The following is a 57,411-nucleotide window of genomic DNA, read 5'->3' as shown; positions in this document are numbered from 1 at the left end:
CCGAGGACAAGGCCGGCAAGAACGGCTTCCTGAAGGACCACGGCTACGTCTTCGAGGTCGACCCGTACGACCGCAAGGCCAACCGCGACCCCAAGCCGATCAAGGCCCTGGGCCGCTACGCGCACGAGGCGGTCGTCGTCGACCCCAAGCGCGGCCACCTCTTCCTCACCGAGGACGCCTCCAACCCCAACGGCCTGTTCTTCCGCTGGACCCCGCCGGCCGGCTTCCACCACGGCCGCGGCAAGCTGCGCGCCCTCAAGGCCGACGCGGGTGTGCTGCAGGCCTTCAAGTGCTTCGACTCCGGCGGCAGGTTCGTCGACGACCTGTCCCGTGCCACGAAGATCGGCACGGTCTACGGCGTGGACTGGGTGGACGTCCCGGACCGGGACGCCGCCACCACCTCCGTCCGCAAGCAGTTCGCGGCCGGCGAGGTCACCCGGGCCCGCAAGCTGGAGGGCATGTGGTGGGGCGACGGCGGCGTGTACGTCGTCTCCTCCTACGCCCGCGAGGAGAGCCCGGGCGCGGCCCACGACGGTGCCGTGTGGTTCTACGACCCCAAGCGCCGCACCCTGACCCTCAAGGTCCTCCTGGGCGTCAACCCCGACCCGTCGGTCGACGGCGCCTTCGACGGCCCGGACAACATCACCGTCTCGCCCTACGGCGGCCTGGTCATCGCCGAGGACGGCGAGGGCCAGCAGCACCTGTTCGGCGCGCTCGGCGACGGCCGCACCTACCCGATCGCCCGCAACGAGCTGAACATCGGCACCGCGCAGGAGCCGGAGTACAGCGAGTTCACCGGTGTGACCTTCTCGCCCGACGGCAGGACGCTGTTCGCCAACATCCAGGTGCCGGGCATCATGCTGGCCATCACCGGACCGTGGCGCCGCCAGGGCCACGGCGGCGCCTGCTGAGCTCCGACCGCACCACCCGCGCCCGGTGGTCCGTGCCCCGCACGGACCACCGGGCGCACCCGCGTCGCTCAGAGCGCCTGCGCGGCGGGCTTGACCATGCCCTTCACGGTGCGGGAGTCGACGAAGTCGCCCAGCGCCGTCATCTCCCACTCGCCGGAGAACTGGCGGACGAACTTGGCCATCATCACGCCCGTGCGGGGCTCGGCGCCGGTGAGGTCGAAGCGCACCAGCTCCTCGCCCGTCGTGCCGTCCAGCAGGCGGCAGTAGGCCTTGGCCACCTGGTTGAACTTCTGGCCGGAGAAGGAGTTCACCGTGAAGACCAGTCCGGTGACCTCGGGCGGCAGCCCGCCGAGGTGGACGGTGATGACCTCGTCGTCGCCCGCGCCCTCGCCGGTGAGGTTGTCACCGGAGTGCTGGATCGCCCCGCCCAGGATGGTGAGCCGGCCGAAGTAGCAGGACTCGATGTGGTTGCGCTGCGGCCCGTACGCGATGACCGAGGCGTCCAGGTCGATGTCCTTGCCGCGGTAGGCGGGCTCCCAGCCGAGGCCCATGCGGACCGAGGTCATCAGCGGCTTGCCGCCCTTGACCAGGGAGACCGTCTGATTCTTCTGGAGGTTGACCCGGCCCTTGTCCAGGTTGATCTTGCCGGTGCCGACCGGTGGGGCGGGGGGTGCCGGGGGCACGGGCGGCGCCGGGGGCGCGGGGGGAGGCGTCATGGCGGCGGCCGGGGGCGCGGGCGGCGGGGGAGCCACGGGCGGCGCCTGGGGCGGTGCCTGCGGCGCGGCGGCCGCGGGCTCGTCGACGGACACGCCGAAGTCGGTCGCGATGCCCGCCAGCCCGTTGGCGTACCCCTGGCCGACCGCGCGGGCCTTCCAGGCGCCGGAGCGGCGGTAGATCTCGACCACCACGAGGGCGGTCTCGGTGCTCAGGGCGGGCGGGGTGAAGGTCGCCAGGACGGCGCCGCTGTCGGCGTCCCGCACCGTCGCCGTCGGCTCGGTGCCGGCGAAGGTCGCCCCGGGCGCGTCGGGGCTCGCCGTCACGACGATCTTCTCGATGCCGGCGGGCACGGCCACCGTGTCCACCGTGATCGCGTCGGGGGAGGTGCCGCCGCCGGACCGGTAGGTCACACCCGGCGCCGCGGGCTGGTTGTAGAACACGAAGTCGTCGTCGGAGCGCACCTTGCCGTCGGCGGCGATCAGGAGGCCCGACACATCAAGCCGCACGGGCGCGGATACCTCCACTGCCACGCGTGCCGCGGAGAGCGGGATGTTCGAGCCGGGTGTCATTGCGGTCATGTTCCGCTTAACGATCGTTCCGGGTTTACGGTTCCATTACCGAACGGAGTTTTCACGTGTCACGCATCGTGGTCATCAGCGGCGGCGGTACGGGGATCGGCCTGGCCGTCGCGGAGGCGTTCGTCCGCGACGGGGACCAGGTCGTGCTGGTCGGACGGCGCAAGGACGTCCTGGACGGGGCGGTCGCCCGGCTGGGTTCCGGATCGGCCCTGGCGGTCCCGGCGGACCTGACCGACGAGGCGGGGACGGCCGGCGTTCGCGAGCTCGTGGCGGAGCGCTTCGGGCGGGTGGACGTCCTGGTCAACAACGCGGGCGGGAACGTCGCGCTCGGCGGCGGGGAGCCGTCGCTCACCGAACTGTGGACGGGCAACTTCCGGTCCAACGTGCTGACCGCCGTGCTCCTCACCGAGGCGCTGCGCGACCTGCTGGCAGACGGCGGCCGGGTGCTGCTGCTCAGCTCCATCGCCGCGGTGCGCGGCGGCGGGTCCGGCTCGTACGGCGCCGCCAAGGCCGCCCTGCACCCGTACGCCTACGACCTGGCGGCGGACCTCGGCGGGCGCGGGATCACGGTCAACGTCATCGCGCCCGGCTTCATCGACGACACCGAGTTCTTCGGCGGGCGCATGACGCAGGAGCGGCGCGCGTTCCTCGTCGGCCAGACCCTCACCGGCCGGGTCGGCGTCCCCGAGGACGTCGCCTCGCTCGCCCACTGGCTCGCCTCCCTGGTGCCGCCCACATCACCGCGCAGATCCACCAGGTGAACGGCGGCGCGGAACGCGGCCGCTGAGGGCCGCCGCGGGTCAGTGGGGCCAGAGGGGCGGATGCGTGGTGAAGTGGCCGCCGAGGTGCGCGTGGTCCGGGTTGTCCGGGTCGAGTTCGCCCTGTTCGGCGATGAGCTTGGCCGCGAAGGGCTCGGAGTCGTCCTGCGGCTCGTAGCCCAGCGCCCGCGCGGAGGACAGGTCCCACCACAGCCGGGTGTTGGCGGAGCTGCCGTGGACCACGGTGTGCCCGACGCCCTCGGCGGTGAGGGCGGCGTGCAGCAGCCGGGCGCCGTCCTCGGGGCTCATCCAGACCGACAGCATGCGCACCGAGGTCGGCTCCCGGAAGCAGGAGCCGATGCGGATGGAGACGGTCTCCAGGCCGTGCAGGTCCCAGTAGAGCTGGGCGAGGTCCTCGCCGAAGCACTTGGACAGGCCGTAGAAGGTGTCGGGGCGGCGCGGGGTGTCGACTGGGATGAGCGGGTCGTCCCCGACCGGGCGCGGGGTGAAGCCCACGGCGTGGTTGCTGGAGGCGAAGACGATCCGCGGCACGCCCTCCTCGCGGGCGGCCTCGTAGAGGTGGTAGGTGCCCTCGATGTTGGCGCGCAGGATCTTCTCGAAGGGGGCTTCCAGGGAGATGCCCGCGAGGTGGATGATCGCGTCGACCCCGCGTACGGCCTCGCGCAGGGCGGCGAGGTCCGCCAGGTCCGCGGTGATCGCGTCGGGCGCGCCCTCGACGGGCCGCACGTCGAGCAGGCGCAGCCGGTAGCCGTAGGCCGGCAGCAGCTCGCGCATCAGGGTGCCCAGGCCGCCTGCGGCGCCGGTGAGCAGGACGGTGCGGGGAGCGGGCATGCGCGGGTCTCCTCGATCGGACGTCCACATTGGTGGATGTCATTCATATGCATGGACACGCTAAAGAGAGCTTGTCGAAGCGTCAAGACTCCACCACCTGCGGCTGTCTTTCTTGACCCCTCCTTATGTGCTGCCTTAGCGTAAACGCGTTCATGAATATAGACATCGATCAGATGAGCGCACAGACGCCAGTCTTCAGGGAGAACCCGATGACCGATGCCGCCTCACTCTCCGCGCGCCTCGACGGCCTGCTGTTCTTCCCCGTGACGCCCTTCGGCCCGGACGGCGCCGTTGACCTGGAGGTCTTCCGCGCGCACGTGCGCCGCGGGATCGAGGCCGGAGCCGGGGCGGTCTTCGCGTGCTGCGGCACCGGCGAGTTCCACGCGCTGACGCCCGAGGAGTTCCGCGCCTGCGTGGCCGCGGCCGTCGAGGAGTCCGCGGGCCGGGTCCCCGTCGTCGCCGGCGCCGGCTACGGCACCGCCCTGGCCCTGCAGTTCGCTCGCCTCGCCGAGGAGGCGGGCGCCGACGGACTGCTCGCCATGCCGCCCTACCTCGTCGTCGCCGACCAGGCCGGACTGCTGCGGCACTACGCGGCGCTCGCCGCGGGCACCTCGCTCGACGTCATCGTCTACCAGCGCGACAACGCCGTCCTCACCCCCGCGACCGTCGCCGAACTCGCCCGCATCCCGCGCATCATCGGCCTCAAGGACGGCGTCGGCGACCTCGACCTGATGCAGCGCATCATCAGCGCCGTCCGCAGCACGGTCCCCGACCGCGACTTCCGCTACTTCAACGGCCTCCCCACCGCCGAACTCACCGGCCTCGCCTACCGCGGCATCGGCGTCACCCTCTACTCCTCCGCCGTCTTCTGCTTCGCGCCCGAGATCGCCCTCGCCTTCCACCGCGCCCTGACCGGCGGCGACGACACCACCGTGAACGCCCTCCTCGACGGCTTCTACCGGCCGCTGGTGGAACTGCGCCAGCAGGGCCGCGGCTACGCCGTCTCCCTGGTCAAGGCCGGCGTCCGGCTGCGCGGGCTGGACGTCGGCGAGGTGCGCCCGCCGCTGTCCGAGCCCGCGCCCGCGCACATCAAGGAACTGGCCGAACTCATCGACCGCGGACTCGCCCTGCTCGGCGAGGACTGACGTACGGTGACCCGCGTCAACCCCCACCCTCAGGAGCCGCGTTGAGAGCCTCCACCTTCGTCTACCCGTGGGACGTCGTCGGCGACCCGGAGGCGGCGGACCGCATCGCCGGCCTCGGCGTGCAGCAGGTCACCCTCGCCTCCGCGTACCACTCCACGCGGGCGCTGACCCCACGCCATCCCGGGCACCGCGTCGTCACCGCCCGCCACGCCGCCGTGCTCTACCCGCCGGACGAGCGGCGCTGGGCGGGGCGCGCCCTGCGGCCGTACACCCAGGACTGGGCGGGCGCCGAGGACGCCTACGGCGAGGCCGCCCGGGCCCTGCGGGCGGCCGGACTGGCCGTGCACTCCTGGGTCGTGCTCGCCCACAACTCCCGTCTCGGGGACGAACACCCCCGGGTGAGCGTGCGCAACGCCTACGGCGACCCCTACCCGTGGGCGCCGTGCATCGCCCAGCCGGAGGTGCGCGAGTACCTCGTCACGCTGGCGGCGGAGGCCGCGGTGCGGCCGGGGACCGGGACGGAGGGTACGGAACTGGAGTCCTGCGGCTGGTACGGCCTCGCCCACCTGCACGCCCACGACAAGACGGGCGGCGTGCCGCTGCCCGGGGCCGCGCAGTACCTGATGTCCCTGTGCTTCTGCCCCACGTGCGCGGCGGGGTACGCCGCGCTGGGCGCGGACCCGGACGAACTGCGCGCGGCCGTGCGCGACGCCCTGGCGCCGGTGTGGGCGGGGGAGTGGACCCCGGGGCCCGACGAGTGGGCCGACGTCGAGAAGCTGCTCGGGGCGGACCTCGCGGGGCTGACGATGGCGTGGCGGGGCCCCGTCGCGCGGGAGTTGCAGCGGGCGGCGGTGGAGGCTGTACGGGGTGCGGCGGCACGGGCCGGGGCCGCACCGGGGTTCCAGGTGCTGCTGCACGCGGATCCGCACGCCCACCGCTGCGGGGCCAACGTGGGCGTCGACCCGGGGTACGTCCTGGACCATGCGGACGGGCTCGTGCTGCCCGGGGCCGACCTGGTGGCGGCCTGCGTGCCGCACGCACGGGCGGGCACCGTGCTGGCCGCCAACTTCCCCGTGGTCGCGGGAATGGGGGGCAGCCCCGGCACGCTGACCGCGGACGCCTCCCGGGCGGCTGCGGCCGGGGCGACGGAGCTGCGGCTCTACCACGCGGGGCTCGCGTCCGCGGGGGACCTGGCGGGGGTGCGGGCGTTCTTGGCGGGGGTGGGGTGAGGCTTGCGCCTCGGGTGCGGGTGGGTTGTTGTGTGCGGGTTGGTTGCGCCTGCGGCGGGCATCCCCCGCCCGCCCTCCCTCCCCCAGCCTTCGGCCGGGGGGACCCCCATCCGGCGCGGTCAGTGACCGCCTCGCTGCGTACGTATGGGGTCGGTGCCGCGCCGGGGTACGCCCCCAGCCTTCGGCCGGGGGCGTACCCCGCCACACCCCCTCCTGCCGGTGTGGGCGACTGACGGCCGGAGGGTGGTAATGACGGGGGTGCCCTTCCGCCGACATAAGCGCACCGGTATACCGGCGGGGTGGTCGAAAAGGTGAGGGCCGTCCTTCTGGACTGGGTGGGAACGCTCATCGTCCCCAAGTGGGGTCCTGACCATGCCGGTCCGAAGGGTGGGGCGTGGATCGAGGGCGCGTTGAGGCGTCTCGCCCGGGACGCCTCGCCGTCGGAGGTGCGGCGGCTCAGCGCTGGTCTCGACGCGGCGATCAGGCAACCTGAAGTGGCACGGGCCATGAACGGCGCGGACGTGTCCGTGGAGTCGTACCGGGCCGGGTTCAGGCACTGGGCCTCGGCCGCGGGCATCGACGAGACGCTGGTGGACGCCCTGTATGCCGAACTGGCGCAACTGGACGTCGATCTCTTCGCGGTGGACGTGGGGCCGACACTTGCGACGCTCAAGGCCGCCGGGGTGCGGGTTGCCGTGGTCAGCGACGTCCACTTCGACATCCGCCCGTGGTTCGAGAAGGCGCGCCTCGACGGTTACGTCGACCGGTTCGTGCTGTCCTTCGAGCATGGTGTGTGCAAGCCCGATCCCGCCATCTTCCGACTGGCGTTGGACGAGCTCGCGGTGGGTCCGGGCGAGGCGCTGATGGTCGGGGACCGTTCCGCCTATGACGGTGCGGCGGTCGAGGCGGGCATCGCGACCCTGCTGGTCCCCCCTCTCGCCGAGGCCACCGACGAACGCCTGCACCTCGTGCTCGCATCCTGCGGACTGCCCTGGAACGTGCGCCCCTGACACCCCCACCGGCCGTCAGTCGCCCACACAGCGGGAGGGGGTGTGGCGGGGTGCGCCCATGGGGGTCCCCCCGGCCGAAGGCTGGGGGAGACGAGCGGCGGACCCGGCGCCGAATACTGCAGGGGTAAACCGCGAGCCCTGTGGGGGTCCCCCCGGCCGAAGGCTGGGGGAGTGCGCCGGCGCGGCCCTGACCCCACCCCAACAGTGCGCAGGCCCGCACTGACCGCGCCGGATGGGGGTCCCCCCGGCCGAAGGCTGGGGGAGGGAGGGCGGGCGGGGGATGCCCGCCGCAGGCGCAAACAACCCGCACACGACAACAACCGCACCGCACACAAAGTGCGTCGGGCCCATTGACGAACCCCGCCCCCCGCCCTACTTTCATCGCGTCGTACTTCGTACGTCATATATGAGACGCCCTACGTGAGATCCGAAAGAGCCCCCATGGACCTGCTCGCCGGCACCGCGCCGACGCCGATTCCGTCCCGTACCCAGGTCGTGCTGGAAACGATCAAGCACGGGATACTGACCGGGCAGCTGAAGCCCGGTCAGGCACTCGTGGAGGCCGAGCTGGCCGCGCAGTTCGGGGTGTCGAAGACGCCCGTGCGGGAGGCGCTCAAGACGCTCGCCGGCACCGGGCTGGTCGTGATGAGCCAGTACAAGGGCGTGACCGTGCGGGCCGTGGACGCGGAGATGGCGCGTCAGGTGTACGACGTGCGCCTGCTGCTGGAGCCGGAGGCGCTGCGCCGTACCGTCACGCACCGCGCCTCGCTGGACGCCGCGCGGGACGCGCTGTCGCGGGCCGACGAGGCGGGGGACCGGGCCGACCGGTCGCTCGCCAACCGGGAGTTCCACCGGGCGCTGTACACGCCGTGCGGCAACCCCCTGCTGGCCCGGATGCTCGACGACGTGCGGGACCAGGCGGCCCTGGTCTCGGCGGTGGTCTGGCAGGAGACCCCGTCGTGGGAGCAGGAGGCCCGCGAGCACCGGGAGATCCTGGCGCGTGCCCTCGACGGGGACGCGCACGGCGCGGCGCGGCTGCTCCACGACCACATCGCGAGCTTCGTGGCCCGGGCGTTCCCCGAGGGCCCGGACGGCGGCGAAGGAACGGCCCGCTGAGCCGCGGGCGCGCGGGGTGAGGGGACGGCCCTCCGCGCGCCCGCTCCCCCCATGCCGCCCCCACGGCATCCCGTAGCGACCCGAGCTGAAGGGCAACCGCATGTCATTCGCAGAGCAGTCGTCGGCGCTCGCCGATGTCGTGGCGATCCCGGTGACCCCGTTCGGCGCGGACGGGGGCGTGGAGCCCACCGCGTACCGGGCGTTGCTGCGCAGACTGCTCGACAGCGGGGTGCGGACGGTCACGCCGAACGGCAACACCGGGGAGTTCTACGCCCTCGACCCGGCCGAGCGGCGGCTGGTCGTCGAGCTGACGATGGCCGAGGCGGACCCGGACACCCAGGTCGTGGTGGGCGTCGGCCACGACGTGCCGACCGCCGTGGCCGCCGCGCGGCACGCACGCGACGCCGGGGCGCAGATGGTGATGGTGCACCAGCCGATCCACCCGTACGTGTCGCCGGAGGGCTGGGTGGACTACCACCGCGCCGTCGCGGAGGCCGTCCCGGAGACCGGGGTCGTCCCGTACGTCCGCAACGCGGCGCTGGACGGGGGGCTGATCGCGCGCCTCGGCGAGCTGTGCCCGAACGTCGTCGGGGTGAAGTACGCGGTGCCGGACGCCGCCCGCTTCGCGGCGGTGGCCCGGGACGCGGGGCTGGACCGCTTCACCTGGGTCGCCGGCCTCGCCGAGCTGTACGCCCCCGCGTACTGGGCGGTCGGCGCGAGGGGCTTCACCTCGGGCCTGGTCAACGTCGCGCCCCGGGTGTCCCTGGAGATGCTGCGCGCGCTGCGCGACGGCGACTACGCGGCGGCGATGAAGGTGTGGGAGCAGATCAGGGAGTTCGAGGACCTGCGGGCCGAACAGCAGTCCGCCAACAACGTGTCGGTGGTCAAGGAGGCGCTGGCGGTGCTGGGACTGTGCCGCCGCGACGTGCGCCCGCCCAGCCGCCTGCTGACCGGGGGCCGGCGCGAGCGGGTGGCCGCGCTGCTCGCCGGCTGGGACGTGTGAGCCGGGACGGGACGGAGGGCCGCCATGAAGAAGCCGGAAGAGCTCCGCAGCCACCAGTGGTACGGGACGGACGGCCTGCGCTCGTTCAGCCACCGGGCCCGTACCCGGCAGCTGGGCTACCTGCCCGAGGAGCACCTGGGCAAGCCGGTGATCGCGGTCGTCAACACCTGGAGCGACATCAACCCCTGCCACGTCCACCTGCGCGAGCGGGCCCAGGCGGTCAAGCGCGGGGTGTGGCAGGCGGGCGGCTTCCCCCTGGAGTTCCCCGTCGCGACGCTGTCGGAGACGTACCAGAAGCCGACGCCGATGCTCTACCGCAACCTGCTCGCGATGGAGACCGAGGAGTTGCTGCGCTCCTACCCGGTGGACGGGGCGGTCCTGCTGGGCGGTTGCGACAAGTCCACCCCGGCGCTGCTGATGGGGGCCGCGAGCGCCGACCTGCCGGCGGTGTTCGTGCCGGCCGGACCCATGCTGCCCGGGCACTGGCGCTCCGAGGTGCTCGGCTCCGGCACCGACATGTGGAAGTACTGGGACGACAAGCGGGCCGGCCTCATCGGTGACTGCGAGATGGCCGAGCTGGAGAGCGGGCTGGCCCGTTCGCCCGGCCACTGCATGACCATGGGCACCGCCTCCACGCTGACCGCGGCGGCGGAGGCGCTGGGGATGACGGTGCCGGGCGCGTCGTCGATCCCCGCCGTCGACTCCGGGCACGACCGCATGGCGGCCGCCTCCGGGATGCGGATCGTCGACCTCGTGCGGGAGGACCTGCGGCCGTCGGCAATCCTGACCCGCGAGGCGTACGAGGACGCGGTGGCCACGGTGCTCGCCCTCGGCGGTTCGACCAACGCCGTGATCCACCTGATCGCGATGGCCGGGCGCAGCGGTGTCCCGCTGACGCTGGACGACTTCGACCGCATCGCCCGCACGGTGCCGGTCCTGGCGAACCTCCGGCCGGGCGGCCGCCACCTGATGGAGGACTTCCACTTCGCCGGCGGCCTCCCGGGGTTCCTGACCCGGCTGCGGGACGCCGGTGTCCTGCACCTCGACCGGCCGACCGTCGCGCACGCCACGCTCCGCGAACAGCTCGCCGGTGCCCTCGTCCACGACGAGGACGTGATCCGCCCGCTGGACAGGCCGCTCGCGGCCGAGGGCGGCGTCGCCGTCCTGCGCGGCAACCTGTGCCCGGACGGCGCGGTCATCAAGCACATCGCCGCCGAGCCGCACCTGCTCAAGCACACCGGCCCGGCCGTGGTGTTCGACGACTACCGGACCCTGCAGCGCACCATCGACGACCCGGCGCTCGGCATCACCGAGGACAGCGTGCTCGTGCTGCGCGGCTCCGGTCCGCTCGGCGGCCCGGGCATGCCCGAGTACGGGATGCTGCCGCTGCCCGGCCACCTCCTGAAGAAGGGGGTGCGGGACATGGTGCGGATCTCCGACGCCCGGATGAGCGGCACGAGTTACGGCGCGTGCGTGCTGCACGTGGCGCCCGAGTCGCACGTGGGCGGGCCGCTCGCCCTCGTCCGCACTGGCGATCCGATCACCCTGGACGTCCAGGCGCGCACCCTGCGCCTGGAGGTCGACGACGCGGAACTGGAACGCCGGCGCGCGCAGTGGCAGGCGCCGCCGCCCCGCTACGGACGCGGCTACGGCGCGCTGTACCAGGACCAGATCACCCAGGCCGACACCGGCTGCGACTTCCGCTTCCTGACCCGGCCCGGAGAAGTGCCGGAGCCCTACGCGGGCTGACGCCCCGCCGCGCACCACGCCGTACCGCCCGTACCGCCACCGCGCCCGTGGCGGCCCCGCACCACTAGGCAAGCGCTTTCCCCGCACCCGTACGAAGGAGTACCGGTCATGGCCACAGCCGTGGCGAAACCACCCCGGCCCTCGCGGCGCCGGCCGTCCGGCGCGGCCCGGCGCACCCCGTACCTCCTGATCGCCCCCGCCGTCCTGCTGATGCTGGGCTTCATCGCCTACCCGATGGTCAGCGTCCTCTACTACAGCCTGCAGGACCACAACGTCACCAAGCCCTGGCGGAACGGCTTCGCCGGCTTCGGCAACTTCCAGCGGATCCTCTTCGACGACCCGCTGTTCTGGCAGAGCCTGCTCTTCAGCCTCAAGTGGGTCGCCGCGGAGGTGGGGCTGCAGCTCGCCCTCGGGCTGGCGCTCGCCCTGGTCGTCAACCAGACCTTCGTCGGCCGCGGACTGTCGCGCGCCCTGGTCTTCTCGCCGTGGGCCGTCTCCGGCGTGCTGACCACCACCATCTGGATGCTGCTGTACAACCCCGCCACGGGCATCAGCCGCTACCTGGCGGACGCCGGCATCGGCGAGTACGGCACCTCGGTGCTCTCCGACCCCGACACCGTCTTCCCGGCCGCCGTCCTGGCCGAACTGTGGCGCGGGGTCCCGTTCTTCGCCATCCTCATCCTGGCCGACCTGCAGTCCATCCCGAACGAGCTGTACGAGGCGGCCTCGGTCGACGGCGCGGGCCGCTTCCGGCGGTTCTTCCACATCACGCTGCCCCACCTGCGGGACGCCATCGTGCTGTCCACGCTGCTGCGCGGGGTGTGGGAGTTCAACAACGTCGACCTGCTCTACACGCTCACCGGAGGCGGTCCCGCCGGTTCGACGACCACGCTGCCGCTGTACGTGGCCAACACCGGCATCGACGGCCACGACTTCGGCTACGCGTCCGCGCTCACCACCGTCGCCTTCGTGATCCTCCTGTTCTGCTCCATCGTCTACCTGCGTCTGAGCAAGTTCGGGGGCGACCGCACATGACGACCACCGTGCCGGAGAGGAACGGCCTCCCCCTGCCGCGCGTGGCGCCCGCCGCGCGCCCCGACGACGACGGCGGCGGTGCCGGGCGGCGCCGCGGGCGCCGGGGGCTCGGCGCGGGTGCGCCCCGCTGGCAGATCTACCTGCCGCTCGGCCTGTACCTGCTGTTCACGCTCGTCCCCTTCTACTGGATGCTGCTGTTCGCGCTGCGCCCCTCGGGGTCCACCTCGCTGGTGCCGTGGCCGGCCACCACCGCGCACTTCTCGAAGGTGTGGAACGACCTCGGTTTCGCGGTGTTCTTCAAGAACAGCCTGCTCATCGGCGTGGCCACGCTCGTGATGACCACCGTGATCGCCCTGCTCGGCGGTTACGCGCTGGCCCGTTTCGACTTCCGCGCCAAGCGCGCCTTCCTGCTCGCCCTGCTGTGCTCGCAGTTCATCCCGGGCGCGCTCATGCTGGTGCCGCTCTTCCAGATCTTCAGCGAACTGCGCATGATCGACTCCCTGTGGAGCGTCATCGTCGCCGAGACGGTCTTCCAGCTGCCGCTGTCGATCATCCTCATCAGCGGCTTCATCAGGAACGTCCCGGTGTCGCTGGAGGAGGCCGCCTGGGTCGACGGCTGCGGCCGGATCCGGGCCTTCTGCGCGGTGGTGCTGCCGCTGCTGCGGCCGGGGCTGGTCGCGGTGGGCTCCTTCGCCTTCGTGCACAGCTGGAACCACTTCCTCTTCTCGCTGATGTTCCTCAGCACGCAGGAGAAGTACACGATCCCCGTCGGCCTCAGCTACACCATCGGCTCCGGCGAGAGCGTCGAGCTCGGAACGCTCGCCGCGGGCGGCGTCGTGGCCGCGGTGCCCGTCGTCATCGTCTTCGCCTTCATCCAGAAGTGGCTGGTCACCGGCTTCAGCGCGGGTGCGGTGAAGGGCTGACGCCCGTCCCGCCACCCGCCCCTGTCCCGCGGACGAGGAGGTCCGAACCGTGCGAGATGCATCCACGCGGCCCGCCGGCGGCGGCCCGGCGGCGACGCCGTCCGGCGACGCGCCCGTGCCCGTCGTCCTGGCCGGGGCCCGCGGTCACGGCGCCTGGCACCTGGAGAACCTGAGGAGGCTGTCGGCCACCGGTCTGGTGCGGCTCGCCGGGATCTGTGACACCGTCCCGCCGGCACCGGGGGAACCGGCCGGGTTCCCCGCACCCGCCCACGGCACCGACCTGGGCGAACTGACCGCGCGGACCGGCGCCGGGATCGTCATCGTCTGCACCCCCCTCCACACGCACACCGACCTGGCGCTGGCCGCGGCTGCGCAGGGCGCCCACGTGCTGCTGGAGAAGCCGCCCGCACCCTCCTACGCCGCGTACGAACGGCTGGTCGCCGGGGTCGAGGCGAGCGGGCGGGCCTGCCAGATCGGCTTCCAGTCGCTGGGCTCGCACGCCCTGGACGCCGTCCGCGCGCTGGTGGCCGACGGCGCGATAGGCACCGTGCGCGGCATCGGCGCCGCCGGCAACTGGGTGCGCGACGAGCACTACTTCCGCCGGGCCGCCTGGTCGGGGCGGCGCAGGATGGGCGGTACGGACGTGGTCGACGGGGTGCTCACCAACCCCCTCGCCCACGCCGTCGCCACCGCGCTCGCCCTGGACGGCAGCGAACGCGCCGAGGACGTCGGGGCGATCGAGCTGGAGCTCTTCCGGGCCAACGCCATCGAGGCCGACGACACCTCCGCCCTGCGGCTGCGCACCGCGCGGGGCACGGTCGTCACGGTCACCGCCACCCTGTGCGCCGAGCGGAACGCCGAGCCGTACGTCGTCGTCCACGGCGACCGCGGCCGTGTGACGTTCTGGTACAAGCAGGACCGCGTCCTGCTGCAACGCGCCGCGCGCGGCCCGCAGGAGCAGCGGTACGGACGCACGGACCTGCTGGAGAACCTGGTCGCGCACGTGCGGCACGGCGAGGACCTGCTCGTGCCGCCCCGCGCCACCGGCGCCTTCATGAAGGTCGTCGAGGCCGTGCGCACCGCCCCGGACCCGGTGCCGCTCCCCGACGGCGCCTGGCGCACCGAGCCCGGCGAACGGTCCACGCGACGTGTCGTCACCGGGGTCGACGGCATGGTCACCGCCGGCGCGGAGACCCTGGCCCTCTTCTCCGAGCTGGGCGCCCCCTGGGCCGCACCGAACGGGGTGGTCCGGCGATGACGACCACCGTGCTGCGCGCCGCCGGACGCACCGTCGGACGGTACGTCCACCGCCCCGAGCTGCCCGGGCGGCTCGCCCCGCGCCCCTACCTGCACCCGCTGACCACCCTGGCAGGGGTGCCCGTCACCGAGTTCATGCCCGGCGACCACCTCCACCACCTCGGGGTGAGCGTCGCCGTCCCCGACGTCGACGGGCGCAACTTCTGGGGCGGGCGCACCTACGTCCGCGACCGGGGCCCGGCCGAGCTGGACGACCACGGTGTCCAGGAGCACCTGGGCCTGCTCCGCGGCGGCCCGGACGGCTTCACCGAGGAGCTGTCCTGGCGCACCGGGGACCGCGAACTGCTCCGCGAGCGACGGACGGTCACGGCCCGCGCGCTCGGCGAGGGCTGCTGGGCGCTCGACGTCACCTTCGCCCTGGCCAACCCCGGCGACCGGGAGCTGACCATCGGCAGCCCCGCCACCAACGGCCGCCCCGGCGCCGGTTACGGCGGCTTCTTCTGGCGGGCGCCCGCCGAGCCGGAGCGGGCGCGGGTGTTCACGGCCGGCGCGGAGGGCGAGGAGGCCGTGCACGGCCGGGCGGCCGACTGGCTGGCCCTCTCGGGCGAGGGCTGGACGCTGGTCTTCGCCGGGGCGACCGCCGGGACCCGCCGCGACCCGTGGTTCGTGCGCACCGCCGAGTACCCCGGCGTCGGCTCCGCCCTCGCCTGGGCGCGGCGGCTGCCCGTCCCCGCGGGCGGCACCGTGACCCGGCGGATCGTCACCGCCGTCGCCGACGGGCGGCTCGGACCCGCGCAGGCCGGCGCGCTGGCCCGCCGCCTCGTCGACGGGAGCGGCTGACGATGCGCCCCTGGACCGCCGACCCCCCGCGACGGCACCTACCGCCGCGGACACCGGCGACGGCCCGCGCCGGACCCCGGGCCACCCCTCACGTCCCCACCACCCGCACACACCCCGACAGGAGAGTCACCATGAGAGCACCGAAGGGCCGCGGAGCGCGCCTCGCCGCCGCCGTCGCGGCCGTCTCCGCACTGGCGCTGACCGCGTCCGCCTGCGGCACCGACGGCAAGGGCAGCTCGGGCAGCGAGGGCAGCGGCAAGGGCACCGTCACCTTCTGGGACAACAACGGCGGTGTCCGCACCGAGGTGTGGAAGGAGATCATCTCCCGCTTCGAGAAGAAGAACCCGGACGTCGAGGTGAAGTACGTCGGGGTCGCCGCCGCCGACGTGCAGTCCAAGTACGACACCGCCATCGCGGGCGGCAAGGGCCTGCCCGACGTCGGTGGCGTGGGCACCGCGATGCTCGCGAGCCTGGTGGCGCAGGGCGCGCTCGACCCGGTGACCGACCGCATCGACGACAGCCCCCTGAAGGGCAGGTTCGACCCCAACCTGGTCAAGAGCGTGCAGGTGGCGGGTGGCGGCGACGAGCTGTTCTCCGTGCCGACCTCCGCGAACATGGGCGTCCTGTGGTACCGCACCGACCTCTTCGAGGCCGCGGGGGTGCCGGCGCCCACCACCTGGGACGCGTTCTTCACGGCGACGGAGAAGCTGACGGACCGCAAGAGCAACGAGTTCGGCTTCACCTTCCGCGGCGGCGCCGGCTCGATCGCCCAGGCCCTGGACATGATGTACGGGCAGTCGGGCATCGACAGCTTCTGGAACGGCGACACGACCACCGTCAACGACCCGAAGAACGTGGCGGCGCTGGAGAAGTACGTCGCGCTGTACAAGAAGACCACGCCCGAGGCCGACCTCAACAACGACTTCACCAAGATGGTCGCCGAGTTCGACAACGGGAAGATCGGCATCCTCCAGCACAACCTGGGCTCCTACCAGAACCACCTGGATGCCCTCGGTCAGGGCAAGTTCGCGGGCGTGGCCATGCCGGTCGACGCGGCGGGGGTGCGCACCACGGTCTCCAACCCGGTGGACGGGCTCGGTCTGTTCAAGAGCTCCGAGAACAAGGAGGCCGCCTGGAAGTTCATCGAGTTCGCCGCCTCCGCGGAGGCGAACAGCCTGTGGAACGAGTCGGCCGGGGCCATCCCGTCCAACACCGAGGCGCAGGACGACGACTGGATCGCCTCCGCCGGGGCGACCAAGATCGCCATCGAGGCGCTCACCGACCCCAAGACGAAGATCGTCCAGCTGCCGTACTACCTGCCGGACTGGAACACCCTCAGCAAGGCCGACAGCGAACCGGAGTTCCAGAAGGTCGTCCTCGGCCGGCTGAGCGCCAAGGACTTCCTCGACGCCTTCGCCGGGAAGCTCAACGCCGCGCAGGCGGACTGGAAGAAGCACACCTCCTGATCCGCGTGCCCGGGTACGGGACGGCCGGCGGCGCCCACGCCGCGCCGTGAGCCGCCGGCCGTCCCCGCTCCCGCTCCCTCTCCCATCCCCACCTCCTCCCAAAGGAGCCGCAATGCGCAGATCTATGTGTCATGCGCGCGTCATTCCTGTCCTGATGGGCTGCACGACGTTCGCCCTCGCCCTCACCGCTCCGGCCGCGGCCCAGGCCGCCGTCCCGCGCGGGGCCGCCCTCGGCCGTGCCGTACTGCCCGCCGGTGACGGCTGGGCCTCGGCCGGCGGGGGCACCAGGGGTGGCTCGGCCGCCGACGCCGCCCACGTCTTCACCGTGCGCAACCGCGCCGAACTGGTCGCCGCCCTCGGCGACGGCGACGGCACCCCCCGGATCGTTCAGGTCAAGGGCGTCATCGACGTCAACACCGCCGACGACGGCACCCCCCTGGGCTGCGCGGACTACGCCACCGACGGGTACACGCTCGACGGCTACCTCGCCGCCTACGACCCCGCGGTGTGGGGCACCGACCGCGAGCCGTCCGGCCCGCTCGAGGACGCCCGCGCCGCCTCGCAGAAGGTCCAGGCGGAACGCGTCCAGGTGCGGGTCGGCTCCCGCACCACCATCGTCGGCCTCGGCCGGGGCGCCACCCTCCGCGGCGGCAACCTCATGGTCCAGGACGCCGACGACGTCATCATCCGCAACCTGTCCTTCGAGAACGCCGCCGACTGCTTCCCCGCCTGGGACCCCACCGACGGCGACACCGGCAACTGGAACTCCGAGTACGACAACCTCAGCGTGGTCGGCTCCACGCACGTGTGGGTGGACCACAACACCTTCTCCGACGGCGACGAGCCCGACACGACCCTGCCCACGTACTTCGGCCGCGTCTTCCAGAAGCACGACGGCCTCTTCGACGTCATCAACGGCTCCGACCTCGTCACCGGGTCCTGGAACGTCTTCCGGGACCACGGCAAGACCTCGCTCATCGGCAACAGCGACAGCGCCGCCGCCACCGACGCGGGCAGGCTGCGCGTCACCCTCCACCACAATCTCTACCGGAACGTCACCGAGCGCGCCCCGCGCGTCCGCTTCGGCCAGGTCGACACCTACAACAACCACTACGTGGCGACCGCGGACTCCGGCTACGCCTACGGCTACAGCCTCGGTGTCGGCGTCCAGTCGCAGCTCGTGGCGGAGGCCAACGCCTTCACCCTGCCCGCGGGCGTCGACCGCGCCACCGTCATCAAGAAGTGGAAGGGCACCGCCCTCACCGAGGACGGCAACCTCGTCAACGGCCGCCCCGTCGACCTGCTCGCCGTCCACAACGCGGGCGTCCCCGCCGAGCAGCTCGGCGACGACGCGGGGTGGACCCCGGCCCTGCGCACCCGGGTCGACCGTGCGGGCGCCGTACCGTACGTCGTCGACCGCCACGCGGGCAGCGGAAGGCTCTGACCGGCCGCCGCCCCGCACCCACCCCACCCGTCGGCCGACCGTCCCCGGCCGGCGGAGGCCCGCGCCCCCGGGCGTCCCGTCAGGCCACGGGACCGCCGCGGTAGGCACGGGGCGAGCTCCCCGTGACCTCCTTGAAGGCCGTGCTGAGCGCGCTCTCGGAGCCGTAGCCGACCGCGCGGGCGATGACGGCGAGGGTCTCGGTGCCCTTGCGCAGGCGCTGCGAGGCGAGTTCGATGCGCCACCGCCTGAGGTAGTCCAGCGGCGGACAGCCCACGGTCCGCTTGAACCGTGCGGCGAGCGTGGACCTCGACACCCCGCTGGTGCGGGCGAGTTCGGCGACCGTCCAGCCGTGCGCCGGCGCACGGTGCAGCGCGGCCAGGGCGGGCGCCACGACGGGGTCGGACAGGCCCGCCGGCCAGCCAGACACGCCGTGCGACTCCTCTGCGAGGTGCAGACGCAGCACGTGGACCAGCATGACGACGGCCAGGTGCTCCGCCACGAGGGTGGAGGCCACGGGCCGTCGCAGCAGCTCCTGCCCGATCTGCTCCAGTGCCCAGCCCACGGTCTGCGCGTGCGCGGTCCCCACGGGCACGTGGATGACCGGCGGCAGGGCGTCCAGCAGCAGGGCCCGCGCGCGGTCGCCGAAGGAGAAGCGGCCGCCGACCAGCAGGACGTCGTCCCCCCGGCCGACCCGCGCGAAACCGCCCTCCGCCGCGGCGAACACCGGCTCCGCGGCGACCGGGGCCACGCCGGGAGCGCTGCGCAGCACGAACGGGCGGGCCTGGGTGAGCAGGAAGCAGTCGCCCGCGGCCAGCTCCACCGGCCCGTCCGCCCCCTCGACCTCCAGGAGGCACCCGCCGTGCCGGACCGCGTTGAACTTCACCCCGGACGGCGCCTCGAAGCGCACCGCCCACTCGCCGCCCGCCACGAGGCCCGTCGACAGGTGGGCCCTGGTCTCCAGCAGGGCCAGCACGTCCTCGAGCGGATCCATGACGTACCTCCTGGGTCTGGACGATGGCTGAAGTTTTCCGGAGTTTTCATTATGGAGAATACGCGATGCCGTCCATAGCCTGGTTCGCGTACCAGCCGTTCCCCTCCCGAGAAGGTCACCGTGCTCGACCACCCCCTGCTGCAGACCCCCTTCCCCTCGCACGCCACGGCCTCCGAGGTCGTCAGCGGAGTCGACCTCACCGGCCGGCGCGCCCTCGTCACCGGCGGCGCCTCCGGCATCGGCCTGGAAACGGTCCGGGCCCTGGCCTCGGCCGGCGCGGACGTCACCGTCGCCACGCGCGACCCCGCCGCCGCGGAGCCGGCCCTCCGCGGACTCGCCACCACCGCCCCGGCGGGCTCGGTGGACGTACGGGGCCTCGACCTGGCCGACCTCGCGTCCGTCGCACACTTCGCGGACGCCTGGAGCGGGCCGCTCGACATCCTCGTCGCCAACGCCGGGATCATGGCCCTCCCCACCCGCCAGGTCACCGACCTCGGGTGGGAGCTGCAGCTCGCCACCAACCACCTCGGGCACTTCGCCCTCGCCACGGCGCTCCACCCCGCACTGCGGGCGGCCGGGTCGGCCCGGCTGGTGGTCGTCAGCTCCGGAGCCCACCACAACGCCGCGTTCGACTTCGGCGACCCCCACTTCGAGCGGCGTCCCTACGACCCCTGGACGGCCTACGCGCAGTCCAAGACCGCCGACGTCCTGCTCGCGGTGGGCGCCCGCCGGTGGGCCGCCGACGGCGTCACGGCCAACGCGCTCAACCCCGGATGGATCCTCAGCACCAACCTCCAGCGCCACATCGACGCCGGCACCATGCGGGCGATGGGCGTGACGGACGAGGACGGCGCCGTCATCCCGCAGCCGTACCACAAGACCGCGGAGCAGGGAGCCGCCACCTCGGTGCTGCTCGCGGCGTCGCCGCTGCTCGACGGGGTGACCGGACGCTACTTCGAGGACAACCAGGAGGCGCCGGTCGTGGACGGGGACGAAGGGCGTCCCGGCGGCGTCGCCGCCCACGCCGTGGACCCGATCGCCGCGGACCGGCTCTGGGACCGCGCCCTGTGCGCCCTGCGGGTGTGACCTCCCGGACCTGCCCCCTGTCCGATGTCACACCGGGGAGGCCGCCGTCCGTCGTACGCCCGCAGGCACGACGCGGACGACCCCAGGAGGCACGACATGTCCCGCATCTCCCTCGACCCGCCGCGGACCCCGTTCATCCGGCTCGCCGAGTGGTACGCGCGCCGCAGGTTCGGCAGGGTCCTCGACCCCGGCCGGGCGGTCGGCCACAACCCGAAGGTGCTGATGTCCTACGCCCGCTTCGAGCAGGGCGTGGAGAAGTGGCACGCGCTCGACCCGGGCCTCAAGCACCTCGCCGTCATGGCGTCCGCGGTCCGCATCGGCTGCTCCTGGTGCGTGGACTTCGGCCACTGGAAGGCCGAGGGCCTGAGGCTGCCCATGGAGAAGGTGGGCAAGGTGCCCGTCTGGCGCGACCACCGGGAGGACTTCACCGAGCTCGAGCAGTGGGTGATGGAGTACGCCGAGGCCATGAGCGAGACGGAGCCGTCCGTCACCGACGACCTGGCCCGCCGGCTGCTCGACCGGCTCGGTGAGGCCGCCTTCGTCGAGCTCACGGCCATGGTCGCGGTGGAGAACCTGCGCTCCCGGCTCAACAGCACCCTCGGGCTGACCAGCCAGGGCTTCTCCGAGCAGTGCGCGGTCCCGCCCCGTACGTCCTGACCGCCCCGCGGCCGGGTCACGCCGCCGCGGCGCCCTCGGGGGTCGCGGCCCGGGCCGTGCGGCCCTCGTGCCAGAGGGCCGCACCGGTCACCAGCGCGCCCACGCCCTCCCACACGCCGACCCCGAGGAAACCGGAGGGCGCCCGCCCGATCACCACGGCCGTGGTGAAGACGGTGAAGGTCAGCAGCCGGAACGGGACCGTCCAGCGGAAGAAGGCGCGCCAGTCGGCGAGGGCCGCCAGGACGTAGTAGACGCCCATGTTGAGCGCCGCCATCGAGGACGCGGTGAGGAAGACCAGGGTGTAGTCGCCGGCTGCGCGGTGGTCCGGACGGTGGAAGCCGAGCAGGGACAGCTGCACGGCCGGCGACACGATCCCGACGATGCCGAGCGCGGCGGCGAGCACACCGAAGACGGCCATGGTCCAGCCGGAAAGGGAGCGGGGGAGACGCACCGGTCCTCCAAGTCCGGGGGCGGCGGCTTCGACGCCCCAACTCCCATGATCCTAGGGGATGTTCAGGCCGACTCCCGCCGTATCAGCTCCGTCGGGAGGATCACCGCGGACGGCTCGTCACCGGCGATGCGGGCGAGCAGCAGCCGCACCATCTCGGCGCTGATCCGGTCCCACGGCTGGCGGATCGTGGTCAGCGGCGGCAGCGTGGCCAGCGCCGCCGGGGAGTCGTCGAAGCCGCCGACCGCGACGTGCTCCGGCACGCGCCGCCCGGCCCGTTCCAGCGCCGCCAGCGCGCCCTGGGCCATCAGGTCGGAGGCGACGAAGACCGCGTCCAGGCCGGGGGAGCGGTCCAGCAGCGCGGTCATCGCGGCCTCCCCGCTGGCCCGGCTGTAGTCGCCCTCGGCGATCAGGGTCTCGTCGGCGGGCAGCCCCGCGGCGGCCAGCTCCTCGCGGTAGCCCGCCAGGCGCTGGACACCGCCGGGGGTGTCCAGCGGCCCCGTGATCATGGCGATCGTGCGCCGCCCGGAGGCCACGAGGTGCCGCACCATCCGGTGCGCGCCGCCCCGCTCGTCGGCCGCCACGTACGCGACCCGGCCGCCCTGCCCCAGCGGCTCACCGCAGGCGACGACCGGGACCCCGGCCTTCTCCAGCCGCTCGGCGACCGGGTTCCCCGAGTGGCTGGACACCAGCAGCACGCCGTCGACGTGCCCGGCGGTGATGTAGCGGGTGATCCGCCGCCGCTCCGACTCGTCGCCGGCGATCATCAGCAGCAGCGGTATGTCGTGCGCGGCCAGCGCCTGGGTGCAGCCGCTGAGCAGCACGTTGAAGTTCGGGTCCTCGAAGAAGCGCTCCTGCGGCTCGGTGAGAAGGAAGCCCACCGAGTCCGAACGCCCGGTGATCAGGCTGCGGGCGTGCCGGTTCACCACGTATCCGGTGCGGCGGATGGCGGCGTTGACCGCCTCCATCGCGGCCGGGCTCACGTTGTGCCCGCCGTTGAGGACGCGCGACACCGTGCCCCGTGACACACCCGCCTCGCGGGCCACGTCGTGGATCGTCGGGGGACGGCGTCGTTCTGTGCGGCTCATACCGTTCTTCCTTCGGGACTCCTCAGGACTTTACGGCCCCGGAGAGCAGGTCCAGGCTCCAGAACCGCTGGATCACCAGGAACAGTGCGATCAGCGGCATTATCGCCAGCATCGCACCGGTGATCACCAGCGTGTAGAGGGCGGGCGCCGAGGCGCCCTGCTGGAGCAGGGTGAACAGGCCCAGCGTCACCGGGAACTTCTCGTCGTCGCCCAGCATGATGAACGGCAGCAGGAAGTTGTTCCAGATCGCCACGAACTGGAAGAGGAAGACCGTCACCAGGCCGGGCAGCATCACCGGCAGCGCGATCGTGCGGAAGATCCGCCACTCGCCCGCCCCGTCCACCCGGGCCGCCTCCACCACCTCGTCCGGCACGGCGGCGGAGGCGTAGATCCGCGCCAGGTAGATGCCGTACGGCGCCAGGACGCTCGGCAGCAGCACCGACAGGTAGCTGTCGGCCAGACCCGCCTTGGCCATCAGCAGGTACTGCGGGATCGCCAGGATGACCGGCGGCATCAGCACCCCGGTCAGCAGGACGTTGAAGATCGCCTCGCGGCCGCGGAAGCGGTACTTCGCCAGTGCGTAGCCGCTCACCGCGGACACCGCGGTGGACAGCAGCGCGCCGAGGCCCGCGTAGAAGAGGGAGTTGAGCATCCACCGCCAGTAGACGCCGTCGCGGTACGCCGTCAGCGCGGAGACGTTGTCGACCAGGCCCGTGCCGGGCAGGAAGGTGAACGTCGCGAACAGCTCGCGGCTGCTCTTCGTCGACGCCACCAGCACCCACGCGACCGGGAGCAGGCAGTAGGCCGCCCCGAGCAGCAGCACGACGGTCGGGACCAGGCCGGTCCCGCGGCGCCGCCGCGGCGCGGAGGCGCGGGCCGCCGTGGTGGCGCCGGGCCGCTGGGCGAGGGGGGTTGCCGTGACGCTCATCAGGAGGCTCCCTGCCGGGTACGGGAGTTGGCCGCCCGCAGGAAGCCGAAGGACAGGACGAGGGTGACGACGGCGATGACCACGGACGTCGCGGCCGCCGAGTGGAGGTCGCCGCGCACGAAGGCGTCCTGGTAGACCTTCATCAGCGGGCTCCAGGTCGTGGAGATCGAGTTCGTCATCCCCTTCAGGGTCATCGGCTCGCCGAAGACCTGGAAGGTGGCGATCATCGAGAAGAAGAAGGTCAGCACGAGCGCCGGCGCCACGGTGGGGATCTTGATCCGCAGCGCGATCTGCAGCTCCGAGCAGCCGTCGATCCGCGCGGCCTCGTAGATCTCGGAGGGCACCGCCCGCAGCGACGTGTAGATCACGATCATGTTGAAGCCCGTGCCGCCCCACACGGCCACGTTCGCCAGCGCGCCGAAGAGCGCGCCGCCGGTCAGCAGGTCCGGCTCCGGCAGGCCCATGGCACCCAGCGCGTAGTGGAGCGGGCTGAGCGAAGGCAGGTAGAGGAAGCCCCACAGCAGCGCCGCGACCACCCCGGGCACGGCGTACGGCAGGAAGATCGCCAGCCGCGAGAACCCGCGCAGCCGGGTCCGCTGCGCGTCCAGCATCAGGGCGAACAGCAGGGCGAGGCCCAGCATCACCGGCACGACGATCGCGCCGTAGCCGAGGATGCGGGCGGCGCCGTGCAGGAGCTCGGTGTCGGACAGGACGGAGGTGTAGTTGGACAGCCCCGCCCAGGCCTCGCCGCGTGCGCCCCGTCCCAGGCCCAGGCCCTTGACCTCGATCTTGCGGAAGCTCAGGTAGACGGCGTAGCCGATGGGGAGCGCGAAGGTCGCGGCGAACAGGAGGACGGCGGGGACGAGGAATCCGTAGGGGGCGAGGCGTCGGGTGCGCCGGGCAGCGGACGTGGGCGGCATGGGCGGCTCGTTTCGGACGGCTGACGGCTGACGGCTGACGGCTGAGGGCGGACGGACGGGCAGCGGACGGGCGGGCGGGACCGGGGGCGCGTGGTGCCCCCGGTCGGCCTGAGGGGCTGCCGCGCGCTACTCCGCGACCGAGAAGCCCTGCTTCTTCATGTCGGCGACCGTCGTCGACTGCACCGTGCCCAGCGCCGGGCCGAAGCCGGCCTTGTCCTGCGCCGCCTTGCCGAAGGCGTCCTTGAACGCGCTGTAGGCGACGTTCACGTTCGGACCCCACGCCCCCGGGGCGGTGGTCTTCGCGATCTCGGCCGCCTTGGTGTAGAAGTCCGGCTGGTTGGAGAAGAACTCCGGCGCCTGGGCGAGCGCGTCCCCGGTCTGGGCGGCCGTCGCCGCCGGGTAGATGCCGCCGTTCTTCACCAGCGCCGTCACGGCCTCCGGGTCGGTGTTCAGCCAGGTCGCGAACTTCACCGCGGCGTCCTTGTGCTTCGAGTCGTTGCTGATGCCGGTCGTGGAGCCGCCCCAGCTGCCCGTGACGTTCTCACCCGCGTTCCACTGCGGCAGCGGCGCCATGGCCCACTTGCCCTTGGTGTCGGGGGCCGCGGTCGTCAGCACGCCCGGCGCCCACACGGCGCTGACCCAGGCGATCTGGGTCCCGGTGTTGAGCGCCTTGTTCCACGCGGGGGTGTACATCGGCTGGTTGTCGACGACGCCCTCCTTGACCAGGCCGCCCCAGAAGTCGGCGACCTTGGTGGAGGCGGCGTCGTCGACGGCGACGTTCCACTCGTCCCCGGAGGTCGTCCACCACTTCGCGCCCGCCTGCTGCGACAGGCCCGCGAACAGGCCGGGGTCGGTCGCCGAGAAGGTGGTCAGCGACTTCTCGGCGTCCTTCTTCTTCAGGTCGCGGGCCGTCCGCGCGAACTCGTCCCACGTCGTGGGCACGTTCAGGCCGTACTTCGTGAACAGGTCCTGGCGGTAGTAGAACATCAGCGGCCCGGTGTCCTGCGGGATCGCGTACACCGCGTCGGAGCCGAGGGTCACCTGCTGCCACACGCCGTCGGCGAAGTCCTTCTTCACGTCGCCCGCCTGCCCGGATATGTCGGCCAGGACGTCGTTGCTCACCAGCGTGGGGAGGGCCTGGAACTCGGCCTGCACCAGGTCGGGCGCCTTGTGCGCCTTCGAGGCGGTGATGATCTTGGTGACCAGGTCGTCGCCCGACGCCTGCTTCTTCACCGTGACCGTGATGCCGGCCTCCTTGCCGGGACCGGCGTTCCAGATCGCCGCGACCTTGTCCAGGCCGGGGGCCCAGGCCCAGTACGTGAGGCTGACCGGTCCGGACTCCGCCTTGTCTCCGTCTCCGCCGTCGTCCGACGAACCGCAGCCGGCCAGCAGCGTGGTGGAGAGCGCGGCCGCTGCGAATGCGGCGACGAGGCGCTTGTTCATGGGTTCCTCCCCTGACGAGGGTGCGCGGGGGCGCTGTGAGCGTTCACAGTAGAGAAACATCTCCGACACTTGTCAATGCTTGTGGCCGTGCGGTTACCTTGGCCGAGCCGCCCCTCGGGCTGCTGTGCACGTTCCCAGAGTTGACCCAGGAGATCCCATGGCGCGCCTTGCCTACGGCGGCGACTACAACCCCGAGCAATGGCCCGAGGAGGTCTGGCACGAGGACGTCCGGCTGATGCGCGAGGCCGGTGTGACCATGGTCAGCGTCGGCATCTTCGCCTGGTCGAAGCTGGAGCCCGAGCCCGGCCGCTACGACTTCGCCTGGCTCGACCGGCTGCTGGACCTGCTGCACGAGCACGGCATCCGCGCCGACCTCGGCACCCCCACCGTCGTGCCGCCCGCCTGGTTCTACGCCGCCCACCCCGAGGCGCTCCCGGTGAGCCGCGAGGGCATCCGCTACGGCTTCGGCTCGCGCGGCGCCATCTGCCACAGCTCCGCCGCATACCGCCGGGCAGCCGCCCGGATCACCGAGCGGCTGGCCGAGCGCTACGGGAGTCACCCGGCCGTGGCGATGTGGCACGTCCACAACGAGTACGGCGTACCGGTCGGCGCCTGCTACTGCGAGGCGTCCGCCGAGGAGTTCCGGCACTGGCTGCGGGCCCGCTACGAGGGCCTCGACGCCCTCAACGCCGCCTGGGGCACGGCCTTCTGGGGGCAGACCTACGGCGACTGGGCGCACGTCGACGCCCCGCGGCTGACCCCCACCGTCGCCAACCCGGCCCAGCAGCTGGACTACGCCCGCTTCACGGACGAGACCGTCCGCGGCAACTTCACCGCGGAACGCGACATCCTGCACCGGCTGTCACCCGGCATCCCGGTCACCACCAACTTCATGACCGCGCTCAGCCAGTGCGACTCGATGGACTACTGGGCCTGGGGCCGCGAGGTCGACCTCGTCACCAACGACCACTACCTGATCACCGACGGCCGCCGCACCCACGTCAACCTGGCGATGGCCGCCGACCTCACCCGCTCCGTCGCCGGCGGCGCCCCCTGGCTGCTGCTGGAGCACTCCACCAGCGGGGTCAACTGGCAGCGCCGCAACCCCGCCAAGGCCCCCGGCCAGATGGCCCGCAACAGCCTCGCGCACGTGGCCCGCGGCTCGGAGGGCGCCCTGTTCTTCCAGTGGCGGCAGTCCCGCTACGGCGCCGAGAAGTTCCACTCCGCGATGCTGCCGCACGCGGGCACCGACAGCCGCGTCTGGCGCGAGGTGGTCCGGCTGGGCGCCGACGTCGCCGCCCTCGCCGAGGTCGCCGGCACCCGGACCGTCGCGGACGCCGCCGTGCTGTGGGACTGGCAGTCCTGGTGGGCGCAGAAGCTGGAGTGGCGGCCCAGCCAGGACCACGACGCGCGCGAACGCGCCGACAGTTACTACGAGGCCCTCTTCGACCGGCACCTGACCGTCGACTTCACGCGTCCAGAAGCCGACTTGTCGGCCTATCCCCTCGTCGTCGTCCCCGCCCTCTACCTCACCACCGAGGCCGCCGGACGGAACCTGCGCGCCTACGTCGAGGGCGGCGGCACGCTGCTGGTCTCCTACTTCTCCGGCGTCGTCGACGAGCACGACACCGTCCACCCGGGCCCCGCGCCCGGCGCGCTGCGGGACGTGCTCGGGCTGACCGTCGAGGAGTTCGCGCCCCTGCTCGACGGGGAACGGGTCCGGCTCGACGGCCCCGAGGGCCCCGCCCTCACCGGCGACCTGTGGACCGAGGTCGTCGTGCCGCGCGGCGCAGAGCCGGTGTGGACGTACGCCGACGGCCCCGCCGCCGGCCGCCCCGCCGTCACCCGGCACGCCCTGGGCGAGGGCACGGCCTGGTACGTCTCGACCCGGCTCGGCCCCGCGGAGATCGGCGCGGTCCTGGCCGCCGCCGCGGAGGACGCGGGCCTGCCGGACCGGGCCGAACTGCCGCGTGACGTCGAGGTCGTCCGCCGCGCCGGTGAGCAGGGCAGGTACCTCTTCGTGATCAACCACACCGGGTCCGAGGCGAAGGTGCCCCTCGACGCGCCGGGTACGGAATTGCTCACCGGCGAACGGGTCATCGGCCGGCTCAGCGTGCCGCCGGGTGCCGTCCGGGTGTTGCGCGAGGAGTCCTGACCGGGAGGGTCACAGACGGCGGGTCGCCAGCGTGAGGCGGTCGCGCGCGTCGAAGAGGGCGTCCTTGATCAGCTGCTCGTGGGCCGGGGTCAGCCTGGCCACCGGGACCGAGCAGCTGATCGCGTCGCGGGCGGGCGTGCGGTACGGGATGGCGACGCCGAAGCAGCGCAGGCCCAGCGTGTTCTCCTCGCGGTCCACGGCGTAGCCCTGCTCGCGGATCTGGTGCAGCTCCGCGATCAGCTTCTCGCGGTCGGTGTGGGTGTGCTCGGTGAGCGGCTCCAGCGTCTCCGGCAGCAGCTTGCGGACCTGCTCGTCGGTGTACGTGGCGAGCAGCGCCTTGCCGAGCGAGGTGGAGTGGGCCGGCAGCCGGCGGCCGACCCGGGTGAACGGCCGCAGGTAGTGCGAGGACTGGCGGGTCGCCAGGTAGACGACGCTGGTTCCGTCGAGGCGGGCCAGGTGGATGGTCTCGCTGGTGTCGTCCGAGAGCCGGTCCAGGGTCGGGCGGGCCGCGGCGACGACCTCGTCGCCGTCGATGTACGAGGTGCCGACCAGCAGGGCGCGCACGCCGATGCCGTAGCGGGTGCCGGTGGCGTCGGTCTCGATCCAGCCCAGCTCCACGAGCGTGCGCAGCAGCATGTACAGGCTGGACTTGGGGTAGCCCACGGCCTCCTGCACGGCGGCCAGGCTGTGCATGCCGGGTTGCCCCGCGAAGAACTCCAGCAGCTCCACCGTCCGCACCGCGGATTTGACCTGCGCGCCGCCCTCACCTGCAGCCATCTGGAGTGGACCCCCCTTGTTCGGCCGGGACCCGCACAAGTAGGCTCCCGAACAGATTCACAGTTGCGGATGCTGTTCAGTATATCGAACGGAAGGCCTGGAGGTACCCGCGGTGGCCGTACCAGTGTGGAGCGTCGATCCCCGAACCGGGAAGCAGCGGGAGCAGGTCGCCGTGGAAGCCACCGCCGAGGAGGTCGACGCCGCGGTGCGCGCCGCCGCCGCGGCCTTCCCGGCGCTGGCCGACCGCGAGGTGCGCGCCCGGCTGTTGCGCACCGCGGCCGACTTCCTGGAGGAGGCCGGCCCCCGCATCCTGGAGGCCGCCGACGCGGAGACCGCCCTCGGTCCTGCCCGCCTCACCGGCGAACTCGGGCGCACCACCTACCAGCTGAGGGCCTTCGCCGAGATCGTCGAGGAGGGCGCCTTCCTCGACGTCATCATCGACCACGCCGACGCCACGCTCGCCCCGCCCCGGCCCGACCTGCGGCGCTACAAGATCCCGCTCGGCGTCGTGGCCGTGTACTCCGCCAGCAACTTCCCCCTCGCCTTCTCCGTGCCGGGCGGCGACACCGCCAGCGCGCTGGCGGCCGGCTGCCCCGTCGTCGTCAAGGCCCACCCCGACCACCCGGCGACGAGCGAGCTGTGCGCGGACGCGCTGCGCCGTGCCGCCGTCGCCGTCGGCCTGCCCGCCGACGTCGTCTCGGTGCTCCACGGCTTCCAGGCCGGCATCGACCTGATCAAGCACCCGCTGGTTTCCGCCGCGGGGTTCACCGGCTCCGTACGGGGCGGGCGCGCCCTGTTCGACGCCGCCGCGGCACGACCGGTGCCGATCCCGTTCCACGGCGAACTCGGCAGCCTCAACCCCGTGGTGATCACGGAGGCCGCGGCCGAGGAGCGCGCCGAGCAGATCGGCGCGGGACTCGCCGGGTCCGTGACCCTCGGCGTCGGCCAGTTCTGCGTCAAGCCCGGCCTCGTACTGGCCCCGGCGGGCGAAGCCGGCGACCGCCTCCTGAAGTCCCTGGCGGCCGCGGTCGGCGACGTCGCCCCCGGCACCCTGCTCGACGCCCGCATGCGGGACAACTTCATCGCGGGCGTGCGCGAACTGACCACGCTGCCCGAGGTGGAGGCGCCGGTCGAGCCCGGCGACGGCGGCGAGCACCTGGTGCGCGCCGGCTTCGTCTCCGTCCCGGCGGCGCGGCTTGCGGAGGGCGGCGTGCACGACGCGCTGCTGGAGGAGCACTTCGGACCGGTCACGGTCGTCGCGCGCTACGGCGGCGCGGAGGAGGTCGAGGGGGTCCTCGGACGGCTCCCCGGCAACCTCACGGCGACGGCGCACCTGAGCGAGGCCGAGGCGTCCGGCACCGACGCCGACGCCGACGGCTCCGGCGCGGACCTGCTGCGCCGCCTCACCCCGCTGGCGGGGCGCGTCGTGGTGAACGGCTGGCCCACGGGGGTCGCCGTGGCCCCGGCCATGCACCACGGGGGGCCGTACCCGGCCACGACCTCGACGTCCACGTCGGTCGGCGGCACGGCGATCGAGCGGTGGCTGCGGCCCGTCGTCTACCAGGACGCGCCGCAGGGGCTGCTTCCGGCAGAGCTGCGCGACGGCAACCCCCTGGGGTTGCCGCGCCGCTTCAACGGGCGCCGCGAGGCCTGACGGGGTTCCCGTCTGCGGGCGGCTGCGCCGGGCTGCCCGGTGGTTGTGTGCGGGTGCGGGTTGTGTGCGCCTGCGGCGGGCGGTTTCCCCGCCCGCCCTCCCGATTGCCCGGCGCGGTCAGTGCGGGCCTGCGCATCGTGTGCCTGGGTCGGTGCCGCGCCGGCGCACGTCCTCAGCGTTCGCGGTTTGGCCCTACGTCATTCGGCGCCCGGGTCCGCCGCTCGTCGCTTCCGGGCGCACCCCGCCACACCCCCTCCCGTAGTGCGGGCGCACGACGTCCGGTGGGGGCGAGTAAGGCACCTGCGGCAACCCCGGACCGCCCTCGAACCCCGCCCGGCCGTCAGCCGTCCACACGACCGGAGGGGGTGTGGCGGGGTGCCCCCATGGGGGTCCCCCCCCGGGCCGAAGGCTGGGGGAGACGAGCGGTGCGTGCGGTGCCGGATGATGTGGGGCAGCGCCGCGAGCGCCGAGCTGGGGGAGGGCGGGCGGGGGAGAAACCCCAACAGCAACAAACGCGGCGCCGCACGCAGAACCCGCACCCGCGGAGGGCTACCGCACAGGCGTGAAGTCGCGCGCTCCGATGAACTCGGGGCGGCGGACCGGCGCCGCGAAGGGGTCGACGGCCGCGTTGTCGACGCTGTTGAAGACGATGAAGACGTTGCTGCGCGGGTACGGCGTGATGTTGTCCCCCGAGCCGTGCATGGCGTTGCAGTCGAACCACACCGCGGACCCGGGCGGCCCGGTGAAGAGCCGGATCCCGTGGCGGCCCGCCAGTTCCGTGAGGGCCGCGTCGGAGGGCGTGCCCGCATCCTGCATCTGGAGGGACTTCTTGTAGTTGTCCTCCGGTGTCGCGCCCGCGCAGCCCAGGAACGTCCGATGCGAGCCCGGCATGATCATCAGGCCGCCGTTGGTGGCGTGGTTCTCGGTCAGCGCGATGGAGACCGAGACCGTGCGCATGCGGGGCAGCCCGTCCTCGGCGTGCCAGGTCTCGAAGTCCGAGTGCCAGTAGAAGCCGGAGGCGCCGAAGCCCGGCTTGACGTTGATCCGGCTCTGGTGGACGTAGACGTCCGAGCCGAGGATCTGCCGGGCGCGGCCGACGACGCGGGGGTCGCGGACCAGTTCGGCGAAGACCGGGCTGATCTTGTGGACCTCGAAGACCGAGCGGATGTCCTGGGACTTCGCCTCGACGATGGACCGCTCGTCCGCGCGCACCGCCGGGTCGGCGCACAGCCGCTCCAGCTCGGCGCGGTAACGGGCCACGTCCTCGGGCCCGATGATCGCGTCCACGGGCAGGAAGCCGTCGCGGTCGAAGTCACGCAGCGCGGACGGCTGGATCGGGCCGGACGTGCCGGGTCCGCCCCAGACGACCGGGTCCTGACGCGGGGTCAGCACCTCGGCCGTGCCACGGGTGGGGTAGAGGTCGGTCGTCGTCACGGTGGTCATCGCTGGTCACGCTCCCTCGGTGAGCAGGGGGTAGACGCCGTTCTCGTCGTGCACCTCGCGCCCGGTGACGGGCGGGTTGAAGACGCAGACGAAGCGCAGGTCGGTCCTGGGGCGCATGGTGTGCCGTTCGTGGCCGTCGAGCAGGTAGAGCGTGCCGGGGGAGATCGCGTGACGCTCGCCGGTCTCGTCGTCGGTCAGCTCGCCCTCGCCCTCGACGCACAGCACCGCCTCGACGTGGTTGGCGTACCACATGGAGGTCTCGGTCCCGGCGTACATCACGGTCTCGTGCAGCGAGAAGCCCACGCGGTCGTCGGCGAGGACGATGCGCTTGCTGCGCCAGGTCCCGGTCTCGGCGGTGACATCGCGGTCGGTGCCCTCGATGTCCTTCAGGGATCGCACGATCACGGTCGGACGGTTCCTTTCGTCAGGCGGTCTCACGGACGGAGCGGGCGAGGGTGCGCAGCCCCTCGTCGAGCTCCTCGGGGGTGATGGTCAGGGCGGGCAGCAGCTTGACGACCTCGCCGCGGGGGCCGGAGGTCTCCAGCAGCAGGCCCAGTTCGAAGGCGCGGGCGCACACCCGCGAGGCCCGGCCGGGATCGGTGAACTCCAGGCCCCACACCAGGCCGCGGCCCCGGTACCGGGCGCCGGAGCGCGGATGTTCGGTGCAGATCTCCCGCAGGACGGCCTCGGCCTGCTCACCGCGCCCCAGCGTCTGCTTCTCCATGCTCCCGCCGTCCGCCCAGTAGGTGTCGAGGGCGGCGGTGGCGGTGACGAAGGCGGGGTTGTGGCCGCGGAAGGTGCCGTTGTGCTCGCCCGGCTCCCAGATGTCGAGCTCGGGGCGGAAGAGGGTCAGCGACATCGGCATGCCGTAGCCGCCGATCGACTTGGAGAGGGTGACGATGTCCGGCACGATGCCCGCCTCCTCGAAGGAGAAGAACGGGCCGGTGCGGCCGCAGCCCATCTGGATGTCGTCGACGATCAGCAGCATGTCGCGGCGCCCGCACAGGTCGGCCAGGCCGCGCAGCCACTCGGGGCGGGCGACGTTGATGCCGCCCTCGCCCTGGATCGTCTCGACGATCACGGCGGCGGGCTGGTTGAGGCCGGAGCCCTGGTCCTCCAGCAGCCGTTCGAACCACAGGAAGTCCGGGACGCGGCCGTCGAGGTAGTTGTCGAAGGGCATCGGGGTGCCGTGCACCAGGGGGACGCCGGCGCCGGCCCGCTTCATCGAGTTGCCGGTGACGGCGAGCGAGCCCAGCGACATGCCGTGGAAGGCGTTGGTGAAGGACACCACCGACTCCCGGCCCTTGACCTTGCGGGCCAGTTTCAGCGCCGCCTCCACGGCGTTGGTGCCGGTCGGGCCGGGGAACATCACCTTGTGGTCCATGCCGCGGGGGCGCAGCACGACGTCCTGGAAGCGTTCCAGGAAGGCGCGCTTGGCGGTGGTGCTCATGTCGAGGCCGTGCGTGATGCCGTCGCGCTCCAGGTAGTCCAGCAGGGCGCGCTTGAGCACGGGGTTGTTGTGGCCGTAGTTGAGGGCCCCGGCGCCGGAGAAGAAGTCGAGGTAGTCGTGGCCGTCCTCGTCGAAGAGCCGGCTGCCCTGCGCGCGGTCGAAGACGGCGGGCCAGCCGCGGCAGTAGCTGCGGACCTCGGACTCGAGGGTCTCGAAGACGGACAGGGCGGGCGGGGTGAGGGTCACCGTGCATTCCTTCTGTGGGGGAGAGAGGAGTCGTGCGAGGACGGCCGGGTCAGACGAGGGGCCCGATGCGGTACAGGACTTCGGGCTGGTGGCCGTCGGGGAACAGCGCAGCGTCGAAGAGCACCTCGCGTTCGGTGCGGGCTCCGTGGCGGGCGCCGAATGACGTGAACAGGCGGTGCGAGGCCTCGTTGTCCGGGGTGATCGTGGTCTCGACCTCGCGCACACCGGACGCGGCGGCCCGCTGCGCGAGGTCGTCGAGCATGGTGGCGGCGAGCCCCTGACCGCGGTGCGCCTCGTCCACGGCGACCTGCCAGACGACGAGGGCGCGGGGGCGCTCCGGACGGACGTAGCCGGTCACGAAGCCGATCGGTTCGCCGTGCTCCGCTCGCGCCACCACGGAGGTGCCGGCGAAGTCCCGGCACCACAGGAGGTAGCTGTACGGGGAGTTCAGGTCCAGGGTCCGGGAGTCACGGGCAATGCGCCACAGTGCGGCGCCGTCCTCTATTCGCGGGGTGTCGAGCAGCAATTCCCTTGCGGCGGTCATGCGGAAAGAACGTAGCGCGCGGAATTCGGAATTGCATTCCGCGCGGCCCTTGTGGCGGGCTGGTGCTGCTGATATCAGGCGCGTGAAGGCCGTCGGTATGCAATGCTTTGCCCGGATATATCGGGGCGGAAAGGTGAGCTTGTGGGCTCGGTCACATCCTCAAAATCATCACGTCGCGTTGATGAAATCTTGGCGTTTGAAGTCGTGATCCCGGGGCAGGAGTTGAATGCTGAATATCCTTTCGGATTCCCTGGATAATTCCCCGGAATTTCCCTGGGGCAAGCCGCGTGGAATTCCGGGTGCCGACGGCGAGGGGCCGCCCGGGCCGGCGCGAACGGCCCGGGCGGCCCCTCGGGGGTGGGGGTGGGGTCAGGCCCGCCAGGCGGTCTCGGCAGCCGCCACGGCCGGCCCGGGGTCCGCCTCCAGCGCGCCGGCCAGCGCGCGCAGCGTGCGGACGACCACGGCCGGGTCGGCGTCCCGGCCGTAGTGGTTGACCCGGATCATCTCCTTGGCCAGCGCGCCGCCCCCGGTGACCAGCGGAAGCCCCGGATCCAGCGCGAGGGCGCCGGTGACCAGGGCGTCGGCGGCGACGCCGTCCAGGGTCCGCAGCGTCGTCGCGACCGGCGCGGCGTCCTGGTCCCGGTACACGTACGGCTCGACGGCGGCGGCCAGCGCCGCCGCACCGGCCCGGGTCGCCGCGGCGGCGGCGCGGTGCCGGGCGACCACCGCGTCGAGCCCGGCCTCCTCGATCCGCTCCAGGCAGGCCTCCAGCGCCAGCATCTCCAACTGCGCGGGCGCGTGCGGCAGCGCCCTGCGCCCGGCGTCGATCCAGCGCTCCTTCCAGTCCAGCAGGGACAGGTACGAGCGGCGCGGCGCCGCCGGGTTGTCCGCCAGGCGCCGCCACGCGCGCTCGCTCACCGACACCGCCGACACCCCGGCGGGCCCTCCCATGGCTTTCTGGGCGCCGATCACGCACAGGTCCACGCCCCACGCGTCCACCATCAGCGGCTCGGCCGCCACCGAGGCGACCGCGTCGACCATGAACAGGGCGCCGTGCGCCCGGACCACCTCGCCGATCTCCGCCACCGGGTTGGTGTTGCCGGTGGCCGCCTCCGCGTGCACCAGCGACACGAAGTCGACCTCCGGGTGCTCGGACAGCGCCCGCGCGACGTCCCGCGCGCTCACGGCGGCGTGGAAGGGCACCTCCAGGTCGACCACGGTGGCGCCCGCGTCCCGCAGCCAGTTGCCGAAGGTCTGGCCGTACGGTCCGGTCACCACGTTCAGCGCCGTCGAGCCCGGCCGCGCCCCGCCGCGGATGCAGCCCTCCAGCGGCAGCAGGGCCTCGCCCTGCGTGATCACGACGTCCTGCCCGGTGTGCAGGAGCGCGGCGACCCTCCGCTCGATCGCGGCGAAGCGCGCGGCGGTCAGCGGGGGCAGGTCGAGGAGGGGGTGGGACACGGCAGCGCTGCTTCCTTCGTCGGGGGGTGTACGGCCCGAGGGTATCCGGCGGCTCGTAGAGTGCAGACATGGCTGATCGCGAGGGGACGCACGCACTGCACGTCAAGGGCCGCATCCTGGCCGGGCCGCAGGACGTACGGGACGAGTTGTGGGTGGTCGGCGGGCGCGTCACCTACGAGCGCCCCGCCGGCCTCCGCGACCTCACCACCGTGCAGGGCTGGGTCCTGCCCGGCCTGGTCGACGCCCACTGCCACGTCGGCCTCGACCAGCACGGCCCGGTCGACCCGGGCACCTCCGAGAAGCAGGCGCTCACCGACCGCGACACGGGCACCCTGCTGCTCCGCGACGCCGGTTCGCCCTCCGACACGCGCTGGATCGACGACCGCGAGGACCTGCCGCGGATCATCCGGGCCGGCCGGCACATCGCCCGCACCCGCCGCTACATCCGCAACTACGCGTGGGAGATCGAGCCCGAGGACCTGGTCTCCTACGTCCGCGGGGAGGCCCGGCGCGGCGACGGCTGGGTCAAGCTGGTCGGCGACTGGATCGACCGGGACACCGGCGACCTGTCCGCCTGCTGGCCGCGCGGCGCCGTCGAGGCCGCCATCGCCGCCGCCCACGAGGAGGGCGCCCGCGTCACCGCCCACTGCTTCGCCGAGGACTCCCTGCGGGACCTGGTCGAGGCGGGGATCGACTGCGTCGAGCACGCCACCGGGCTCACGCAGGACACCATCCCGCTCTTCGCCGAGCACCAGGTGGCCATCGTCCCCACCCTGGTCAACATCGCGACCTTCCCCGGTCTCGCGGACGGCGGCCAGGCCAAGTTCCCGCGCTGGGCCGACCACATGCGCCGGCTGCACGAGCGCCGCTACGACACCGTCCGCGCCGCCCACGACGCGGGCATCCGGATCTTCGCCGGCACCGACGCCGGCGGCTCCCTGGCCCACGGGCTCGTCGCCGACGAGGTCGCGGAGCTCGTCACCGCCGGTCTGCCCGCCCTCGACGCGCTCTCGGCCGCCACCTGGTCCGCCCGCGAGTGGCTCGGCCGCGACGGCCTCACCGAGGGCGCCTCCGCCGACCTGGTCGTCTACCCGGACGACCCGCGCGCCGACGTCCGCGTCCTGGCCGCGCCCCGGCGCATCGTGCTGCGCGGTCGCGTGGTGGGGTGACCCGGCGGGCGCGGCGGCGCCACGGAAGCGGAGCGTGGCCACCGATGCGCCCGGAATGATCCCGGAGCACCGATTCGGGTGATCCTGTACGGGAAAAGTCGATCCGTCCTCTTCTGTCGTGCTGCGATCGGTCGTACCGGCCGACACCGCAACGGGACGGGGAGCACGATGACCAGGCAGGGACCGCAGAAGTACCCGGGGGCCTCGCGCAGGTACTGGTACCAGGACGACTACGGCGGCGACGCGATGGAGGTCAACGCCGTCGTGCTGCACACCACCGAGGGCCGCAGCGTGCCGACGTACGGGGGCGGCGGCAGCGCGCCCAACCTGACGGCGAAACCGGACTTCGAGGACGAGAAGCTGGTCTGGTACCAGCACTTCGACATCGACATCTCCTCGCGCGCCCTGGTCAACCGGCCCGGCGGGGTGGAGACCAACACCCTCAACGTGTGCCAGGTGGAGCTGGTGGGCACCTGCGATCCCGAGCGGCACGAGGACTGGGGCGCCGCCAACCGGCACGTCTACTGGCCCAAGGCGCCGCAGTGGGCGCTGCGCGAACTCGCCGAGTTCCTCGCCTGGATGCACACCCACCACGGTGTGCCGCTGAAGGGGCCGAAGCTCTGGCTGCCCTACCCCCGCTCGTACGGGAACGCGGGCGGCCAGCGGATGACCGGACGGGAGTGGAACGTCTTCCGCGGCGTCTGCGGCCACCAGCACGTGCCGGAGAACTGCGTGCACCCGGACACCCCCGTGCTCCTTGCCGACCTGAGCTGGGCCCGGGCGGCCGAACTGGCCGTCGGTGACGAGGTCGCGTGCTTCGACGAGGAGGAGGCGCAGGGCGCTGCGGACACCGCGGACACCGCGGGCGGGCAGGGGCGACGCCGGCTCCGCCGCGGGGTGGTGACCCGTAACGACCCGGCGCGCAAGGACGCGTTCCGGGTGACCACGGCGCGGGGCGAGGTCGTCGCGACGGCCGACCATCCGTGGCTGGTGCGGCTGCCGCACGGCGACGCATGGGTGACCAGCCGTGAACTCACCCCGTTCAAGCACCGGATCGTCGCGGTCGCCGACCGGCAGGGCACCCCCGCGGGGGCGTGGGAGGGCGCCGCCGTCGCCGGGGTCACCGCCGAGGCGGAGGTGCTCGCGGTCGAGCACCTGGGGGAGCAGCCGATCGCCTCGCTGTCGACCTCGACGCGCACCTATGTGGCCGGCGGCCTGCTGTGCCACAACTCCCACGGGGACCCCGGCGCGGTGGACTTCGCCAAGGTGCTCGAATACGCGCGATCGCAGGTGTGACGCGCGGGAACGCATGTGCCGCAGGTTTCGAATACGGAGGCGAAAACCACCCTTTGGAGTGAACCGGGCCCAGGCGGGCGCCGGTTCACTCTCCGTACGTAAATCATTACGGGGTCGAGGTCGCCCGGCGAGCGCGCTGTCCCCTTCAGCGGCGCCGTGGCGACTCCATGACCACTTGGGGGTTTTCCACTTTGTCCAGCTCTCCCTTCAGCATGCCCGCGCGCCGTCCCGCCGCCGCGCTGGGGGCCGCCGTCGCGCTGGCGGCGGGTGCCCTCGCCCTCGGGCCGGCGACCCCGGCCGCCGCGACCGGGGGGACCCACGGCTCCTCCGGCAAGGCCGGTGCGGTCGTCCTGCGGACCGGCCTGGAGGTCTCACTGCTCCGCAAGTCCGTGGACGTCCCGCTGAACCTGACGCTCAACGAGGTCCACGCACCGGCGAGCGCCGACGAGACCGCGCTCACCGCCACCCTCGACGGGGTCGACCACGGCAGGCCGTTCAGCGTCCTGCGCTCCGACGTCGCCACCGCCAGGGCCACCGCCGACCGCCACAAGACGGAGGGCTACGCCAACCTCGTCAAGGCGCGCGTCAGCCTGCCCGGACTGCCGTTGCTCGGGCTCATCAAGGCCGACGCGATCTCCGCCCGCGCCACGTGCGTGGCCGGCCGCAAGCCGGTCGCCGACGTCGAGCTGCCCGGCCACGTCGTCGTCCTCGGCAAGCGCGTCAAGGTGTCGGCCGGCGGCGCGACCCTGGTGAAGGTGCCCGGCGTGGGCGAGGTCCGCCTCGACCTCGCCAAGAGGACCGTCACCTCGCGCAGCGCCGCCGCCACCGCCCTGGAACTGTCGGTGGAGGTCAACCCGCTCAAGCTCGGCGTCGCCGAGGTGAACGGCACCGTCACCCTCGCCGGGGCCACCTGTGAGACGCCCCGCCGCGGCGGGCACGGCGGCGGGCACCACGGCGGCGGCAACGGCGACGGGGACAACGGGGGCGACGACTCCGGCAGCGGCGAGGAGCCGCAGACCGGCGGCGAGTCCGAGCAGCCCTCGCAGTCCGCGGAGCCCTCGGCGTCGGCCGGGCCGTCGGAGTCCGCGCGCGCCGACCAGTCCCCGCAAGCCGCGCCCGCGGCCGCCGGCGACCTCGCCGAGACCGGCAGCAGCTCCATGACCCCGTACCTCGCGGGCGGTTCGGTGCTGCTGTTCGCCGCCGGATTCCTCGTGATCCGCAAGACCCGCCGCAGGCCGGCGGCCGAGAGCGCCCGGGACTGACGAACCCGGGTCGACCCCGGGGGGCGGACCAGGGGTGAGGGGGACGTGGAGGGCGGCGGAGTGTCCGGAGCCGCCCTCCACGCGCTTTCCCGCACCGCTCCCCGCTCCGGCCGCTCGCTCACGGGCGTCTGAAAAGGGCACTTTCCACTACCCTGTTGGGGAGTGTCCGCGCGCCCGTCGCGGACGGGGCCGGGGGGTCGCATGTTCGGGGGACGGTACGAGTTGCGGGCGCTGCTCGGCTCCGGCGGCATGGCCCGGGTCCATCTGGCGTACGACACCCGGCTCGGCCGGACCGTGGCCGTCAAGACGCTCCTGCCGGAGCTGGCCCGCGACCCCGAGGCGCGCCGCCGCTTCGCCCGCGAGGCACGGGCGGCGGCCGGGCTCAACCACCCCGGCATCGTCACCGTCCACGACCAGGACGAGGTGACGACGGACGACGCGGTCGTGCCGTACCTGGTGATGGAGCACATCGAGGGCCGCACCCTCGCCGAACTCGCCCGTGCACAGGCCCCGATGGAGATCGAGCGGGCCGTCCGCATCACCTGCGAGATCCTGGACGCCCTCGCCCACGCCCACGCCCGCGGACTCGTCCACCGCGACGTGAAACCCTCCAACGTCCTGATCGCCACCGGGGGCACGGTCAAGGTCGCCGACTTCGGCATCGCCCGGGTCGTCCACTCGCTGTCCCGCATCACGGGCACCGGCTCCGCCATCGGCACCCCCGGCTACATGGCCCCCGAGCAGTGCGCCGGCGACGCCGTGGACGCCCGCAGCGACCTGTACGCGGTCGCCTGCATGCTCACCGAACTCCTCACCGGCACCGTGCCCTTCGCCGGGGCCACCCCGCTGTCGGTGATGTACGCCCACGTCCACCAGGCACCGGCGCCGCCCTCCGCGCGCAACCCGCTGGTGCCGCCCGAGCTCGACGCGATCGTGCTGTCCGCCCTGTCGAAGAACCCCGCCCTGCGCCCGCGGAGCGCCGCGGAGATGAGGGGCGCCTTCAGCACCTGGCTGGCCTCGCGGACCCCGCCCACGGGCCCGCCCGCCCTGCCCCCGCCGCCCGCACGGCCGTCCACCCTGCCCCACCCCGCGTACAACCCGCCCTCGTACGGGCCGCCGTCCTACCCCACCCGGCCCGCCTGGGACACCCCGGTCCCGGGGCCCCAGCGCCGCCGCTGGGGCGTGGTGTCCGCGGTCACCGCGGCGGTCGTGGCCGTCCTGGTCACCGTGACGGTCGTCGTCGACCCCTTCGGAGACGACCCGAAGAGGCGGTCCACCCCCACCGCCCAGGACCTGATCGCCGCCCGCAGGCCCACCGGCGGCTACAACGGCGCCCTCACCGGCGCCGTCAACCCGTCCACCGCCAAGGGCGGCACCCTCAGGCTCATCTCGGCCTACACCCCCGACTCCCTCGACCCGGCCCGCACCTACTCGCCGATCGTGTGGAACCTCGGCCGCCTCTACCTGCGCAAACTCGTCGACTTCGCCCCGCAGCCCGGCGCCGCGGGGACCCGGCTCGCCCCCGACCTCGCCACCAGCACCGGCACGATCTCCGACGGCGGCCGCACCTACACGTACACCCTCAAGGAGGGCGTCACCTTCGAGGACGGCACGCCGATCACCTCACGGGACGTCAAGTACGGCATCGAGCGCACCTTCGACAGGGACCTGTACCCCGGCGGCCCCACCCACCTGCGCGACCTGCTCGACCAGGGGCAGGACTACCCCGGCCCCTACAAGGACACCGACCCCGACGGGCTCGGCCTGAAGAGCGTCGAGACCCCCGACGACGGCACGATCGTCTTCCACCTCGACGCGCCCTTCGCCGACTTCCCCCACGTCCTCGCGCTGCCCATGTCCTCGCCCGTCCCGAAGGCGAAGGACACCAAGGAGAGCTACCAGGACCAGCCGGTCGCCAGCGGCCCCTACCGCATCGCCTCCTACGACGCCGCCAAGGGACTGCGCCTGGTGCGCAACGACAAGTGGGACCCGGCGACCGACGCGATACGCACCGCCCTGCCCGACGAGGTGGAGCTCACCATCGCCGCGGACGCGGCCGCCGTGGACACCGCCCTGATGAACGGCACCGCCGACCTCGACCTCGCCCAGGCCGGCGTCCAGGAGGCCACCCGGACCCGCATCCTCGCCGACGACGCGCTCAAGTCCCGCGCGGACCTCGTGCAGACCGGCGCGGTCCGCTACTTCTCCCTGCAGACCGCCGTCGCGCCCCTGGACGACTACCGCTGCCGCTGGGCCGTCCAGTACGCCACCGACCGCAGCCTGCTGCGTGACGCCCTGGGCGGCCAGGACGCGGGCGACGTCGCCGGCGGCATGCTCCCGCCGACCATCGGCGGCCACGACCGGCACCTGGACACCTACGGCACCGTGACCGGCGGCTCCTACCCCGACCAGGCCCGCCGCTTCCTCGGCGAATGCGGCCACGCCAAGGGGTTCAGCACGGTCGTCGCGGTCTCCGCCACCGATCAGGCAGCCCGCAAGGCCGCGCAGTCGCTGGCCGGCCAGCTCGCCAAGGTGGGCATCACGGCGACCGTGCAGACCCCCGACGCCGCCGACTTCTACGCCGCCCTCACCGACCAGCAGCAGATCAAGGACAAGGGCTGGGGCATCGTCATGACCACCTGGCAGTCCGACTGGCCCTCCCCGGCCGGCTTCCTGCGCCCGCTGCTGCTGCCGGACAGCCCCAGCAACTACGCGGGGCTGGACGACCGGGAGATCAACTCCCTGATGGACGAGGCCGACTCCGAGACCAACCGCAACGCCGCCGACAACCTCTGGCGCACCGTCGACTCCACCGCCCAGGACCGCGGCACGCTCCTGCCCTTCCTCTACGACCGCCGCCTCAACTACCGGTCCGACCGCCTGGCCAACGCCTACGTCCACCCGGCCCTGGGCGGCCTCGACATCCAGGCCCTCGGGGTCAAGGGCTGACCGGGCGGCGCCGGGTCAGGACAAGCGGGGCGTGCGGCGGGGGACGCCGCGGATACGGATGAGAGGGTGCGCAGGGCAGGTCCTGATCGACCCAGACGAGCTTGCCGCCGGTCGCGGACCGGAAGCCCCACCTGTGGCACAGCTGAGCGATCATGAAGAGGCCCCGGCCGTGCTCGTCGACGCCGCGAGCGTGGCGCAGGCGCGGGTGGCCACTGCCGCTGTCGAAGACTTCGCAGGTCAGGACCTGGTGCTTGATGAGCCTGAGACGCAGGGGGCCGACGCCGTGGCGGACGGCATCCGTTCAGGTGTGCGGCGCGGGAAAAGCCGATCTTCGTGCAATTCCAGCGAACCAGCCGGAGAGGTGCCTGAGGGCGGTCAGGCAGGCTCTCCTGGACGGTGGTCTGCTGGTGCGGGTACTGGCAGGCCCCCTGCCGATCGCCGGGTGACCACTGGGGCGGGGGCCTTTTCGGGAAACGCCCTCGACGGCTATTGTTCGAAACAATGCATTGAAGTGAGAGGGAATTGGCGTGGTGGGAACCGTGATTTTGCCGGGGTGGTGCGCAGAGCGTTAGCCTTGGCATATGGCCAAAGCGGCGTCCGGTTCGGGTGACAACAAGGAACTGAGCGATTTTCTGCGTTCGCGGCGCGCCCGGGTGGCTCCCGAGCAGGCCGGGGTCACGCCGGGGGCCAGTCGGCGTGTTCCGGGACTTCGTCGCGAGGAGGTCGCGTTCTCGGCCGGATTGAGCGTGGACTACTACATCCGTCTGGAACGCGGACGGGTGGCCAACGCCTCGGAGGCGGTGCTGGAGGCCGTGGCCCGGGCTCTGCAGCTCGACGACGCCGAGCGTGCGCACCTGTTCAACCTGGCCAGGCCGCAGTCCGTGGTCAGGGCCAGCCAGCCGGAGGTTCCGCGGAGAGTGCGTCCGGGCGCGTACGCCCTGCTCGAGGTTCTCGCGGACAGCCCTGCCATGATCCTGGACGGCCGGATGGACGTCCTCGCCGTCAACCGGATGGCCCGGGCGCTATTCGTCGATTTCGACGCCATGCCGGTCCGTGAACGTAATTTGGCGCGGTTCGTATTTCTCGATCCTGCGGCACGTGAACTGTTCATCGACTGGGACATGGCCGCCCGCATGGTGGTGACGGGGTTGCACCTGTACGCGGGTCAGAATCCGGACGACACGCGTCTGACCGAGCTGATCGGCCACTTGTCGGCCGCGGACGCCGACTTCAGCCGGTGGTGGTCGGCGCATGACGTGGAGGTGTTCTCCCACGGCACCAGGCGCTGTCGGCACCCTTTGCTCGGGGAATTCGTCCTCGACTACGAGACCCTCGTGTTCCCCGGTGACCCGGACCAGTGGTTGTACGTGTGCATGGCCCCACCCGGCTCACCGTCCGCCGAGGCGTTGCGTTCCCTGGCCGGCCGGATCGGTGAATCGGACACCGGTCCGGAGCGGAGGTCACCTCCGGCTCCTGCGCCCTGACGGAGGCCGGGTTCCCCCGGCGGGGTGTCGGGGTCGGAACGGGTCCGCCCGCCAGGGCCTCAGCCGTCGAGCGCCTTCGACAGGGCGGCCGCGAAGCGGTCGGTCGTGGCGGGGTCGCGGACGGCGAGGCGGAGCCAGTCGGGGGACAGGCCGGGGAAGGTGTCGGCGCGGCGGACGGCGAAGCCGAGGTCGCGCAGGCGTTCACGGACGGAGGCCGCTCCGGGCAGGCGCAGCAGGACGAAGGGGCCGTGCGCCGGACCGGCGACTTCGACGGCGTCGAACTCGGCGAGCCGGCGCAGCAGGTGGGCGCGGTCGTCGGCGATCCGGCGGGCCGCCTCTTCGGCCTCCGCGAGGGCCGCGGGGGCGCTGCACGCCTCGGCGGCGGTGAGGCCGGGCGCGGAGACCGCCCACAGGGGCTGGGCGCGGCGCAGCGCCGCCACGCGCTCGCGGTCGCCGAGGACGTAGCCGACCCGCAGGCCCGCGAGGCCCCAGGTCTTGGTGAGGCTGCGCAGCACCACCAGGCCGGGCAGGTCGCGGCGGGCGGCGAGGCTCTCGGGCTCACCGGGCACCGCGTCCATGAACGCCTCGTCCACGACGAGGGTGCGGCCCGGCCGGGCCAGGCGGGCGAGGTCCGCCGCGGGGTGCAGCACGGAGGTGGGGTTGGTCGGGTTGCCGACGACGACCAGGTCGGCGGCGTCGGGCACCGCGCGCGGGTCGAGGCGGAAGCCGTCCTCCGCGCGCAGCACGACGCGGTGCACGGGGTGCCCGGCATCCCTCAGCGCCGCCTCCGGCTCCGTGAACTGCGGGTGCACGACCACCGCGTGGCGGGCCCGGGTGGTGCGGGCCAGCAGGACGAACGCCTCCGCGGCACCCGCCGTGAGCAGCACCTCCTCCACGGGTCGGCCGTGGCGGGCGGCGACCGCCCGGTGCGCGGCGCGGTCGTCGGGGTAGCCGGCCAGCCCGTCGAGGGTGGCGCCGAGGCGTTCCTTGAGCCACCGGGGCGGTGTTCCGGCGCGCACGTTCACGGCCAGGTCCGTCAGGTCCCCGCCGCCGTCGCGGACCTCGGCGTCGCCGTGGTGCCGCAGGTCGTGGTCGCACTCGCCGGGTTCCTGCCGCACGGCCCCGGCGTCGCCGGGCGGCGCGTGCCGTACGTCGGCCTCGGGATGCGCCTCGGCCCAACCCTCCGCCTGCTGCCGGACCCGCTCCTCCAGGGCCGCGTCCGCCGGGAAGCAGGTCAGCACGACGATCCGCCGGGCTCCGAGCCGTGCGCAGCGCTCCAGGCCCGCGGGCACGTCCGGCGCCGCCGTCGTCAGGAAGGCGGTCTCCACGCCCGCGTAGCCCCGGCCCTCCCACAGCAGCCGCGCGGTGCGGGCCACTTCGGCGTTGCCGGCGGCCTCGGGGGAACCGGCGCCGACCAGCAGCACCATGGTCGCCGCCAGATCCAGCGGCGTACGGCGGCCGCCGCCCAGCGCGGCGTCGACGCGCCGCTCCAGCACGTCCTCGGGCGGGGGGTTGCTCACGGTGCCTTCTCCTCCGTCGTGCCGTGCGTGCCGTGCCTGCTGTCCGTGCCGGGATCGGGCGTACGGTGCCGCGCCACGGCCGCGGTCGCCCTCGCCGTACCGCTCCCGGGGGCGGACTTCCTCTTCGGCACCAGCAGTTCGCCGCCGGGCGCCGCGGCGAGCGCGGCCGCCTCCGCGACGGAGGGCGTGCCGGCCGCGGCCAGCGGGGCGGCCGAGGGGCTCGGCACGTCGACCGCGGCCAGCGTACGCGCGTCGTACGTCACCAGGGGGACGCCCAGCCGCGCCGCCGCCGCGACGAGACCCGGCTCACCGGCCTTGCCGTCCACGGTCGCCAGCGCCGTGACGGACGGCTCCGGCACCCCGGCCTCGGCGAGCACGGACCGCACGAGCGCGAGCACTTCGGCCGCCGCCACCCCGCGGCCCGCCCCGACGCCGACGACGACGCTCACGCGGCCGCGCCCGAGCCGCCCGCGCAGGAGGCGACGAACCGCCGTGCCAGGGACGGCTCGGCGGCCCAGTGGACGTGCAGGTACGACGCGTGGACGCCGCCCCGCACGAAGCCCTCCACGCGCCGCTCCGGCCGGATCAGTCCCCAGGCGGGGGTGGCCCCGGCGACGGGCTCCACGACGGTGCGGTGGAACTCGTGGCCGCGCACCCGCGTCCCGGCGGCCGCCAGCGCGTTGTCGGCGATCGCGACCGCCTCGCGGTAGCCCAGGGTGAGCCGGTCCGACATGCGGGCCGTGGTGTCCAGCACCCCGCACATGGGACGTCCGTCCAGTTCCCGCCCGAGGTAGAGCAGGCCCGCGCACTCCGCCGTCACGGGCCCGGCGAAGGCGCCGACGGCCTTGCGCAGCGGCTCGTTGGCGGACAGTTCGTGGGCGTACATCTCGGGGAAGCCGCCGCCTATGACCAGCCCCGCGGCGCCGGGCGGCAGGTGGTCGTCGCGCAGCGGGTCGAAGGTGACGACCTCCGCCCCCGCCGCGGCGAGCAGTTCGAGGTGCTCGGCGTACGAGAAGGTGAACGCCGCCCCGCCCGCCACCGCGACCACCGGCCGTCCGCCCGGCGCCGCCGGACCGGCCGCCGCATCCCGCGGGTCCCAGGGCTCGTCCGTGAGCGGGGGAGCACTGCGCGCCAGCGCCAGCAGCGCCTCCATGTCGCAGCCCTCCCGCACCCGGGCGGCCAGGGCCCGCACGGCGTCGACGGCGTCCGCGCGCCGCTCCGCGACCGGGACCAGACCCAGGTGCCGGGAGGGCGTGCCGACCGCCGTGTCGCGCCGCAGCGCGCCCAGCACGGGCACGCCGGCGCCGTCGAGGGCGTCGCGCAGCAGCTCCTCGTGCCGGTCGGATCCGACCTTGTTGAGGATGACGCCGGCGACCCGCACCTGCGGGTCCCACGAGGCGAAGCCGTGCACCAGCGCCGCCACCGAACGGGACTGCGACGAGGCGTCCACCACCAGCACCACCGGTGCCCGCAGCAGCTTCGCCACATGAGCGGTGGAGGCCAGCTCGCCCATCCCGGAGGCGCCGTCGAAGAGCCCCATCACGCCCTCCACGACGGCCAGGTCGGCCCCCCGCGCGCCGTGCAGGAACAGCGGCGCGATCCGCTCCGGGCCGCACATGTAGGCGTCCAGGTTGCGGCCCGGGCGGCCGGTGGCCAGCGCGTGGTAGCCGGGGTCGATGTAGTCGGGGCCCACCTTGTGCGGGGAGACCGCGAGCCCGGCCTCCGCGAAGGCGGCCATCAGACCCGTGGCGACGGTGGTCTTGCCGCTCCCCGAGGCCGGGGCCGCGACGACGATCCTGGCTACCACTCGATGCCCTTCTGGCCCTTCTGGCCGGCGTCCATCGGGTGCTTCACCTTGCCCATCTCGGTGACCAGGTCCGCGAAGTCCAGCAGCGGCTGCGGGGCGTTGCGCCCGGTGATGACGACGTGCTGGGTGCCGGGCCGGTCACGGAGCACGGAGACCACCTCGTCGGTGTCGATCCACCCCCAGTGCAGCGGGTAGGCGAACTCGTCCAGCACGTACAGCCGGTAGGTCTCGGCGGCCAGGTCGCGCTTGACCTGCTCCCAGCCCTCGCGCGCGGCGTCCTCGCTCTCCGAGATGTCCCGCTGGACCCAGGACCAGCCCTCGCCCATCTTGTGCCAGGCGACGGTGCCGCCCTCGCCGGAGGCGCCGAGCACGCGCAGCGCCCGTTCCTCGCCGACCTTCCACTTCGCGGACTTGACGAACTGGAACACCCCGACCGGCCAGCCCTGGTTCCAGGCCCGCAGCGCCAGGCCGAAGGCGGCGGTCGACTTCCCCTTGCCGGTGCCGGTGTGCACCATCACCAGCGGCCGGTTGCGGCGCTGGCGCGTGGTCAGACCGTCCTGCGGCACCACACTCGGCTGTCCCTGCGGCATTACGCGGCCCTCCGTACGTCCCGTACCAGTGCCGCGACGCTGTCCGCGCGCAGCTCGTCCAACGTCACGGCGGTGCCGTGCAGTTCGCGGGCCAGCTCGCCCGCGAGCCCCAGGCGCACCGGCCCGGACTCGCAGTCGACGACCACCGACGCGGTGCCCTCGGCCGCCAGCAGCCGTGCGGCCCGCGCGGCCGTGCGTACCGGCTCGGGCCCGCCGGTCGCCCGGCCGTCGGTGACCACGACCAGCAGCGGGCGGCGCGAGGGGTCCCGCAGCCGCTCCACGCGCAGCACGTCCTGCGCCTTCAGCAGCCCGGCGGCCAGCGGGGTGCGGCCGCCGGTGGGCAGCTTCTCCAGGCGTGCCGCGCCCGCGTCGACCGACGAGGTCGGCGGCAGCGCCAGCTCCGCCGTCGCGCCGCGGAAGGTGACCAGGCCGACCTTGTCGCGCCGCTGGTAGGCGTCGAGCAGCAGCGACAGCACCGCGCCCTTGACCGCGCTCATGCGCTGCCGGGCGGCCATCGAGCCCGAGGCGTCGACGACGAAGAGCACCAGGTTGCCCTCGCGACCCTCCCGCACCGCTTCGCGCAGGTCGTCCCGGCGGATCACCAGGCCCGGGCCGTCCCGCCCGCGCGCCCGCTGGTGCGGGGCGGCGGCGAGCACGGTGGCGGCCAGGTGCAGCTTGGACAGGGTGCCGTGGGGCCGCCGGGCGCCGGTCGTCCTGCCGTGCGCGGTACGGGCCCGTGAGCGGCGGCCGGCGGCGCCCTCGCCGAGGCCGGGAACGGTCAGGGTGCGGGCCTTGAAGGGCTCGGCCGCGGGCACCGCGGCCCGTTCCCCGACGCCGCCCTGCGGCGCCTGCGAGGGCTCGGGCTGGGGACCGGAGTCCGCCGGCTCCCGGGGCGGGGCGATGTCGGGGGTGGTGTCGGGGGCGCCGTCGTCACCCTGCGGCGGGCGGCCGCCGCCGTCGGGTCCGCCGCCGTCGGGGCCGGGTCCGGGGTCCGGGTCCGGGTCGTCGTCCTCGGCGCGGTTGCGCTCCAGGGTCTCGTTGAGCTTGTCCTCGTCCAGGCCCGGCGCGTCGAAGGGATTGCGGCGGCGCCGGTGCGGCAGCGCCAGCAGCGCGGCCTGCCGTACGTCGGCGTCGGTCACGTCGGTGCGTCCGGCCCAGGCGGCCAGGGCGGTCGCCGTGCGCGCCATGACGATGTCCGCGCGCATCCCGTCCACCTCGAAGGCCGCGCAGGTGGCCGCGATCTGGCGGAGCGCGCCGTCGCCGAGCGACACCGCGGGCAACAGTGCCCGCGCCGCCGCGATCCGCTCGCGCAGTTCCCGCTCCTCGGCCTGCCAGGCGGCGGCGAAGCCCGCCGGGTCCGCGTCGTAGGCGAGGCGCCGCCGGACGACCTGCACCCGCTCGTCGGTCTCCCGCGACGCCGCGACCTCCACCGTGAGACCGAAGCGGTCCAGCAACTGCGGCCGCAGCTCGCCCTCTTCGGGGTTCATCGTGCCGACGAGGAGGAAGCGCGCGGCGTGGCGCACGGAGACGCCCTCCCGCTCGACGTAGGAGGCGCCCATGGCGGCCGCGTCCAGCAGCAGGTCCACCAGGTGGTCGTGGAGGAGGTTGACCTCGTCCACGTACAGCACGCCGCGGTGCGCGTCGGCCAGCAGCCCGGGCTCGAAGGCCTTCACGCCCTCCGCCAGGGCCCGTTCGATGTCCAGGGCGCCGACGAGGCGGTCCTCGGACGCGCCGACCGGCAGCTCCACCATGCGCGCCGCCCGGCTCTCCGCGCCGGCGTCCGGGCCGTGCGGCCCGTCCGGGCAGGCCGGGTCGGGCGCCGCCGGGTCGCAGCCGAAGCGGCAGCCGGGCACGACGTCCACGGGCGGCAGCAGCGCCGACAGCGCCCGTACGGCGGTCGACTTGGCCGTGCCCTTCTCGCCGCGCACCAGTACACCGCCCACCGCCGGGCTGACCGCGTTCAGCAGCAACGCCAGGCGCAGGTCCGCCATCCCGACGATCGCGGTGAAGGGGTAAGGGGTGCTCACGCGGCCTCCTGGGTCGAACGGTCGTTGCGGCGGTGCTCACGGACGGCCCCGCTCCGGGGCCGCGACGGGGTGCTCACGGCGCCCCCGGGGGGACGAAGGGCAGCCCCGCAGGGGGGCCCTGCTCGATCAGGCGGAGCAGCGCGCCGGTGTCGGCGTGCTCCTCGATCAGGTCGCCCAGCCGGTCCAGCTGCTCCTCGCGGAGCGCGCCGAAGGCGGTGCCGGGGGCCGGGACGAAGCGCCGTCCCGCGGCCAGGGCGACGCGGCGCAGGAAAGCGCGGCGGAAGCCGTCGCTCTCCAGCGAGCCGTGCCAGTGGGTGCCCCAGACCGCGCCGCTGCGGCAGCCGTCCAGGAAGGGCTCGTCGCCGCCGCGGACGTCGGCGACCCCGTGGTGGATCTCGTACCCCTCGACCGGTTCGCCGTACGCCTTCCCGGAGGGCCGGGCCAGGGTCTTCGCCACGGCGAAGCGGACCCGCACCGGCAGCAGGCCGAGCCCGGCGACCGTACCGGCGCGGGACTCGACGTCGTCCTCGATCGTCTCGGCGAGCATCTGGAAGCCGCCGCAGATCCCCAGCACCGGGCGCCCCTGCGCGGCCCGGCGGGTGACGGCATCGGCCAGGCCCCGCTGCCGCAGCCACTCCAGGGCCTTGACCGTGCCGCGGGTGCCGGGCAGGACGACGAGGTCGGCGTCGGCCAGTTCCTCGGGCCGGTCGACGAAGCGGACGAGCACACCGGGCTCGGCGGCGAGCGCGTCCACGTCGGTGAAGTTCGACATCAGCGGGACCGCCGCGACGGCGACCCGCAGGACGTCCTCACCGTGTGGCGCCGCCGTGTCCGACTCCCTGACGGTGCCGCGCAGCGACATCCGCAGGCCGTCCTCCTCGTCGATGCCGAGGCCGTGCCGGTACGGCAGCACCCCGTAGAAGCGGCGCCCGGTCAGCCCGCGCAGCATCTCAAGACCCGGCTCCAGCAAGGACACGTCGCCGCGGAACTTGTTGACCAGGTAGCCGCAGACCAGCTCCTGGTCCTCGGGGGCCAGCAGCGCCGTCGTCCCGAAGAACGAGGCGAAGACCCCGCCCCGGTCGATGTCGCCGACCACGACCACCGGGAGCCTGGCGGCCCGCGCCAGGCCCATGTTGACGATGTCGCCCCGCCGCAGATTGATCTCCGCGGGGCTGCCGGCACCCTCGCAGACCACCGCGTCGTACCGGCCGCGCAGCTCCTCCAGGCAGCCGGTGACGGTCTCCAGCAGCTGCGCGCGGCTCCCGTTGTGGTAGCCGCGCGCGCTCATCTCGCCCACCGGGCGCCCCATCAGGACGACCTGGCTGGTGCGGTCCCCGCCGGGCTTGAGCAGCACCGGGTTCATCAGGGCCGAGGGCTCCACGCGCGCCGCCTGGGCCTGCATCGCCTGGGCGCGGCCGATCTCGGCGCCCTCGCGCGTCACGTACGAGTTCAGCGACATGTTCTGCGCCTTGAAGGGCGCCACGGACACACCCTGCCGCGCCAGCCACCGGCAGATCCCCGCCGTGACGACGCTCTTGCCGGCGTCCGACGTGGTCCCGGCGACCAGCAGGCCCCCGCCCCTCATGCGTTCCTCCTCCGGGCGACCGCGCCCGACGCCAGGCGCCCGCCCACCGCGACCGCCAGCGCCAGCGCGCCGACCCGTCGCGACAACCGTGCCGCCCGTTCGATGTCCCGTACCTCCACCGGCCGGTTCCCCGCCCCCAGGACGGGCCGGTGCTCGACCCGCCCGCCATAGGCAAGCGTCCCCCCGAGGCGCACGCCCAACGCCCCTGCGAACGAGGCCTCCACCGGCCCCGCGTTCGGGCTGGGATGCCGGGAGCCGTCCCTGCGCCAGGCCCGCCAGGCCCCCCGGGGGTCGGGCCCGGACAGCACCGCGAGCGCGGCGGTCAGCCGGGCGCCGGGGTAGCCGGCCACGTCGTCCAGCCGGGCCGCCGCCCAGCCGAACCGCCGGTGCCGCGGCGACTTGTGGCCCACCATCGCGTCGAGGGTGTTGACCGCCCGGAAGCCCACCAGCCCGGGCACTCCGCCCAGCGCGCCCCACACCAGGGCGCCCACGACGGCGTCCGAGGTGTTCTCGGCGACGGACTCCACGACCGCCCGGGCCAACTGGGCCTCGTCCAGCGGCTGCGGGTCGCGGCCGCACAGATGGGGCAGCCGCCCGCGCGCCGCCTCGGTGTCCCCGGCGGACAGGGCGGCGCCGATGGCGCGCGCCTCCCGTACCAGGGAGGTCCCGCCGAGCACGGCCCAGGTCGCCGCCGCCGTCAGGGCGACGGAGGCGGGGCCGGAACGGCGTGCCGCACGCTGGAGCCCGGCCGCGGCCGCCACCGCGCCGCCCGCGCACAGCGCCGTGTGGAAGGCGCCCCGGCCGCGGTGGTCGCGCCACAGGGCACGTTCCAGGCCGGCGGCGGCGCTGCCGAACACCGCCACGGGGTGACCGCGGCGCGGGTCGGCGAGGGCGAGGTCGGCGAGCCAGCCGAGGGCGGCACCGGTGGCGAACGCGCACGGCGCCGCGACGCCGGTGTCGGGTGAACGGCCGGGGCCGCGCATCACAGGAGTCCTCACTCAGGGTCCGCGCCCTGGTTCGACGTGACCGGCGACGAGAGTCTCCTGGCTCCCGGATCGGCGGCACCCCCGGCCTTCCAGCCCCTCACGGGGCCGTGGCCATGGGCGGGGGTCCGCTCCCCGGTGACAGTGGCGGGACCGCGCCGGATTCGCACCGGACTTCCTCTCTGCCGCCGTTTGGCGGTTCCGATACCACCACGCGCCGCTCCGGCCCGTCAACTCACCGCGACGGTCTGTGGAAAAGAAGAAACCCCAGCTCACGGCGGGAAAGCCGGGAGCTGAGGTCAACTTCACACCGGGCCGCGCGCACGCGGCCCGGTGACCCGCGGGTCAGGCGACGATCAGGAAGATCCCGTACGCGACGGCTGCCGCGCACAGCGCGAAGCACAGGTACGCGCCGCTGCGGGCCAGCGCGGTCGAGCCGGCGGCGGAGCCGCTGCCCGCCTCGCCGGTGGCCGCGCCCTGCTTGGACAGGCCCACGATGCCGAGGGTGAACAGGCCGACGAGTCCGATGGTCACGGCGAGGCTGACGCCGAAGACGGAGCCGAGGGCAGCCCAGTCGATGTGCATGATGCTGGTTCCTTCCGGGGCCGGTGCGGCACCGCCGTCAGGCGGGGGCCTGGGCGGGGTCGGCGTCGACGGTGGCGGCCGTGAGGCCGGCGGGCGGCGGGATCACGGCGGCGATCGCCGTGGTGATGACGCCCGGCTCCTCGGCGTCGCCGTGGGCCTCGTTGACGTTGGTGTGGTCGACGGGCTTGCGGCGCGAGGCGATCCAGATCGCGACGCAAGCGGCGAGTGCCAGGACGGCGACCGCGGTGACGCCCAGGTCCCCCTGGTCGGCCAGGAGCGCGGCGCCCGCCGCGACCAGACCCGCGGCCGGAAGGGTGAGCCCCCACGCGGCGAACATGCGGCCCGCGGTGCTCCACCGGACGACGCCGCCCTTGCGACCGACACCGGCGCCCATGACGGAGCCGGAGCAGACCTGCGTGGTGGAGAGCGAGAAGCCGAGGTGGGAGGAGGCGAGGATGACGGTGGCGGCGCCGGTCTGGGCGGCGAAGCCCTGCGGCGGCTGGATGTCGGTGATGCCCTTGCCCATGGTGCGGATGATCCGCCAGCCACCGATGAAGGTGCCGAGCGCGATCGCCATGCCGGCCGACACGATGACCCACAGCGGCGGGTCGGAGTCGGGGGCGACGACGTTGCCCGCGATCAGGGCGAGGGTGATGACACCCATGGTCTTCTGTGCGTCGTTGGTGCCGTGCGCGAGGGAGACCAGACCGGCCGAGGCGATCTGCCCGGCCCGGTAGCCCTTGGCGGTCGCCTTCGGGTCGGCGTTGCGGCCGATGCGGTAGGTCAGGCGGGTCGCCAGCATCGCGGCGAGACCGGCGACCACGGGGGCGCAGACGGCCGGGATCAGGACCTTCATGACGACCGCGTCACCGTTGATCGAGCTGAAGCCCGCGGAGGCGACGGAGGCGCCGATGAGGCCGCCGAACAGGGCGTGGGAGGAGCTGGAGGGGAGGCCCGCCAGCCAGGTCAGCAGGTTCCAGACGATCGCGCCGACGAGCCCCGCGAAGATCACCTCGGGCTTGATGCCCGCGCTCTCGTCGAGGATTCCGCCGGAGATCGTCTTCGCCACCTCGACGGAGAGGAAGGCGCCGACGAGGTTGAGCACGGCGGACATGGCCACCGCCGTCTTGGGCTTGAGCGCGCCAGTGGAGATGGTGGTCGCCATCGCATTGGCGGTGTCGTGGAAACCGTTCGTGAAGTCGAACACGAGTGCGGTAATGATCACGATTCCGATCAGGAGCGTGATGTGTTCCATTGACCCAGGCATTCGTTCGATCGGACAGTGGCGTGGCGACCGTACGGAGTCTGGATGAACGGAAGGTGAACGAGGAGAGGCGCGGCGGTGCCGGTGCGTGCGGGGGGTGTGGGCCCGTGCGGACTTCGCCCCGGAATCCGGCCTTTGACGTGCTTCGATCGCCCTTCCCGGCACCTCCGGAAGAGATCCTGGTCACGGCCCGGGGCCGTCGTGGCCCGGCAGGGGGGGGGAGGGCCTAGTGGCGGCCCGAGATGCGGTCCGCGATGCGCGCCACCCGGTCGGTCTCCGCGCTGCGTCCGGTCTGCTCGCGCCGGTCGGCGGCGCGGTAGGCCGCGTACAGCCCGTGCACCCCGATCCACCGGAAGGGCTCGGGCTCCCAGCGGCGCACGCGGTGGTGCACCCACGGCAGGGACGTCAGCTCCGTGCCGTGCGCCTGGCCGGAGTCCAGCTGGACGAGGTCGCGCAGCGTCCGCGCCGCGAGGTTCGCCGTCGCGACCCCGCTGCCGACGTAGCCGCCCGCCCAGCCGAGGCCGGTGGAGCGGTCCAGTTCCACGCTCGCGCACCAGTCGCGCGGCACGCCGAGCACCCCGGACCACGCGTGGTCGACCGCCACCCGCCCCGCCGCCGGGAAGAAGCGCACCAGGATCTCGCGCAGCGCCTCGACCGTCGCCGCCTGCGTGCGGCCGTCGTTGTCCGTACGGGAGCCGAAGCGGTACGGCACCCCGCGGCCGCCGATGGCGATCCGGTCGTCGGCGGTGCGCTGCGCGTACATGTACGCGTGCGCCATGTCGCCGAGCGTCTCCCGGCCCTCCCAGCCGATGGTGTCCCAGACCTCCTTCGGCAGCGGCTCCGTCACGATCATCGAGGAGTTCATCGGCAGCCACGACCGCTTCTGGCCCTTGAGCGAGGCGGTGAAGCCCTCGGTGCAGCGCAGGACGTAGGGGGCGCGCACGCTCCCGAACGGGGTGAGCGCGTGCTTCGGCCGGATCTCGGTCACCGGGGTCGACTCGTGGACGACGACGCCGAGCGCCTCCACCGCCCGGGCCAGCCCCTGCACCAGCTTCGCCGGGTGGACGCGCGCCCCGTGGGGCGTCCAGGTGCCCCCGGCCGTCCCGGCGACCCGGATCCGCGCGGCGGACTCGGCGGCGCCCAGCAGCAGGCGGTCCTTCTCGCCGAAGGCGACCTCGGCCTCGTGGAACGCCCTGAGCCGCGCCAGCTGCGCGGGGGAGTGCGCGACCTCCAGCACCCCGCCCTTGTGGATGTCCGCGTCGATGCCCTCCTCGGCGGCGACCCGGATCACCTCGTCCACGGTCGCGTTCATCGCGCGCTGCAGCGCCACGGCGGCCTCACGGCCGTGCAGCGCGGCGTAGCGGTCGCGGCCGGCGATGCCGTTGTAGAGCCAGCCGCCGTTGCGGCCGGAGGCGCCGTAGCCGCAGAAGCGCTGCTCCAGGACGACGATCCGCAGGAAGGGCACGGCCTTCTTCAGGTAGTAGGCGGTCCACAGTCCGGTGTAGCCGCCCCCGACGATGCACACGTCGGCGGTGGTGTCCCCGGGCAGGGGCTCACGCGGCACCGGGAGCCCTGACTTCGCGTACCAGAAGGAGATGCCGCCGTTGACGGTGGTCATGGTGCCCCTGCAATTCGTATACGTGGTCGGTCCGGAAACTGTGCCGGGACGCTACTGTGCCCCGGGAACGTGCGGCAACGGTCAACCTGTCAGGATCAGCGCTCGGAGGTGACACGGATGTCGGTGCGGAACGCGGTGGCACGGGCCTGGTCGGAGCTGGTGGACACGGCCCGCCGCTCGGTCGACGACGGTCTCGTGGTCGGTACGTCCGGCAACGTGTCGGTGCGGGTGGGCGACGACCTCGTGCTCGTCACCCCCAGCGGGGTGCCCTACCACCGCCTGGGCCCGGACGACACGGTCGGCGTCGGCCTGGACGGCAAGCAGGTGCTCGGCGAGCTGCGCCCGACGAGCGAGCTGGCGATGCACCTCGCGATCTACCGGCACACCGACGCGGGCGCCGTCGTGCACACCCACGCCGTGCACGCCACGGCCGTCTCCACGCTCCTGTACGAGCTGCCCGCCATCCACTACATGGCCGCGGCCCTGGGCGGCCGGATACGCGTCGCCGACTACGCGACGTACGGCAGCGAGGAACTGGCCGCCAACGTCCTGCGCGCGCTCCGCGACCGCACGGGCTGCCTGCTGCGCAACCACGGCACCATCGTCTACGGCGACGACCTCGAGCAGGCCTACGACCGCACCGCCCAGCTGGAGTGGATGTGCCAGGTCTGGCTCGCCGCCCGCTCCGTCGCCGGGTTCTCGCCCTCCCTGCTCTCCAAGCGCGAACTCGCCCGTGTCGCGGAGAGGCTGCGCCAGTACGGCCAGCCCGGGGACGAGACGGAGCAGGAGCACGAAGGGTACGGGGCGCACGGCGATCACGAGGCCCACGGGGAGCACGGCGAGCAGGGGGAGCACCGGGCCGCACGTGCCGACGTCCCCCGGCCCCGCGCGGCCCACGACGCCGAGAACGACTGAGCCCGGACGGCCCCGCCCACTGGCCGCGCGGGGTGAGCGCGCGGAGACTGGAAGCGATGCGCCTCACCACGGCGGCGGCCCTCGCCGCCACGACAGCGTTCGGTGCCGGTGCGGCCGCGGTGGCGGCCGGGCGGCACGTCTCCGAGCTTGCCCTGAGGCCGACCGCGAACGGCGTCGACCCGGACCCGCTCACCGTCCACGCCGTGACCGGGCAGGACGTCACCCTCAGCCGGACCCTGGGCACCGCCCGGCGCGGTGTGCACGGCCTGATCGCCGCCGGGGTGCACGTCACCGTCGGCGAGGTGCTCTCGACGGCCCCGGACTCGGTCACCCGCCGTCTGGTGCGGATCAACCGCGGCGGCGTCGCGCCGGGCGACCAGGTGCGGCTCACCCCGCAGACGCACGTCGGCACCCCGGGATCGGCCCTCGGCCTGGAGTACCGGGACGCCGAGATACCCGCCGAACTCGGCCTGCTGCCCGCCTGGTTCGTGCCCGGCGCCCGTGACACCTGGGTCGTCCTCGCGCACGGCCTCGGCACCTCCCGCGAGCTCGGCATGAACGTCATGGCGTTCCTGGCCAAACTGCGGCTGCCCGTGCTCGCCTTCTCCTACCGCAACGACGCCGGTGCGCCCCCCTCGTGGGACGGCATCGGCCACCTCGGCGACTCCGAGTGGCGCGACCTCGACGCGGCGATGCGCTACGCCGTGCGGCACGGCGCGCGCCGGCTGGTGCTGCACGGCTGGTCCACCGGCGCGACGATGGCGCTCCGGGCCGCCTGCCACTCCCCGCTGCGCTCCCTGGTGTCCGGGATGGTCCTGGACTCCCCGGTGCTCGACTGGCAGAGCACGGTCCGTGCCGCCGCCGCCTCCCGGGGTGCGCCCCGCGCGCTGCTGCCGCTCGGCGTGCGCGCCACCGAGGGCCGCACCGGACTGCACGCGGAGCGGATCGCCGAGGCCGCCCACCCCGAGCGGCTGGACGTCCCGGCACTCGTCTTCCACGGTCCCGACGACACGCTCGCCCCATGGGGGCCGTCCCG

Annotated in this window: 47 protein-coding genes, 3 pseudogenes and 1 riboswitch (2 of these 51 running past the window's edge); of the genes and pseudogenes, 25 read left to right on the top strand and 25 right to left on the bottom strand. The window is 73.5% G+C overall.

The genetic code is table 11. From position 1 onward, the window contains the following. On the top strand, window positions 1-911 hold the 3' portion of the coding sequence (locus tag ABZ312_RS21005; protein WP_500327277.1) for an alkaline phosphatase PhoX. 556 nt of this gene lie to the left of the window's left edge; only the last 911 of its 1,467 coding nucleotides appear in the window; its start codon lies beyond the left edge, outside the window; the stop codon is at window positions 909-911. 68 nt (window positions 912-979) lie between these two features. On the opposite strand, the gene ABZ312_RS21000 is transcribed toward ABZ312_RS21005, so the two are convergent. Beyond that, window positions 980-2,197 (bottom strand): TerD family protein, encoded by a 1,218-nt coding sequence (locus ABZ312_RS21000; protein WP_500438461.1) that lies wholly within the window; start codon window positions 2,195-2,197, stop codon window positions 980-982. Window positions 2,198-2,262: 65 nt separating this feature from the next. Here ABZ312_RS21000 and ABZ312_RS20995 point away from each other — a divergent pair. After that, window positions 2,263-2,993 (top strand): annotated as a pseudogene (locus ABZ312_RS20995) (SDR family NAD(P)-dependent oxidoreductase). 13 nt (window positions 2,994-3,006) lie between these two features. On the opposite strand, the gene ABZ312_RS20990 reads toward ABZ312_RS20995, so the two are convergent. Further along, a complete protein-coding gene (locus ABZ312_RS20990; RefSeq protein WP_500438457.1) occupies window positions 3,007-3,816 on the bottom strand; it encodes an NAD-dependent epimerase/dehydratase family protein in 810 nt (269 codons plus the stop codon). 209 nt (window positions 3,817-4,025) lie between these two features. On the opposite strand from ABZ312_RS20990, the gene ABZ312_RS20985 reads away from it, so the two are divergent. The 12 genes from ABZ312_RS20985 to ABZ312_RS20930 all read left to right on the top strand — a co-directional run bounded on the left by ABZ312_RS20985 (window position 4,026) and on the right by ABZ312_RS20930 (window position 18,033). Continuing rightward, on the top strand, window positions 4,026-4,961 hold the full coding sequence (locus ABZ312_RS20985) for a 5-dehydro-4-deoxyglucarate dehydratase (RefSeq protein ID WP_500327282.1): 936 nt from the start codon (window positions 4,026-4,028) through the stop codon (window positions 4,959-4,961). A 41-nt stretch (window positions 4,962-5,002) separates the two neighbouring features. Next, complete coding sequence (locus ABZ312_RS20980; RefSeq protein ID WP_500438455.1) at window positions 5,003-6,190, top strand: hypothetical protein; 1,188 nt, start codon at window positions 5,003-5,005, stop codon at window positions 6,188-6,190. 299 nt (window positions 6,191-6,489) lie between these two features. Further along, window positions 6,490-7,200 (top strand): HAD family hydrolase, encoded by a 711-nt coding sequence (locus ABZ312_RS20975; RefSeq protein WP_500438454.1) that lies wholly within the window; start codon window positions 6,490-6,492, stop codon window positions 7,198-7,200. A 441-nt stretch (window positions 7,201-7,641) separates the two neighbouring features. Beyond that, entirely contained in the window at window positions 7,642-8,316 is a 675-nt protein-coding gene (locus ABZ312_RS20970) for a GntR family transcriptional regulator (protein ID WP_500438452.1), read from the top strand. A gap of 100 nt (window positions 8,317-8,416) precedes the next feature. Continuing rightward, entirely contained in the window at window positions 8,417-9,319 is a 903-nt protein-coding gene (locus ABZ312_RS20965; protein WP_500327287.1) for a dihydrodipicolinate synthase family protein, read from the top strand. A 24-nt stretch (window positions 9,320-9,343) separates the two neighbouring features. Then, complete coding sequence (araD, locus tag ABZ312_RS20960; RefSeq protein ID WP_500327288.1) at window positions 9,344-11,068, top strand: L-arabinonate dehydratase; 1,725 nt, start codon at window positions 9,344-9,346, stop codon at window positions 11,066-11,068. A 108-nt stretch (window positions 11,069-11,176) separates the two neighbouring features. Continuing rightward, window positions 11,177-12,103 carry a carbohydrate ABC transporter permease gene (locus ABZ312_RS20955; protein WP_500438450.1) on the top strand — a complete coding sequence of 309 codons (927 nt, stop codon included), beginning with the start codon at window positions 11,177-11,179 and terminating at the stop codon, window positions 12,101-12,103. Continuing rightward, entirely contained in the window at window positions 12,100-13,026 is a 927-nt protein-coding gene (locus tag ABZ312_RS20950) for a carbohydrate ABC transporter permease (RefSeq protein WP_500438448.1), read from the top strand. Before ABZ312_RS20955 ends, ABZ312_RS20950 begins: the two co-directional genes overlap by 4 nt. Window positions 13,027-13,075: 49 nt before the next feature. Then, window positions 13,076-14,284 carry a Gfo/Idh/MocA family protein gene (locus tag ABZ312_RS20945; protein ID WP_500438446.1) on the top strand — a complete coding sequence of 403 codons (1,209 nt, stop codon included), beginning with the start codon at window positions 13,076-13,078 and terminating at the stop codon, window positions 14,282-14,284. Next, window positions 14,281-15,123 carry a DUF6807 domain-containing protein gene (locus tag ABZ312_RS20940; protein ID WP_500327293.1) on the top strand — a complete coding sequence of 281 codons (843 nt, stop codon included), beginning with the start codon at window positions 14,281-14,283 and terminating at the stop codon, window positions 15,121-15,123. The genes ABZ312_RS20945 and ABZ312_RS20940 overlap by 4 nt, the downstream gene beginning before the upstream one ends. Before the next feature lie 131 nt (window positions 15,124-15,254). Next, the gene (locus ABZ312_RS20935) at window positions 15,255-16,589 is read left to right on the top strand and encodes an ABC transporter substrate-binding protein (protein WP_500327295.1); all 1,335 of its coding nucleotides are present in this window, start codon (window positions 15,255-15,257) and stop codon (window positions 16,587-16,589) included. A gap of 112 nt (window positions 16,590-16,701) precedes the next feature. Beyond that, on the top strand, window positions 16,702-18,033 hold the full coding sequence (locus ABZ312_RS20930) for a pectate lyase family protein (protein WP_500438444.1): 1,332 nt from the start codon (window positions 16,702-16,704) through the stop codon (window positions 18,031-18,033). Window positions 18,034-18,112: 79 nt separating this feature from the next. Here ABZ312_RS20930 and ABZ312_RS20925 read toward each other — a convergent pair whose 3' ends face one another. Next, on the bottom strand, window positions 18,113-19,024 hold the full coding sequence (locus ABZ312_RS20925; RefSeq protein WP_500438442.1) for an AraC family transcriptional regulator: 912 nt from the start codon (window positions 19,022-19,024) through the stop codon (window positions 18,113-18,115). A gap of 120 nt (window positions 19,025-19,144) precedes the next feature. Between ABZ312_RS20925 and ABZ312_RS20920 the strand changes: the two genes are divergently transcribed. Together ABZ312_RS20920 and ABZ312_RS20915 are read left to right on the top strand one after the other, a co-directional pair. Continuing rightward, window positions 19,145-20,110 (top strand): SDR family NAD(P)-dependent oxidoreductase, encoded by a 966-nt coding sequence (locus tag ABZ312_RS20920; protein WP_500327299.1) that lies wholly within the window; start codon window positions 19,145-19,147, stop codon window positions 20,108-20,110. Window positions 20,111-20,206: 96 nt separating this feature from the next. After that, on the top strand, window positions 20,207-20,767 hold the full coding sequence (locus tag ABZ312_RS20915) for a carboxymuconolactone decarboxylase family protein (RefSeq protein WP_500438440.1): 561 nt from the start codon (window positions 20,207-20,209) through the stop codon (window positions 20,765-20,767). A gap of 16 nt (window positions 20,768-20,783) precedes the next feature. On the opposite strand, the gene ABZ312_RS20910 is transcribed toward ABZ312_RS20915, so the two are convergent. The 5 genes from ABZ312_RS20910 to ABZ312_RS20890 all read right to left on the bottom strand — a co-directional run bounded on the left by ABZ312_RS20910 (window position 20,784) and on the right by ABZ312_RS20890 (window position 25,594). Beyond that, entirely contained in the window at window positions 20,784-21,185 is a 402-nt protein-coding gene (locus ABZ312_RS20910) for a hypothetical protein (RefSeq protein ID WP_500327423.1), read from the bottom strand. Between the two features lie 95 nt (window positions 21,186-21,280). Beyond that, entirely contained in the window at window positions 21,281-22,303 is a 1,023-nt protein-coding gene (locus tag ABZ312_RS20905) for a LacI family DNA-binding transcriptional regulator (protein ID WP_500360753.1), read from the bottom strand. Between the two features lie 22 nt (window positions 22,304-22,325). Further along, on the bottom strand, window positions 22,326-23,231 hold the full coding sequence (locus ABZ312_RS20900) for a carbohydrate ABC transporter permease (protein WP_500327304.1): 906 nt from the start codon (window positions 23,229-23,231) through the stop codon (window positions 22,326-22,328). Then, complete coding sequence (locus ABZ312_RS20895) at window positions 23,231-24,151, bottom strand: carbohydrate ABC transporter permease (RefSeq protein WP_500360751.1); 921 nt, start codon at window positions 24,149-24,151, stop codon at window positions 23,231-23,233. The genes ABZ312_RS20900 and ABZ312_RS20895 overlap by 1 nt, the downstream gene beginning before the upstream one ends. A 126-nt stretch (window positions 24,152-24,277) precedes the next feature. After that, a complete protein-coding gene (locus tag ABZ312_RS20890; RefSeq protein ID WP_500327307.1) occupies window positions 24,278-25,594 on the bottom strand; it encodes an ABC transporter substrate-binding protein in 1,317 nt (438 codons plus the stop codon). Window positions 25,595-25,751: 157 nt separating this feature from the next. Between ABZ312_RS20890 and ABZ312_RS20885 the strand changes: the two genes are divergently transcribed. Then, a complete protein-coding gene (locus ABZ312_RS20885; RefSeq protein ID WP_500327308.1) occupies window positions 25,752-27,749 on the top strand; it encodes a beta-galactosidase in 1,998 nt (665 codons plus the stop codon). Between the two features lie 9 nt (window positions 27,750-27,758). Here the strand turns inward: ABZ312_RS20885 and ABZ312_RS20880 are convergent, their stop codons facing one another. Beyond that, a complete protein-coding gene (locus ABZ312_RS20880; RefSeq protein ID WP_361795955.1) occupies window positions 27,759-28,526 on the bottom strand; it encodes an IclR family transcriptional regulator in 768 nt (255 codons plus the stop codon). Between the two features lie 112 nt (window positions 28,527-28,638). Here ABZ312_RS20880 and ABZ312_RS20875 point away from each other — a divergent pair, with 112 nt between their 5' ends. Beyond that, window positions 28,639-30,180 carry an aldehyde dehydrogenase (NADP(+)) gene (locus ABZ312_RS20875; RefSeq protein WP_500327310.1) on the top strand — a complete coding sequence of 514 codons (1,542 nt, stop codon included), beginning with the start codon at window positions 28,639-28,641 and terminating at the stop codon, window positions 30,178-30,180. Window positions 30,181-30,729: 549 nt separating this feature from the next. Here the strand turns inward: ABZ312_RS20875 and thpD are convergent. The 5 genes from thpD to ABZ312_RS20850 all read right to left on the bottom strand — a co-directional run bounded on the left by thpD (window position 30,730) and on the right by ABZ312_RS20850 (window position 35,321). After that, entirely contained in the window at window positions 30,730-31,623 is an 894-nt protein-coding gene (gene thpD, locus ABZ312_RS20870; protein ID WP_500327311.1) for an ectoine hydroxylase, read from the bottom strand. A gap of 6 nt (window positions 31,624-31,629) precedes the next feature. After that, window positions 31,630-32,028 carry an ectoine synthase gene (locus ABZ312_RS20865; protein ID WP_499511170.1) on the bottom strand — a complete coding sequence of 133 codons (399 nt, stop codon included), beginning with the start codon at window positions 32,026-32,028 and terminating at the stop codon, window positions 31,630-31,632. 19 nt (window positions 32,029-32,047) lie between these two features. Continuing rightward, a complete protein-coding gene (ectB, locus tag ABZ312_RS20860; protein WP_500360483.1) occupies window positions 32,048-33,319 on the bottom strand; it encodes a diaminobutyrate--2-oxoglutarate transaminase in 1,272 nt (423 codons plus the stop codon). 49 nt (window positions 33,320-33,368) lie between these two features. Continuing rightward, window positions 33,369-33,863, bottom strand: a complete 495-nt coding sequence (gene ectA, locus ABZ312_RS20855) for a diaminobutyrate acetyltransferase (protein WP_500327314.1) — start codon at window positions 33,861-33,863, stop codon at window positions 33,369-33,371. A 369-nt stretch (window positions 33,864-34,232) separates the two neighbouring features. Further along, window positions 34,233-35,321, bottom strand: coding sequence for a pyridoxal-phosphate-dependent aminotransferase family protein (locus ABZ312_RS20850; RefSeq protein ID WP_500327315.1), 1,089 nt, complete (start codon window positions 35,319-35,321; stop codon window positions 34,233-34,235). A gap of 68 nt (window positions 35,322-35,389) precedes the next feature. On the opposite strand from ABZ312_RS20850, the gene ABZ312_RS20845 reads away from it, so the two are divergent. The 5 genes from ABZ312_RS20845 to ABZ312_RS20825 all read left to right on the top strand — a co-directional run bounded on the left by ABZ312_RS20845 (window position 35,390) and on the right by ABZ312_RS20825 (window position 43,481). Further along, entirely contained in the window at window positions 35,390-36,490 is a 1,101-nt protein-coding gene (locus ABZ312_RS20845; protein ID WP_500360479.1) for an amidohydrolase family protein, read from the top strand. Between the two features lie 168 nt (window positions 36,491-36,658). After that, the gene (locus ABZ312_RS20840; protein ID WP_500438438.1) at window positions 36,659-37,786 is read left to right on the top strand and encodes a Hint domain-containing protein; all 1,128 of its coding nucleotides are present in this window, start codon (window positions 36,659-36,661) and stop codon (window positions 37,784-37,786) included. 212 nt (window positions 37,787-37,998) lie between these two features. After that, window positions 37,999-39,048 carry an SCO1860 family LAETG-anchored protein gene (locus tag ABZ312_RS20835; RefSeq protein WP_500438436.1) on the top strand — a complete coding sequence of 350 codons (1,050 nt, stop codon included), beginning with the start codon at window positions 37,999-38,001 and terminating at the stop codon, window positions 39,046-39,048. Between the two features lie 201 nt (window positions 39,049-39,249). Then, entirely contained in the window at window positions 39,250-41,997 is a 2,748-nt protein-coding gene (locus ABZ312_RS20830) for an ABC transporter substrate-binding protein (protein WP_500438434.1), read from the top strand. 581 nt (window positions 41,998-42,578) lie between these two features. Then, complete coding sequence (locus ABZ312_RS20825; RefSeq protein ID WP_500327322.1) at window positions 42,579-43,481, top strand: helix-turn-helix transcriptional regulator; 903 nt, start codon at window positions 42,579-42,581, stop codon at window positions 43,479-43,481. 59 nt (window positions 43,482-43,540) lie between these two features. Here ABZ312_RS20825 and cobC read toward each other — a convergent pair whose 3' ends face one another. From cobC to ABZ312_RS20770, 11 genes and pseudogenes are all read right to left on the bottom strand, one after another. Then, window positions 43,541-44,599 carry an Rv2231c family histidinol phosphate aminotransferase CobC gene (gene cobC, locus ABZ312_RS20820; protein WP_500327427.1) on the bottom strand — a complete coding sequence of 353 codons (1,059 nt, stop codon included), beginning with the start codon at window positions 44,597-44,599 and terminating at the stop codon, window positions 43,541-43,543. A gap of 75 nt (window positions 44,600-44,674) precedes the next feature. Continuing rightward, window positions 44,675-44,908, bottom strand: a pseudogene (locus tag ABZ312_RS20815) (CbiX/SirB N-terminal domain-containing protein); the annotation flags it as partial. 89 nt (window positions 44,909-44,997) lie between these two features. After that, window positions 44,998-45,450 (bottom strand): cobalamin biosynthesis protein, encoded by a 453-nt coding sequence (locus ABZ312_RS20810; protein WP_500438432.1) that lies wholly within the window; start codon window positions 45,448-45,450, stop codon window positions 44,998-45,000. Next, complete coding sequence (locus ABZ312_RS20805) at window positions 45,447-46,808, bottom strand: cobyrinic acid a,c-diamide synthase CobB (RefSeq protein WP_500438430.1); 1,362 nt, start codon at window positions 46,806-46,808, stop codon at window positions 45,447-45,449. The genes ABZ312_RS20810 and ABZ312_RS20805 overlap by 4 nt, the downstream gene beginning before the upstream one ends. After that, on the bottom strand, window positions 46,802-47,398 hold the full coding sequence (gene cobO / locus ABZ312_RS20800) for a cob(I)yrinic acid a,c-diamide adenosyltransferase (protein WP_499511157.1): 597 nt from the start codon (window positions 47,396-47,398) through the stop codon (window positions 46,802-46,804). The genes ABZ312_RS20805 and cobO overlap by 7 nt, the downstream gene beginning before the upstream one ends. Next, window positions 47,398-49,425 (bottom strand): putative cobaltochelatase, encoded by a 2,028-nt coding sequence (locus tag ABZ312_RS20795; protein ID WP_500438429.1) that lies wholly within the window; start codon window positions 49,423-49,425, stop codon window positions 47,398-47,400. The genes cobO and ABZ312_RS20795 overlap by 1 nt, the downstream gene beginning before the upstream one ends. A gap of 73 nt (window positions 49,426-49,498) precedes the next feature. Further along, complete coding sequence (locus tag ABZ312_RS20790; protein WP_500438427.1) at window positions 49,499-51,010, bottom strand: cobyric acid synthase; 1,512 nt, start codon at window positions 51,008-51,010, stop codon at window positions 49,499-49,501. Beyond that, the gene (locus ABZ312_RS20785; protein WP_500438425.1) at window positions 51,007-51,993 is read right to left on the bottom strand and encodes a cobalamin biosynthesis protein; all 987 of its coding nucleotides are present in this window, start codon (window positions 51,991-51,993) and stop codon (window positions 51,007-51,009) included. The genes ABZ312_RS20790 and ABZ312_RS20785 overlap by 4 nt, the downstream gene beginning before the upstream one ends. A gap of 54 nt (window positions 51,994-52,047) precedes the next feature. Next, window positions 52,048-52,173, bottom strand: a riboswitch (cobalamin riboswitch). A 165-nt stretch (window positions 52,174-52,338) separates the two neighbouring features. After that, window positions 52,339-52,578 (bottom strand): hypothetical protein, encoded by a 240-nt coding sequence (locus ABZ312_RS20780; protein WP_500327331.1) that lies wholly within the window; start codon window positions 52,576-52,578, stop codon window positions 52,339-52,341. Between the two features lie 37 nt (window positions 52,579-52,615). Further along, window positions 52,616-53,833 carry an inorganic phosphate transporter gene (locus tag ABZ312_RS20775; protein ID WP_499511152.1) on the bottom strand — a complete coding sequence of 406 codons (1,218 nt, stop codon included), beginning with the start codon at window positions 53,831-53,833 and terminating at the stop codon, window positions 52,616-52,618. A 235-nt stretch (window positions 53,834-54,068) separates the two neighbouring features. After that, entirely contained in the window at window positions 54,069-55,460 is a 1,392-nt protein-coding gene (locus ABZ312_RS20770) for an NAD(P)/FAD-dependent oxidoreductase (RefSeq protein WP_500327335.1), read from the bottom strand. A gap of 117 nt (window positions 55,461-55,577) precedes the next feature. Between ABZ312_RS20770 and ABZ312_RS20765 the strand changes: the two are divergent. Both ABZ312_RS20765 and ABZ312_RS20760 read left to right on the top strand, forming a co-directional pair. After that, window positions 55,578-56,231 (top strand): annotated as a pseudogene (locus ABZ312_RS20765) (class II aldolase/adducin family protein); the annotation flags it as partial. Window positions 56,232-56,431: 200 nt separating this feature from the next. After that, on the top strand, window positions 56,432-57,411 hold the 5' portion of the coding sequence (locus ABZ312_RS20760) for an alpha/beta hydrolase family protein (protein ID WP_500327337.1). 133 nt of this gene lie beyond the right edge of the window; the window shows 980 of its 1,113 coding nt (coding positions 1-980); it begins with the start codon at window positions 56,432-56,434; the stop codon falls past the right edge of the window.

This window comes from Streptomyces sp. NPDC006207, assembly GCF_040613835.1.
Lineage (GTDB): Bacteria > Actinomycetota > Actinomycetes > Streptomycetales > Streptomycetaceae > Actinacidiphila.
The sequence above is the reverse complement of the archived record's forward strand: the minus strand, read 5'-3'. Positions and strand labels throughout refer to the sequence as shown.

Bases quoted from the DNA above. Each gene is read 5' to 3' on its own strand.
- ABZ312_RS21000 (WP_500438461.1), bottom strand. From the start codon at position 2,197: ATGACACCCGGCTCGAACATCCCGCTCTCCGCGGCACGCGTGGCAGTG.
- ABZ312_RS20990 (WP_500438457.1), bottom strand. From the start codon at position 3,816: ATGCCCGCTCCCCGCACCGTCCTGCTCACCGGCGCCGCAGGCGGCCTG.
- ABZ312_RS20985 (WP_500327282.1), top strand. From the start codon at position 4,026: ATGACCGATGCCGCCTCACTCTCCGCGCGCCTCGACGGCCTGCTGTTC.
- ABZ312_RS20970 (WP_500438452.1), top strand. From the start codon at position 7,642: ATGGACCTGCTCGCCGGCACCGCGCCGACGCCGATTCCGTCCCGTACC.
- ABZ312_RS20965 (WP_500327287.1), top strand. From the start codon at position 8,417: ATGTCATTCGCAGAGCAGTCGTCGGCGCTCGCCGATGTCGTGGCGATC.
- araD (WP_500327288.1), top strand. From the start codon at position 9,344: ATGAAGAAGCCGGAAGAGCTCCGCAGCCACCAGTGGTACGGGACGGAC.
- ABZ312_RS20955 (WP_500438450.1), top strand. From the start codon at position 11,177: ATGGCCACAGCCGTGGCGAAACCACCCCGGCCCTCGCGGCGCCGGCCG.
- ABZ312_RS20950 (WP_500438448.1), top strand. From the start codon at position 12,100: ATGACGACCACCGTGCCGGAGAGGAACGGCCTCCCCCTGCCGCGCGTG.
- ABZ312_RS20940 (WP_500327293.1), top strand. From the start codon at position 14,281: ATGACGACCACCGTGCTGCGCGCCGCCGGACGCACCGTCGGACGGTAC.
- ABZ312_RS20935 (WP_500327295.1), top strand. From the start codon at position 15,255: ATGAGAGCACCGAAGGGCCGCGGAGCGCGCCTCGCCGCCGCCGTCGCG.
- ABZ312_RS20930 (WP_500438444.1), top strand. From the start codon at position 16,702: ATGCGCAGATCTATGTGTCATGCGCGCGTCATTCCTGTCCTGATGGGC.
- ABZ312_RS20925 (WP_500438442.1), bottom strand. From the start codon at position 19,024: ATGGATCCGCTCGAGGACGTGCTGGCCCTGCTGGAGACCAGGGCCCAC.
- ABZ312_RS20915 (WP_500438440.1), top strand. From the start codon at position 20,207: ATGTCCCGCATCTCCCTCGACCCGCCGCGGACCCCGTTCATCCGGCTC.
- ABZ312_RS20910 (WP_500327423.1), bottom strand. From the start codon at position 21,185: ATGGCCGTCTTCGGTGTGCTCGCCGCCGCGCTCGGCATCGTCGGGATC.
- ABZ312_RS20905 (WP_500360753.1), bottom strand. From the start codon at position 22,303: ATGAGCCGCACAGAACGACGCCGTCCCCCGACGATCCACGACGTGGCC.
- ABZ312_RS20900 (WP_500327304.1), bottom strand. From the start codon at position 23,231: ATGAGCGTCACGGCAACCCCCCTCGCCCAGCGGCCCGGCGCCACCACG.
- ABZ312_RS20895 (WP_500360751.1), bottom strand. From the start codon at position 24,151: ATGCCGCCCACGTCCGCTGCCCGGCGCACCCGACGCCTCGCCCCCTAC.
- ABZ312_RS20890 (WP_500327307.1), bottom strand. From the start codon at position 25,594: ATGAACAAGCGCCTCGTCGCCGCATTCGCAGCGGCCGCGCTCTCCACC.
- ABZ312_RS20885 (WP_500327308.1), top strand. From the start codon at position 25,752: ATGGCGCGCCTTGCCTACGGCGGCGACTACAACCCCGAGCAATGGCCC.
- ABZ312_RS20880 (WP_361795955.1), bottom strand. From the start codon at position 28,526: ATGGCTGCAGGTGAGGGCGGCGCGCAGGTCAAATCCGCGGTGCGGACG.
- thpD (WP_500327311.1), bottom strand. From the start codon at position 31,623: ATGACCACCGTGACGACGACCGACCTCTACCCCACCCGTGGCACGGCC.
- ectA (WP_500327314.1), bottom strand. From the start codon at position 33,863: ATGACCGCCGCAAGGGAATTGCTGCTCGACACCCCGCGAATAGAGGAC.
- ABZ312_RS20845 (WP_500360479.1), top strand. From the start codon at position 35,390: ATGGCTGATCGCGAGGGGACGCACGCACTGCACGTCAAGGGCCGCATC.
- ABZ312_RS20840 (WP_500438438.1), top strand. From the start codon at position 36,659: ATGACCAGGCAGGGACCGCAGAAGTACCCGGGGGCCTCGCGCAGGTAC.
- ABZ312_RS20835 (WP_500438436.1), top strand. From the start codon at position 37,999: ATGCCCGCGCGCCGTCCCGCCGCCGCGCTGGGGGCCGCCGTCGCGCTG.
- ABZ312_RS20830 (WP_500438434.1), top strand. From the start codon at position 39,250: ATGTTCGGGGGACGGTACGAGTTGCGGGCGCTGCTCGGCTCCGGCGGC.
- ABZ312_RS20825 (WP_500327322.1), top strand. From the start codon at position 42,579: ATGGCCAAAGCGGCGTCCGGTTCGGGTGACAACAAGGAACTGAGCGAT.
- cobO (WP_499511157.1), bottom strand. From the start codon at position 47,398: ATGCCGCAGGGACAGCCGAGTGTGGTGCCGCAGGACGGTCTGACCACG.
- ABZ312_RS20790 (WP_500438427.1), bottom strand. From the start codon at position 51,010: ATGAGGGGCGGGGGCCTGCTGGTCGCCGGGACCACGTCGGACGCCGGC.
- ABZ312_RS20785 (WP_500438425.1), bottom strand. From the start codon at position 51,993: ATGCGCGGCCCCGGCCGTTCACCCGACACCGGCGTCGCGGCGCCGTGC.
- ABZ312_RS20780 (WP_500327331.1), bottom strand. From the start codon at position 52,578: ATGCACATCGACTGGGCTGCCCTCGGCTCCGTCTTCGGCGTCAGCCTC.
- ABZ312_RS20775 (WP_499511152.1), bottom strand. From the start codon at position 53,833: ATGGAACACATCACGCTCCTGATCGGAATCGTGATCATTACCGCACTC.
- ABZ312_RS20770 (WP_500327335.1), bottom strand. From the start codon at position 55,460: ATGACCACCGTCAACGGCGGCATCTCCTTCTGGTACGCGAAGTCAGGG.